This window comes from Microbacterium sp. MF43 (assembly GCF_012847295.1).
Classification (GTDB): Bacteria; Actinomycetota; Actinomycetes; order Actinomycetales; family Microbacteriaceae; genus Microbacterium.
Window position 1 is genome coordinate 629,640 of the sequence record NZ_JABBDY010000002.1, and the last position, 54,865, is coordinate 684,504.

The 54,865-nt window shown below is 70.3% G+C and carries 60 protein-coding genes and 1 tRNA gene (1 of these 61 running past the window's edge); 27 read left to right on the forward strand and 34 right to left on the reverse strand.

The features are described 5' to 3' along the window. Window positions 1-1,353, forward strand: the 3' portion of a protein-coding gene (locus tag HF323_RS07310) for an NAD(+) synthase (RefSeq protein ID WP_169581898.1). It extends 702 nt beyond the left edge of the window; only the last 1,353 of its 2,055 coding nucleotides appear in the window; its start codon lies off the left edge, out of view; it ends in the stop codon at window positions 1,351-1,353. Window positions 1,354-1,395: 42 nt separating this feature from the next. Here the strand turns inward: HF323_RS07310 and HF323_RS07315 are convergent, their stop codons facing one another. After that, window positions 1,396-1,974 carry a hypothetical protein gene (locus tag HF323_RS07315; protein WP_188241662.1) on the reverse strand — a complete coding sequence of 193 codons (579 nt, stop codon included), beginning with the start codon at window positions 1,972-1,974 and terminating at the stop codon, window positions 1,396-1,398. A gap of 140 nt (window positions 1,975-2,114) precedes the next feature. On the opposite strand from HF323_RS07315, the gene HF323_RS07320 reads away from it, so the two are divergent. After that, window positions 2,115-3,596, forward strand: a complete 1,482-nt coding sequence (locus tag HF323_RS07320) for a lipase maturation factor family protein (RefSeq protein ID WP_169581900.1) — start codon at window positions 2,115-2,117, stop codon at window positions 3,594-3,596. Window positions 3,597-3,632: 36 nt separating this feature from the next. Further along, complete coding sequence (locus HF323_RS07325) at window positions 3,633-4,190, forward strand: nucleoside phosphorylase (RefSeq protein ID WP_169581901.1); 558 nt, start codon at window positions 3,633-3,635, stop codon at window positions 4,188-4,190. A 4-nt stretch (window positions 4,191-4,194) separates the two neighbouring features. Here HF323_RS07325 and HF323_RS07330 read toward each other — a convergent pair whose 3' ends face one another. Then, window positions 4,195-4,380: a hypothetical protein gene (locus HF323_RS07330; protein WP_169581902.1), complete on the reverse strand. Its 186-nt coding sequence runs from the start codon at window positions 4,378-4,380 to the stop codon at window positions 4,195-4,197. Window positions 4,381-4,460: 80 nt separating this feature from the next. On the opposite strand from HF323_RS07330, the gene HF323_RS07335 reads away from it, so the two are divergent. After that, window positions 4,461-5,477, forward strand: a complete 1,017-nt coding sequence (locus HF323_RS07335) for a hypothetical protein (RefSeq protein ID WP_169581903.1) — start codon at window positions 4,461-4,463, stop codon at window positions 5,475-5,477. Window positions 5,478-5,563: 86 nt separating this feature from the next. Here HF323_RS07335 and HF323_RS07340 read toward each other — a convergent pair whose 3' ends face one another. From HF323_RS07340 to HF323_RS07350, 3 genes are all read right to left on the reverse strand, one after another. After that, the gene (locus tag HF323_RS07340) at window positions 5,564-6,418 is read right to left on the reverse strand and encodes an SGNH/GDSL hydrolase family protein (protein WP_169581904.1); all 855 of its coding nucleotides are present in this window, start codon (window positions 6,416-6,418) and stop codon (window positions 5,564-5,566) included. Window positions 6,419-6,532: 114 nt separating this feature from the next. Next, window positions 6,533-9,571, reverse strand: a complete 3,039-nt coding sequence (locus HF323_RS15715; protein ID WP_169581905.1) for an SMC family ATPase — start codon at window positions 9,569-9,571, stop codon at window positions 6,533-6,535. After that, complete coding sequence (locus HF323_RS07350) at window positions 9,568-10,722, reverse strand: exonuclease SbcCD subunit D (RefSeq protein ID WP_169581906.1); 1,155 nt, start codon at window positions 10,720-10,722, stop codon at window positions 9,568-9,570. Before HF323_RS07350 ends, HF323_RS15715 begins: the two co-directional genes overlap by 4 nt. A 105-nt stretch (window positions 10,723-10,827) precedes the next feature. Between HF323_RS07350 and HF323_RS07355 the strand changes: the two genes are divergently transcribed. From HF323_RS07355 to HF323_RS07370, 4 genes are all read left to right on the forward strand, one after another. Continuing rightward, entirely contained in the window at window positions 10,828-11,301 is a 474-nt protein-coding gene (locus HF323_RS07355) for an NUDIX domain-containing protein (RefSeq protein WP_169581907.1), read from the forward strand. 61 nt (window positions 11,302-11,362) lie between these two features. Then, the gene (locus HF323_RS07360) at window positions 11,363-11,920 is read left to right on the forward strand and encodes a hypothetical protein (RefSeq protein ID WP_169581908.1); all 558 of its coding nucleotides are present in this window, start codon (window positions 11,363-11,365) and stop codon (window positions 11,918-11,920) included. Between the two features lie 26 nt (window positions 11,921-11,946). Next, window positions 11,947-12,681 (forward strand): alpha/beta hydrolase, encoded by a 735-nt coding sequence (locus HF323_RS07365; RefSeq protein WP_317451024.1) that lies wholly within the window; start codon window positions 11,947-11,949, stop codon window positions 12,679-12,681. A gap of 98 nt (window positions 12,682-12,779) precedes the next feature. Beyond that, window positions 12,780-13,013 carry a hypothetical protein gene (locus HF323_RS07370; RefSeq protein WP_169581909.1) on the forward strand — a complete coding sequence of 78 codons (234 nt, stop codon included), beginning with the start codon at window positions 12,780-12,782 and terminating at the stop codon, window positions 13,011-13,013. A 61-nt stretch (window positions 13,014-13,074) separates the two neighbouring features. On the opposite strand, the gene HF323_RS07375 is transcribed toward HF323_RS07370, so the two are convergent. The 9 genes from HF323_RS07375 to HF323_RS07415 all read right to left on the reverse strand — a co-directional run bounded on the left by HF323_RS07375 (window position 13,075) and on the right by HF323_RS07415 (window position 22,301). Continuing rightward, a complete protein-coding gene (locus tag HF323_RS07375; protein WP_169581910.1) occupies window positions 13,075-13,509 on the reverse strand; it encodes a hypothetical protein in 435 nt (144 codons plus the stop codon). Continuing rightward, the gene (locus tag HF323_RS07380) at window positions 13,509-13,736 is read right to left on the reverse strand and encodes a hypothetical protein (protein ID WP_169581911.1); all 228 of its coding nucleotides are present in this window, start codon (window positions 13,734-13,736) and stop codon (window positions 13,509-13,511) included. Before HF323_RS07380 ends, HF323_RS07375 begins: the two co-directional genes overlap by 1 nt. 129 nt (window positions 13,737-13,865) lie before the next feature. Then, window positions 13,866-14,165, reverse strand: a complete 300-nt coding sequence (locus HF323_RS07385; protein WP_169581912.1) for a GNAT family N-acetyltransferase — start codon at window positions 14,163-14,165, stop codon at window positions 13,866-13,868. Between the two features lie 86 nt (window positions 14,166-14,251). Next, window positions 14,252-15,706 (reverse strand): GH1 family beta-glucosidase, encoded by a 1,455-nt coding sequence (locus tag HF323_RS07390; RefSeq protein WP_169581913.1) that lies wholly within the window; start codon window positions 15,704-15,706, stop codon window positions 14,252-14,254. Further along, complete coding sequence (yicI, locus tag HF323_RS07395) at window positions 15,703-17,940, reverse strand: alpha-xylosidase (RefSeq protein WP_169581914.1); 2,238 nt, start codon at window positions 17,938-17,940, stop codon at window positions 15,703-15,705. The genes HF323_RS07390 and yicI overlap by 4 nt, the downstream gene beginning before the upstream one ends. Further along, window positions 17,940-18,827: a carbohydrate ABC transporter permease gene (locus HF323_RS07400; RefSeq protein WP_169581915.1), complete on the reverse strand. Its 888-nt coding sequence runs from the start codon at window positions 18,825-18,827 to the stop codon at window positions 17,940-17,942. Before HF323_RS07400 ends, yicI begins: the two co-directional genes overlap by 1 nt. Continuing rightward, complete coding sequence (locus HF323_RS07405) at window positions 18,827-19,798, reverse strand: sugar ABC transporter permease (RefSeq protein WP_169581916.1); 972 nt, start codon at window positions 19,796-19,798, stop codon at window positions 18,827-18,829. The genes HF323_RS07400 and HF323_RS07405 overlap by 1 nt, the downstream gene beginning before the upstream one ends. A 55-nt stretch (window positions 19,799-19,853) precedes the next feature. After that, a complete protein-coding gene (locus tag HF323_RS07410; protein WP_169581917.1) occupies window positions 19,854-21,164 on the reverse strand; it encodes an extracellular solute-binding protein in 1,311 nt (436 codons plus the stop codon). Between the two features lie 105 nt (window positions 21,165-21,269). Continuing rightward, window positions 21,270-22,301: a LacI family DNA-binding transcriptional regulator gene (locus HF323_RS07415; RefSeq protein ID WP_169581918.1), complete on the reverse strand. Its 1,032-nt coding sequence runs from the start codon at window positions 22,299-22,301 to the stop codon at window positions 21,270-21,272. A 552-nt stretch (window positions 22,302-22,853) separates the two neighbouring features. On the opposite strand from HF323_RS07415, the gene HF323_RS07420 reads away from it, so the two are divergent. Continuing rightward, window positions 22,854-23,603: a winged helix-turn-helix domain-containing protein gene (locus HF323_RS07420; RefSeq protein WP_169581919.1), complete on the forward strand. Its 750-nt coding sequence runs from the start codon at window positions 22,854-22,856 to the stop codon at window positions 23,601-23,603. 107 nt (window positions 23,604-23,710) lie between these two features. On the opposite strand, the gene HF323_RS07425 is transcribed toward HF323_RS07420, so the two are convergent. Next, the gene (locus tag HF323_RS07425; RefSeq protein ID WP_169581920.1) at window positions 23,711-24,556 is read right to left on the reverse strand and encodes an oxidoreductase; all 846 of its coding nucleotides are present in this window, start codon (window positions 24,554-24,556) and stop codon (window positions 23,711-23,713) included. A 116-nt stretch (window positions 24,557-24,672) separates the two neighbouring features. Between HF323_RS07425 and HF323_RS07430 the strand changes: the two genes are divergently transcribed. From HF323_RS07430 to HF323_RS07450, 5 genes are all read left to right on the forward strand, one after another. Then, window positions 24,673-25,656, forward strand: coding sequence for a DNA-3-methyladenine glycosylase 2 family protein (locus HF323_RS07430; RefSeq protein ID WP_188241663.1), 984 nt, complete (start codon window positions 24,673-24,675; stop codon window positions 25,654-25,656). A gap of 326 nt (window positions 25,657-25,982) precedes the next feature. Next, complete coding sequence (locus HF323_RS07435; RefSeq protein ID WP_169581921.1) at window positions 25,983-26,375, forward strand: STAS/SEC14 domain-containing protein; 393 nt, start codon at window positions 25,983-25,985, stop codon at window positions 26,373-26,375. 82 nt (window positions 26,376-26,457) lie between these two features. Then, complete coding sequence (locus HF323_RS07440) at window positions 26,458-26,874, forward strand: VOC family protein (RefSeq protein WP_169581922.1); 417 nt, start codon at window positions 26,458-26,460, stop codon at window positions 26,872-26,874. Window positions 26,875-26,915: 41 nt separating this feature from the next. After that, complete coding sequence (locus HF323_RS07445; protein ID WP_169581923.1) at window positions 26,916-27,140, forward strand: hypothetical protein; 225 nt, start codon at window positions 26,916-26,918, stop codon at window positions 27,138-27,140. Window positions 27,141-27,201: 61 nt separating this feature from the next. Continuing rightward, window positions 27,202-27,387: a DUF1918 domain-containing protein gene (locus HF323_RS07450; RefSeq protein WP_169581924.1), complete on the forward strand. Its 186-nt coding sequence runs from the start codon at window positions 27,202-27,204 to the stop codon at window positions 27,385-27,387. Window positions 27,388-27,563: 176 nt separating this feature from the next. Here the strand turns inward: HF323_RS07450 and HF323_RS07455 are convergent, their stop codons facing one another. Continuing rightward, window positions 27,564-29,699, reverse strand: a complete 2,136-nt coding sequence (locus HF323_RS07455; RefSeq protein ID WP_169581925.1) for an alpha/beta fold hydrolase — start codon at window positions 29,697-29,699, stop codon at window positions 27,564-27,566. A gap of 9 nt (window positions 29,700-29,708) precedes the next feature. Continuing rightward, a complete protein-coding gene (gene sigJ / locus HF323_RS07460; protein ID WP_169581926.1) occupies window positions 29,709-30,593 on the reverse strand; it encodes an RNA polymerase sigma factor SigJ in 885 nt (294 codons plus the stop codon). Between the two features lie 121 nt (window positions 30,594-30,714). On the opposite strand from sigJ, the gene HF323_RS07465 reads away from it, so the two are divergent. Continuing rightward, a complete protein-coding gene (locus HF323_RS07465) occupies window positions 30,715-31,455 on the forward strand; it encodes an NAD(P)H-binding protein (RefSeq protein WP_169581927.1) in 741 nt (246 codons plus the stop codon). An 18-nt stretch (window positions 31,456-31,473) separates the two neighbouring features. On the opposite strand, the gene HF323_RS07470 is transcribed toward HF323_RS07465, so the two are convergent. Then, a complete protein-coding gene (locus HF323_RS07470; protein ID WP_169581928.1) occupies window positions 31,474-32,307 on the reverse strand; it encodes an aldo/keto reductase in 834 nt (277 codons plus the stop codon). A gap of 94 nt (window positions 32,308-32,401) precedes the next feature. Further along, window positions 32,402-33,832: an MFS transporter gene (locus HF323_RS07475; RefSeq protein WP_169581929.1), complete on the reverse strand. Its 1,431-nt coding sequence runs from the start codon at window positions 33,830-33,832 to the stop codon at window positions 32,402-32,404. Window positions 33,833-33,952: 120 nt separating this feature from the next. On the opposite strand from HF323_RS07475, the gene HF323_RS07480 reads away from it, so the two are divergent. From HF323_RS07480 to HF323_RS07490, 3 genes are all read left to right on the forward strand, one after another. Beyond that, window positions 33,953-34,615 (forward strand): TetR/AcrR family transcriptional regulator, encoded by a 663-nt coding sequence (locus tag HF323_RS07480; protein WP_169581930.1) that lies wholly within the window; start codon window positions 33,953-33,955, stop codon window positions 34,613-34,615. 57 nt (window positions 34,616-34,672) lie between these two features. Then, a complete protein-coding gene (locus HF323_RS07485) occupies window positions 34,673-35,515 on the forward strand; it encodes a hypothetical protein (RefSeq protein ID WP_169581931.1) in 843 nt (280 codons plus the stop codon). A 209-nt stretch (window positions 35,516-35,724) separates the two neighbouring features. After that, a complete protein-coding gene (locus tag HF323_RS07490) occupies window positions 35,725-36,675 on the forward strand; it encodes a phospholipase (RefSeq protein WP_223169217.1) in 951 nt (316 codons plus the stop codon). Between the two features lie 13 nt (window positions 36,676-36,688). Here the strand turns inward: HF323_RS07490 and HF323_RS07495 are convergent, their stop codons facing one another. From HF323_RS07495 to HF323_RS07510, 4 genes are all read right to left on the reverse strand, one after another. Continuing rightward, complete coding sequence (locus tag HF323_RS07495) at window positions 36,689-37,234, reverse strand: GNAT family N-acetyltransferase (protein WP_169581932.1); 546 nt, start codon at window positions 37,232-37,234, stop codon at window positions 36,689-36,691. A 121-nt stretch (window positions 37,235-37,355) separates the two neighbouring features. Next, window positions 37,356-37,703 (reverse strand): HNH endonuclease signature motif containing protein, encoded by a 348-nt coding sequence (locus HF323_RS07500; protein WP_169581933.1) that lies wholly within the window; start codon window positions 37,701-37,703, stop codon window positions 37,356-37,358. Window positions 37,704-37,776: 73 nt separating this feature from the next. Next, complete coding sequence (locus tag HF323_RS07505; protein ID WP_169581934.1) at window positions 37,777-38,202, reverse strand: hypothetical protein; 426 nt, start codon at window positions 38,200-38,202, stop codon at window positions 37,777-37,779. Window positions 38,203-38,355: 153 nt separating this feature from the next. Next, the gene (locus tag HF323_RS07510) at window positions 38,356-39,156 is read right to left on the reverse strand and encodes an HAD family hydrolase (protein ID WP_169581935.1); all 801 of its coding nucleotides are present in this window, start codon (window positions 39,154-39,156) and stop codon (window positions 38,356-38,358) included. Window positions 39,157-39,511: 355 nt separating this feature from the next. Between HF323_RS07510 and HF323_RS07515 the strand changes: the two genes are divergently transcribed. Continuing rightward, on the forward strand, window positions 39,512-40,318 hold the full coding sequence (locus tag HF323_RS07515) for a hypothetical protein (protein WP_169581936.1): 807 nt from the start codon (window positions 39,512-39,514) through the stop codon (window positions 40,316-40,318). Here the strand turns inward: HF323_RS07515 and HF323_RS07520 are convergent. Then, a complete protein-coding gene (locus tag HF323_RS07520) occupies window positions 40,315-40,755 on the reverse strand; it encodes a DUF488 domain-containing protein (protein ID WP_211160324.1) in 441 nt (146 codons plus the stop codon). The two genes, HF323_RS07515 and HF323_RS07520, sit on opposite strands and share 4 nt — an antisense overlap. Window positions 40,756-41,006: 251 nt before the next feature. Between HF323_RS07520 and HF323_RS07525 the strand changes: the two genes are divergently transcribed. Next, window positions 41,007-41,330, forward strand: a complete 324-nt coding sequence (locus HF323_RS07525) for a DUF6176 family protein (protein WP_169581938.1) — start codon at window positions 41,007-41,009, stop codon at window positions 41,328-41,330. A 326-nt stretch (window positions 41,331-41,656) separates the two neighbouring features. On the opposite strand, the gene HF323_RS07530 is transcribed toward HF323_RS07525, so the two are convergent. Beyond that, complete coding sequence (locus HF323_RS07530) at window positions 41,657-43,465, reverse strand: DUF2207 domain-containing protein (RefSeq protein WP_169581939.1); 1,809 nt, start codon at window positions 43,463-43,465, stop codon at window positions 41,657-41,659. A gap of 42 nt (window positions 43,466-43,507) precedes the next feature. Between HF323_RS07530 and HF323_RS07535 the strand changes: the two genes are divergently transcribed. Then, a complete protein-coding gene (locus HF323_RS07535; RefSeq protein ID WP_169581940.1) occupies window positions 43,508-43,948 on the forward strand; it encodes a MarR family transcriptional regulator in 441 nt (146 codons plus the stop codon). Window positions 43,949-43,963: 15 nt separating this feature from the next. Here the strand turns inward: HF323_RS07535 and HF323_RS07540 are convergent, their stop codons facing one another. The 3 genes from HF323_RS07540 to HF323_RS07550 all read right to left on the reverse strand — a co-directional run bounded on the left by HF323_RS07540 (window position 43,964) and on the right by HF323_RS07550 (window position 46,141). Then, the gene (locus tag HF323_RS07540) at window positions 43,964-44,698 is read right to left on the reverse strand and encodes an ABC transporter permease (protein ID WP_169581941.1); all 735 of its coding nucleotides are present in this window, start codon (window positions 44,696-44,698) and stop codon (window positions 43,964-43,966) included. Beyond that, window positions 44,695-45,471, reverse strand: a complete 777-nt coding sequence (locus HF323_RS07545) for an ABC transporter ATP-binding protein (RefSeq protein WP_169582155.1) — start codon at window positions 45,469-45,471, stop codon at window positions 44,695-44,697. The genes HF323_RS07540 and HF323_RS07545 overlap by 4 nt, the downstream gene beginning before the upstream one ends. Window positions 45,472-45,532: 61 nt before the next feature. Next, on the reverse strand, window positions 45,533-46,141 hold the full coding sequence (locus tag HF323_RS07550) for a TetR family transcriptional regulator (protein ID WP_169581942.1): 609 nt from the start codon (window positions 46,139-46,141) through the stop codon (window positions 45,533-45,535). 65 nt (window positions 46,142-46,206) lie between these two features. Here HF323_RS07550 and HF323_RS07555 point away from each other — a divergent pair, with 65 nt between their 5' ends. Further along, entirely contained in the window at window positions 46,207-47,397 is a 1,191-nt protein-coding gene (locus tag HF323_RS07555; protein ID WP_169581943.1) for a low temperature requirement protein A, read from the forward strand. 86 nt (window positions 47,398-47,483) lie between these two features. Here the strand turns inward: HF323_RS07555 and HF323_RS07560 are convergent, their stop codons facing one another. From HF323_RS07560 to HF323_RS07575, 4 genes are all read right to left on the reverse strand, one after another. Continuing rightward, a complete protein-coding gene (locus HF323_RS07560) occupies window positions 47,484-47,939 on the reverse strand; it encodes an Hsp20/alpha crystallin family protein (protein ID WP_169581944.1) in 456 nt (151 codons plus the stop codon). Window positions 47,940-48,026: 87 nt separating this feature from the next. Beyond that, window positions 48,027-49,628: an L-serine ammonia-lyase, iron-sulfur-dependent, subunit alpha gene (locus HF323_RS07565; RefSeq protein WP_169581945.1), complete on the reverse strand. Its 1,602-nt coding sequence runs from the start codon at window positions 49,626-49,628 to the stop codon at window positions 48,027-48,029. A 198-nt stretch (window positions 49,629-49,826) separates the two neighbouring features. Then, a complete protein-coding gene (locus HF323_RS07570) occupies window positions 49,827-50,627 on the reverse strand; it encodes an alpha/beta hydrolase family protein (RefSeq protein WP_169581946.1) in 801 nt (266 codons plus the stop codon). A gap of 35 nt (window positions 50,628-50,662) precedes the next feature. Beyond that, window positions 50,663-51,025 (reverse strand): methylmalonyl-CoA epimerase, encoded by a 363-nt coding sequence (locus HF323_RS07575; protein ID WP_169581947.1) that lies wholly within the window; start codon window positions 51,023-51,025, stop codon window positions 50,663-50,665. Window positions 51,026-51,171: 146 nt separating this feature from the next. On the opposite strand from HF323_RS07575, the gene HF323_RS07580 reads away from it, so the two are divergent. Next, entirely contained in the window at window positions 51,172-51,531 is a 360-nt protein-coding gene (locus HF323_RS07580; RefSeq protein WP_169581948.1) for a hypothetical protein, read from the forward strand. Between the two features lie 62 nt (window positions 51,532-51,593). Here the strand turns inward: HF323_RS07580 and HF323_RS07585 are convergent. Continuing rightward, a tRNA-Arg gene (locus HF323_RS07585) sits at window positions 51,594-51,666 on the reverse strand. Window positions 51,667-51,762: 96 nt separating this feature from the next. After that, window positions 51,763-52,404, reverse strand: coding sequence for an asparagine synthase (locus HF323_RS07590; RefSeq protein WP_169581949.1), 642 nt, complete (start codon window positions 52,402-52,404; stop codon window positions 51,763-51,765). Window positions 52,405-52,495: 91 nt separating this feature from the next. Here HF323_RS07590 and HF323_RS07595 point away from each other — a divergent pair, with 91 nt between their 5' ends. The 4 genes from HF323_RS07595 (at window position 52,496) to HF323_RS07610 (ending at window position 54,812) form a co-directional block, all read left to right on the forward strand. Then, the gene (locus HF323_RS07595) at window positions 52,496-53,347 is read left to right on the forward strand and encodes an SDR family NAD(P)-dependent oxidoreductase (RefSeq protein WP_223169218.1); all 852 of its coding nucleotides are present in this window, start codon (window positions 52,496-52,498) and stop codon (window positions 53,345-53,347) included. A 109-nt stretch (window positions 53,348-53,456) separates the two neighbouring features. Then, window positions 53,457-53,654 (forward strand): hypothetical protein, encoded by a 198-nt coding sequence (locus HF323_RS07600; RefSeq protein WP_169581950.1) that lies wholly within the window; start codon window positions 53,457-53,459, stop codon window positions 53,652-53,654. 155 nt (window positions 53,655-53,809) lie between these two features. Further along, window positions 53,810-54,229, forward strand: coding sequence for a DUF4383 domain-containing protein (locus tag HF323_RS07605; RefSeq protein WP_169581951.1), 420 nt, complete (start codon window positions 53,810-53,812; stop codon window positions 54,227-54,229). A gap of 10 nt (window positions 54,230-54,239) precedes the next feature. Further along, on the forward strand, window positions 54,240-54,812 hold the full coding sequence (locus HF323_RS07610) for a hypothetical protein (RefSeq protein WP_169581952.1): 573 nt from the start codon (window positions 54,240-54,242) through the stop codon (window positions 54,810-54,812). Window positions 54,813-54,865 lie beyond the last annotated feature (53 nt).

A 54,865-nucleotide genomic window follows, 5' to 3' on the forward strand; every position in this document is an offset into this window, starting at 1 on the left:
GCCGCCGGCATGGGCGAGTCCACGAACGATCTGTCGTGGGACGGCCAGACCATGATCTACGAGAGCGGCACCCTGCTCGCCGAGACCGAGCGCTTCCCCGACGGTCCGCGGCGGTCCGTCGCCGACGTCGACCTCGACCGGCTGCGTCAGGACCGGCTGCGTCAGGGCACTTTCGACGACAACCGCCGCACCTACGATCCGCAGTTCCGCACGGTGCACTTCGAGCTCGAGCCGCCTGCCGCCGATGTCGGCCTGCGCCGCACGCTCGATCGCTTCCCGTTCGTGCCCGACGACCCCGCCCGTCTCGCCCAGGACTGCTACGAGGCGTTCAACATCCAGGTCTCGGGCCTCGTGCAGCGCATGGAGGCGATCGGCCGCCCCAAGCCCGTGATCGGGGTGAGCGGCGGACTCGACTCGACGCATGCGCTGCTCGTCGTCGCGCGCGCGATGGACCGGATGGGCCGGCCACGCAGCGACATCCTCGCCTACACGATGCCCGGTTTCGCGACGAGCGAGCACACGAAGTCCAACGCCATCGCCCTCGCCGAGTCGGTCGGAGCCTCGATCGAGACGATCGACATCCGTCCTGCGGCGACCGAGATCCTCGAGGGCATCGGGCACGCCTTCGCCGAGGGCGAGCCGGTGCACGACGTGACGTTCGAGAACGTGCAGGCGGGGATCCGCACCGACTTCCTCTTCCGCCTGGCCAATCAGCACGGCGGCATGGTCATCGGCACGTCCGACCTGTCGGAGCTCGCCCTCGGCTGGGCCACGTACGGCGTCGGCGACCACATGAGTCACTACGCCGTGAACGCCGGCGTGCCCAAGACCCTCATCCAGCACGTCATCCGGTGGGTGATCTCGCATCGCGAGGGCGTCGACGACGCCGAAGCCGCGGTGCTGCAGTCCGTCTTCGACACCGAGATCAGCCCCGAGCTCGTGCCGGCCGGACAGGACGGCAAGATGCAGTCCACCGAGGACCGCATCGGCCCCTATGCGCTGCACGACTTCGCGCTGTACCACGTGCTGCGCTTCGGGTTCCGCCCGTCCAAGATCGCCTTCCTGGCGTCGCAGGCCTGGGCCGACAAGGACGCCGGGGCGTGGCCGCCCGGCTTCCCCGACGAGGACCGCTACTCCTACGACCTGCCCACGGTGGCGAAGTGGCTGCAGGTGTTCCTGCGGCGGTACTTCGCCTTCGCGCAGTTCAAGCGATCGGCCATCCCGAACGGTCCCAAGGTCTCACCGGCGGGTTCCCTCTCGCCGCGCGGCGACTGGCGCGCTCCGTCGGACGGCAACGCCAACGCGTGGATCGCCGAGCTGAAGGCTGCCCTCCCCGAGCTCGTCGAGGAGTGACGACGGATGCCTCGGCCGAGGCATCCGCTCGAATCCGGCCGCTCAGGCCGGCGCCGCGCCGTAGGCGAGCGTGATCACCCAGCTGTCGCGTGAAAGGTCGGCGAGCTGGTAGTACACGCGGCGGTCGGGGATCCATCCCTTGGTGAGCGGGCTGTCGAGGCGCACGTGATCGGCGGCGACGCGGGCGCCTCGGCCGTCGGCGTCGCGCACCGCCTGCACGCGCGTCCAGTGGGCGAGGAGCTTCGGGAGGTCGTTCTCGTCGGGCAGGTGCGAGTGCCGTTGCATCTGGCGCAGGGTCGCGTCGTCGGGGTGCGAGTCCCGCAGGTCGAGGCCGAGCGGCACCGCCGGGTCGGCGACGGCGACGACCGTCGCGGCGCGGAAGTTCGCGTTGCGGATCCGCAGTGGCACCTCCTGGCCGTCGACCTCGGCGATGAGCTGCGTGTGGAAGCCGAACTGGCCCGGCGCCTCCCGTTCGACGCGCACCGACTTCTCATCGACGCCGAGCTGGGCGGCGACGAGCTCGCGCGCGAGGACCCGCTTGCGGTCGTGCTCGGCGAGCTGCGGATCCCATCCGAGCCGCGCCGTGATCCCCGAGGGGGTGTCGAGCAGTACCGATTGCATGGTCCACCTCTTCCCGCGGCGTCTCCGCTTCTTCATCCTGCCGCGGCAGCTGCGGATGAGGAAGCCGCCGCGCGCTACCCGTTTCCCGAGGGTCGGGCAACGGCATCCTCAGGACGCCCGGTCGGTGCCAGGATGGGGCCGTGGACGGCTTCGCGGCAGTCGACTTCGAGTTCGCGCGGCAGGTGCTGCAGCGGGGCATCGCCGCGCTGTTCCTCGTCGCATTCGTCTCCACGCTGAATCAGTTCCGTCCCCTCCTCGGCGAGCACGGCCTCCTCCCGGCGCCCGAGCTGCTGTCGTGGGCGAGGCGCTCGCAGCGCGGACAGCGGATGCTGCGACCGACCCTCTTCCACTTCGTCACCTACACGGACCGCCGCCTCGTGGCGCTGTGCTGGGCGGGCATCGCGGTCTCGGCCGCGCTCGTGTGCGGCATCCCTCAGCTGCTCACCCCGTGGACGCCGATGGTGTGCTTTCTCCTCCTGTGGCTGGGGTACATGTCGATCGTCAGCATCGGTCAGACGTTCTACGGCTTCGGGTGGGAGATGCTGCTGCTCGAGGCGGGGTTCCTGGCCGCGTTCCTCGGGTCGGATGCAGAGCCTCCGGCGACCGTGGTCATCGTGCTGTTGTGGTGGCTGGTGTTCCGGCTGGAGTTCGGCGCGGGCATGATCAAGATCCGCGGCGGCCGCGAGTGGCGCGACCTCACCGCCCTCACGTACCACCACGAGACCCAGCCCATGCCGGGGCCGCTGAGCCGGCAGGCGCACCTGCTGCCGCGGTGGTTCCACAAGCTCGAGGTGGTCGGGAACCACGTCGCGCAGCTCGTCGTGCCGTGGTTCCTGTTCGCGCCGCTCCTCGGGCTCGTGGTGCCCGGGCCGGGACCTGCGATCGCGGGCGCCGTCGCCGCCGCGATCATCATCGCGACCCAGCTCTGGCTCATCGTGACGGGCAACTTCGCGTGGCTGAACTGGGCGACGGTGGTGCTGGCGTTCTCGGCGATCGGACTGCCCGGGATCGGAGCACCGTCGCAGGACGCGACGAGCGAGCCGCCGTGGATCGTCGACGCGATCCCGCTGCCGTGGCTGCTGGTGACCTGCGCGGTCGGCGTGCTCTACCTGGTGCTCAGCGGGCCGGCGCTGAAGAATCTCTTCGCGCACCGCCAGCTCATGAACGCGAGCTTCAACCGCTGGCAGCTCGCGAACGCCTACGGCGCGTTCGGCACGGTGACGAAGCAGCGCATCGAGATCGTGGTGGAGGGGACGGCGGAGGAGGATCCGGATGCCGCGACCTGGCGCGCGTACGAGTTCAAGGGCAAGCCGACCGACGTGCGCCGCATCCCCCGCCTGTTCGCGCCCTACCACCTCCGGCTCGACTGGCTCATGTGGTTCCTTCCGCTCGGTCGATCGCTGGACGACTGGTTCACGGTGTTCCTGGTGCGGCTGCTGCAGGCGGATGCCCCGACCCTGCGCCTCCTCGCACGCGACCCGTTCGGCGGCGAGCGTCCGCGCTGGGTGCGCGCCGTGGCCTACCGGTACCGGTTCTCGACACGCGCGGAGTTCCGCCGGTCCCGCGAGCGGTGGGTGCGGGAGTGGCGCGGCGAGGTGCTCGGACCCCTTGCGCTGCGGTGACGCATTCTCTCAGCCGGAGACGGGGAGAATGGACCGGTGAAGCTCCTCGTCGCTGCCCTCGATGCCGAACTCGTCGCCTTCCCTGCCGAACTCCCCGGATTCGACCGGCTCGTCACCGGCCCCGGCAAGCTGCAGGCGACCTACGCCCTCACGCGGGCGCTCGACGCCGCCGAGTACGACGAGATCGTCGTCGTCGGCACGGCCGGCGCGATCGATCCCCTCCTCGACGCCGACCTCTACGAGATCGAGGCGGCGATCCAGCACGATGTCACCGACATCGACGGCATCGTCGGTCAGCACGTCTCGCTGCCTCCGCGCGTCGAGGTCGGCCGCGAGGGCGTCACGATCGCGACGGGCGACCACTTCGTCGACGACGCCGAAGCCGTATCGGTGATCCGCCCGCTCGGCGCCGGACTCGTCGACATGGAGACGTACGCCTACATCTGGGTCGCCCACCGCTTCGGTGTGCCGATCCGGGTCCTGAAAGCCGTCTCCGACCGTGCGCAGGACGACGCGATCACGGACTGGCGCGCCACGGTCACCGCCTGCAGCCACCGGCTGCGGGACCGGATCCTGGCCGACTACGGGGTGTAGACCGTCACGGCGAGCGGCGGGAGCGCGAGAAGACGCTGCGGAGCACCGCGAACACGATGAGCGCCACCACCGCGACGACGACGAGCTTCACGATGAACCACAGCACCGAGAAGAGCACGTCCACGAGGATCCACGCGATGACGATCGCGGCGATCACGCCGATGACGGTCCAGACAGTGCCCTTGTTCACGACCCCAGCATAGATAGGGTGGGGATGCCGCGGGGGCGCGTCCTGGTTCCCGCGCGTCCATTTCCACAGCAAGGAACCCCATGACTTCACCCACGGAGCCCACCGAACCCAAGCCGGAAGGCGCTCCCGCGGCGGACTCTGCCGCCGAGGCATCCGCTCCGAACGTGCCCGCTGACGCGCAGCCGACCGAGGCCTACGCGCCCGTCGATGCGCAGGCGACCGAGGCCTACGCGCCCGTCGAGCAGCCCACGGCCGTCTACCCCCCTGCGGACGCGCAGCCGACCGAGGCCTACGGGATGGCCGGGCAGCCCGTGCAGGGTCAGCCCGCCGGCCAGCCGGTCGGCGCGCCGGCGCCCTACGGCGCGCCCGCCTATGGCGCACCTGCCTACGCGGCGCCCGTCGCCGACGCTCCGGCTGGCTCGGGCGCCGACCGACCCCGCGGTCTCGCGTGGGCCTCGCTCGGCCTCGCGATCGGCGGCGTCGTGCTCGTCAGCGCGGCGTTCCTCCCGCTCGCGTGGGGCTCGCTCGCTCTCGCGCTCGTCGGCGGCCTGCTGCTGCTCGTCGCGCTCGTGCTCGGCATCGTCACGCTCGTGAGCAAGAAGCAGGGCGGCAAGGGACTGGGCATCGGCGCGATCGCCGTGTCGGTGCTCGGCGGCTTCCTGTGGGTGGCGGCGCTGACCGTCGCCTTCGTGTGGATCGGCCTGTCGATGGCCGGCTCCTCCAGCACCGGCACCGACCCCGAGGTGAGCGTGTCCGAGGAGGCGGCTCCCGACGAGGAGGAGACGACCGACGAGGGCTCCGAGGAGACGCCGACCGGAACGTACGACGAGGCGGCGTACCTCGCGGTCGTCAAGCCCGGCGTGCTCGCGCTCATGCAGGAGATCGAGCCCAGCGTCACCGAGGAGCTCGTCAGCGAGTTCTACACCGACGACATGCTCATCGCCTCGGGTGAGGGACTGCTGCTGGCCGGCGAGGCGGCCGAGGAGGCATTCGTCTCGTCGACCGTCGAGAGCAGCCAGGGCACGTTCACCGAAGATCAGGCGCAGCGCTTCTACGACCTGCTCGTGGGCGCTGCCGAGCAGTACCTCGTCGAGTAGTCCTCGACACCGTCGACGAAGGCGGGCGGCTCACCCGAGCCGCCCCCCCCTTCGTCATGTCGTCGGCGCGCGTTCCGCCGTGCGGCCTATGAGGCCCACGGGGTCCGCGGCCACGTGACGTTCGCCAGCGTGGCCTGACCCGACAGCGACGGGTGGAAGTAGTCCCGCGTCGAGATGTCGGACTTCACGAAGAGGTAGTTCGCGACCGCTCCACCGTCCCATCGGCACGTCGCGTAGGCCGCGCAGACCTCGGCGAGCACCGCGTTGTACTCGTTGACGCGCTGCTGCACGGCCGCACGCCGCTGCACGTCCGCAGCCTTCGTGCTCGTCGGGTTCGCCAGCATCGACTGACAGATCCCGAGCAGGCTCCAGGTGAACCGGGCACTGAAGCTCGACTTGTTGAGGTCGTACATGCGCTGCAGGTTCGGGATGCTCGCGACGAAGATCTGCGGCGGAGCAGCCGTCGCCGTCAGCGTCGAGAACGCCGCTTGCACATTCGTTCGGAAGGTTGTCGTCGGCGTCATCGCCGACACGGTCCGCGTGCAGGCGTCGTTGGCGCCGATCTCGATCGTGACGTACTGCGGCGCCCGGGCCATGGCGTTGCTCGCCTGCGTGCTGAGCGCGGCCGAGGCGGCACCCGCGACGGCGAAGTTGTATCCCGCCAGCGAGTCGGGAGCCGCGGTCGCCCGCAGTCGCAAGAGATGGGAGTTGACCGACGTCGTCGTACCCGTCGCCCAGCTGTTCGTCGGGCAGCTCGTGAGCGCACTGCAGGTCATGGAAGCCTGCGTGATCGAGTCGCCCAGCGCCGCCATCACCGTGACGTTGTCGGGTGGGAGCGGGGCGGCGTGAGCGGCCGGTGCCGCCAGCACCGCACCTGAGGCGATGAGGGCCGAGGCCGCGAGGGTGGCGAGCGCGCGACGCGCCCGGACAGAGATGCGCATGTGAAGACTCCGTAACGACGTCGTGGATGGAGTGGGCGCGGCGCGCAGCCGCGGCCGGACGCACCGGCGGTCGGGCACGATCGGTTCCCCCCAGAACGGATCTTGGCCGAGACCCTACTCCTGCCCCTCGGCAGCGGCAATGGGCGGCGACGCGATCGCGAAGGCCGCCTGCCGGATCGTGCTCGGCCCCTGCGCGTTCGCCTCGACGAGAAGCTGCGCGGGCAGCTGCTCCTTCATCGCGGCGACGTGGCTGATGACGCCCACCGCGCGTCCGCCCTGCCGCAGCTCGTCGAGAGTGCGCATCGCCAGCTCGAGCGTCTCGTCATCGAGCGAGCCGAAGCCTTCGTCGATGAAGAGCGTGTCCAGGCGCACGCCGCCCGCTCGGGCGGTGACGACTTCGGCGAGCCCGAGAGCAAGGGCGAGCGAGGCGAGGAACGTCTCGCCGCCCGACAGCGACTGCGCCGGTCGGGGCATCCCGGTGTGCGCGTCCATGATCTCGAGGCCGAGGCCAGAGGCCGCGCCACGAGCGGCGAGAGCATCGCTGTGCTGCAGGCGGTAGCGACCCGACGACATGTCCGACAGCCGCAGGTTGGCCGCCTCGACGATCTCCTCGAGTTCCGCGGCGAGCACGAACGACTCGAGAGTCATCCGATGCGTGTTGGGCGCCCGCCCGGCCACGGTGTTCGCCAGCCGGAAGATGACGGCATGATCAGCGGCGAGCTCGGCGATGCCGTCGTGCGCCCTCTGCGCGCGCTCGACGAGGTCCGCCAGTCGCTGCGACGTCTGGCTCGCCTGCGCGGCACGGTCGACCGCGGCGCTCCACCGCTCGCGTGCATCGGCGAGCGCCGCCGCCGTCGCGTCGAGGTCGACCAGCTCCTCGGGTTCGCCCGCGAGATCCAGCTCGAGGTCCCGCAGCCGGTCTCGCTCTGCGCGCAGTGACACCTCGTGCTCCCGGATGCGCGCCTCGAGCTGCGTGCGCTCCTCGTTCGTTCGAAGCGCCGCGAGCGCCTCCGCCACGCCAGCCAGATCGGATGCCTCGACCCGCGCGTCGCGGTCTCGCTCAGCGCGCGCGGCGGCCGCCTCGGCGGCCTCCGCGGCCGAGAGGGCGTCGCTGAGCGCGACGGCGAGGCGGCGCACGTCGCTTCCCCGCGCAATCCGCACGGCGACCGACGCGAAGTCCCCGCGCGCCGCGTCGACGACCTTCCTCGCCGCGGCCGTCTGCGCGGCGAGACCGGCCAGCGTCTCGCGCTGGGCCGCGAGGTCGGTCGCGAGCGCGTCGCGTTCGCGGCGGGCGTCCTCCTCGGCGGCTGCGAGGTTCTCGCGCTCGCCCGCCAGCGCATCACGCCGGTGGCCGGCCTCGGTCGCGGAAGCGACGGCGGACTCCAGGTCGGCGAGCACCGCCGCGAGGTGCCCGGCCGTGTCTCCTCCTGCTTTTGCCGCCGCTGCCGTGAGAGCCTCGCGCGCGGCGCGCGCGACCCGGGCTGCGTCGGCCTCCCGCGCCGCCAGCTCGTCCCGCGCCGATTCGGCTGCCGCGATCTGCTCGTCGCCGACGTGATCGTCGGTCGCCGGCGCCGGCGCCGGGTGCTCGGTCGCCCCGCACACCGCGCAGGCCTCGCCGTCGACGAGCGCAGCCGCCAGCTCACCGGCATGTCCGGCGAGCCGTCGGCGAAGGAGAGTGGTCACGGCCGCGCGCGCCTCGTCGAGACGTGCGCTCGCCTGCAGATAGTCCGCCTCGGCCGCGCGGGTCGCGGGCTCGAGACGTTCGGCCTCCGTCGCCGCCTCGAGGCGGGTCCGGAGGGCGTCGCGCCGCTGCGTCGCCGATGCCAGCTCACCGGCGATGTGCTGCGCGGCGGCGATCGCCTCGTCGAGCTCGGCCGCACGAGCCGGGAATGTCGAGAGCACCGTGTCGAGGGCGACCAGCAGCTCTTCGAACTCGGCGACCTTGGCCCGCGTCGCGGCGAGCTCGTGTTCGTCGCGCTCGAGCTCTCGCTCGGCCGACTCGGCGGTCTCCCACACCGCCAGCTCGCCGGTGAGCTGATCGACGATCGCGACGAGGTCGGAGGCCGAGGCATCCGCCCACTCGTCGCCGGGGCCGAGGGCCGCGCGCCACTGCGCGCGGCGGGCCTCGACGTCTGAGCGGGCGCGCTCTGCGGCGCGGCGCGCGTCGGCGGCCGTCTCGATGGGACCGCGCAGGGCCTCCGCCGCAACGGCCTGTTCGAGTTCCCCGCGCTCGACCGAGATCCGGGGCCCCGCAGCCTCGAGTGCCGCGAGCGCGGTCCGCGAGCGCGCGCGCTGCTCCTGCTTCTCGCGCAGCGCCTTCGTCTGCGCGTGGACCTTCTCGGCGGACCGGTGGGCGGCATCGGCATCGACGCGATCCCGCACGAGGGTCTCTGCGCGGTACGCCGCACGCTGCATCCCGAGGCGGGCCTCGTCGAGGCGCGCGGGCAGATCCCTCGCCCGAGGTTCCGTCCCGCCCAGCTCGTCGGACGCCAGGAGCCGGTCGACCTCGCCGAGCAGCAGCTCCACCCCGTCGCCGGCGGTTGCGAGGGCGTGCTCGGCATCCTTCCGGCGCTGCTCGAGTGCCGCCTGGTATCCCTCGTAGGTGCGGGTGCCGAACAGGCGCCGGAGCAGCCGCTGACGTTCGTCGTTCTTCGCCAGCAGGAACTCGGCGAAGCGGTTCTGCGCGAGGAGGATCACCTGCAGGAACTGCTGCTGGCTGAGGCCCAGCACCTCGTCGAGCTCGCGTGCCACATCCACCGGACGGGCAGCCCGCCCTATCCACTCACCGTCGACGAGCTCGTCGAGCTGCGCGCGGTGCGGCTCCGTCGTCATGCCGGTGCCGCGCTGCTTCGGCCGCTCGTACTCGGGCGACCTCGTCACTCGCCACCGCCTGCCCGCGGCGCTGAATTCCACCGAGACCCGCGTGGGATCGTCGGGTGCGCAATGGTCGCTGCGCAGACGGCGGTCGGATCCGTCGTAGCGCGGCACACCGCCGTAGAGGGCGAACGTCACTCCGTCGAGCACGCTCGACTTGCCGGCGCCGGTGCGCCCGGCGATGAGGAAGATGCCGTCTCCGGCGAACGCGTCGAAGTCGACGACCTGCGGCTCTCGGAACGGCCCGAACCCGGCGAGCTCGAGGCGGTGGAGCCTCACGCCGAGACCTCCGCGAGCGTGTGTTCGCCGATGACGTCGCGGATCACCTCGGCTTCGCGCGCCGAGGCCCCCTCCCCCTCGCGCACGTGCGCGAGGAAGGCATCGACGAGCTCGGCATCCGACCGCGCGCGGCGCACGCGCGTCGAATAGGTGAGCCCGTCGTCGCCGCGCGCGCCCTCCGGCGTGTGAACGACCGTCGCGCAGAACGGGTAGCGCGCGTGGAGCCGCCGCATCGGGTCGGACTGCGGGGTCGCGTCGGTGTACTGCGCGCACACCCAGGCGCCCTCGGCGCCGGCGAACTCCGCCGAGGAGAGCAGGTCGTCCAGCGATCCGCGGATCGTCACGAGGCGCCGCGGGATCGGCAGGTCGAGCCACTCGACCGATGCCAGCCCGTCGGCGTCGAGATCGACCAGCCAGGATCCGCGGGGCTTGTCGGCCTCGCCGAAGCTGTAGTGCAGCGGAGCCCCCGCGTACCGCACGCGCTCGGACAGCTGCTGCCGCCCGTGGATGTGACCGAGGGCGACGTAGTCGGGCCCGTCGAAGGCCGCGATCGGCACCACGTCGAGGCTGCCCTGGCGGATCTCGCGCTCGACGCCCGGCGTGGCGTCCACACCCGCGGCGAAGCAGTGCGCGATCGCCACCGAGCGCCCCCCTCGCTCCGCGGCATCGGCGCGCACGAGCGCCATCGCGTGCTCGATCGTCGCGCGCTGGGAGCGGAGATCGGCCTCGGGCCACAGGTGGCGGACCAGGGCAGGCTCGAGGAACGGGATGCCGTAGAGGTGGACCGGTCCGTGCTCATCGGTCACCGTGACCGGCGCGCCGACCGACAGCGGGTCGGTCACTACGTGGATGCCGTCGCGCAGAAGCGCCGCCTGGAAGCCGAGGCGCGCCGCCGAGTCGTGGTTGCCGCTCGTGACGATCACGGTCGCCCCGGTGTCGGAGAGCCCGCGCAGCGCATCGGTGAGCACGCCGTAGCAGGCGGCGGCAGGAGCGGCCGAGTCGAAGACGTCGCCGGCGACGATCACGACGTCGACGGCGTTCTCGCGCACCTGGCCGATCAGCGCGTCGAGCACGCCGCGCAGCGCATCGAGCGTGGCGTGGCCGTGGAACGACCGCCCGATGTGCCAGTCCGAGGTATGCAGGATGCGCATGCAGCCACCGTACGTTCGCGCGCCGACATCGCGGCCGAGGCAGGCCGCGATCGGTCGACGGGGAGCCTCGCCGGCATGACGGTCGGCGCGGCGTATCCTGCGGGCATGCCCCTACCCGAGGTGTGCGTGGTGTACCTGCTGCGCTCCGGCGCCGACGGCCTGGAGGTGCTCCTCGGCGACAAGCGCACGGGTCTCGGCCAGGGCAAGGTGGTCGGGATCGGGGGAAAGCTCGACACCGGCGAGACGCCGGCGCAGGCGGCGGTGCGCGAGGTGTTCGAGGAGATCGGCGTCGCGGTCGAGGCATCCGACCTCGTCCGCGCCGGCGTCGTGGACTACCACTTCCCGACCCGCCCCGCGTGGTCGCAGCGCTCCACGGTGTTCGTCGTGCGCCGATGGCGCGGCGAGCCGGTGCAGACCGACGAGATCACGCCGCGCTGGTACGCGCTCGCCGACGTGCCGTACGCGCGCATGTGGGACGACGCCGTGCGGTGGCTCCCCGGTGTGCTCCGCGGCGGCAGCGTGGACGCGCGGTACACGTTCGGGCCCGACCTCGCGACGGTCGTTCTCGAGACCAGCTGAGCGGATGCCTCGTTCCGCCGCGCCTCGTTCCGCGGGGGCCGCAGCGGACGTATCGTGGAATATGGCGCCCTCACCGGATCCCGCACCTCACTCGACCGTCGTGGCCCTCGTCGGAGCCGACAGCGAAGAGCTCCTGAGCGGCCTCTCCCGGTTTCCCGCGATCGCCGCCCTGACGCTGCGCGCGACGGATCCCGCCGACGCCGCTCGCGCGGTCGCCGCGTCATCCCGCCCCTACGTCGTCCACGATGCCGATCCCCTCGAGCACGTGGCAGCCGCATGGGTCGAGCTGTACGAGGAGCGAGCCACTCTCGGCACGCTCGAGCTCGAGGTCGACCTCCTGCTCGGCCTGTTCGACGCGGGCGATGCCGTCATGCCCGACTACTATCTCGTCGCCGGCCCGGAGTCGATCGAGGGCACGTGGCGGCACTGGTGGCTCGGCGCCCTCGCGCACCGGGCGCCGTCGCGCGTGCTGCCGGTCGAGGCATCCGACTCCGCCCTCCGCGCCCGCCTGCGCTCCCTGCCGGCGTCGCGCCCGTGGCCCGAGCCGGAGTGGCTGCGCCGCGTGCAGTTCGACATCCCCGATCGCGTCGGCCTGCGCGACGAGCCCGGCGCGGCCTGAGCGGGTTCGTCGCCTACGCTTCGGGTGTGGCCCCTGCTCGACGCTTCACGTTCGCCGGCGCGACCCTGGTCGCCGACCGACGCGGGTCTGGGACCCCGACGTACGTGCTGATCCACGGGATCGGGATGGGCCGGAGCGTCTTCGCCGACCTGGTCGCCCACCTGGACGGGTCGGGCGAGGTGGTGGCGATCGATCTGCCCGGGTACGGAGAGGCGCCCGAGCCGGAGCGGGTGCTCACGATGGAGCGGACCGCCGACCTGGTCGCGAGGTTCCTGACGGAGAGCGTGCGCGAGCCCGCGGTGGTGATCGGTCATTCGATGGGCGCGCAGGTCGCCCTCGAGCTGGGGGCGAGGCATCCGGGCACCGTGGCGAAGCTCGTGCTGGTCGGACCGACCGTGGATCCTGCCGCCCGCACGGCGCCCCGCCAGTTCGCGCGCCTGCTGCGCGACATCGCCGTGGAGAGCCCTCGGGTGATCGCGCGCGGCGCCCGCGAGTACGTGCGGGCGGGTCCTCGCCTCGGCGCGAAGTTCCAGGCGATGCTGGCCCACCGGCCGGAGGACGTGCTCCCGCGCGTGGCGGCTCCGACGCTGGTGCTGCGCGGCGAGGACGACCTCGTGGCGACGAGGCAGTGGTGCCTGCGCATCGTCGCGGCCATGCCCGACGCGCGGTACAGCGAGGTGCCCGACCACGGGCACGAGACGATGATCCGGGATGCCGCGCCCGCCGCCGCTCTGATCCGAGAGTTCGCGGGCGACCGCTAACACTGCCTGCTCGCGCAGGATTCCTGCCACCTGCCGCGGAAGCGGCAATGTCGGAGGCCCGGCGTACGTTCTGACTATCGGAACCAACGGAGGAAGCAATGCTCTCGCTCGTCACCGCCGCCGAACACCAGTACCGCCACGACACCTGGTCGCGCGATCGCGACCAGGCGATCCTCGTCGCGATCCGCGCTCGCCATGCCGCACTCGAAGACGCGCGTGCCGCGCAGGTCGCCGCCCGCCCGCAGCCGCAGCCGGCCACGTGGGCACGACCGATCGGAGCGCGCCTCAGCACGCCCGAGGTCTGCACCACCACCGCCTGCGCGGTCGCCTGACGCGACGATGCCGCCGACCCGTGAGTCGGCGGCATCGCCTCGGCGGCATCGCGTCGGTGCGTCAGGGCTGCTGCGGCGACGACGAATCGCCGGTCGCGATCTGCTGAGCGAGCTCGCGCACTTCGTGTTCGGGCAGATCGATGCCCGACTGCTCGAAGCGCTGCGACAGCACCTCGGCGATCCGGTCGACGGATTCGGTGCCGACATCCTGTCGAGTCTGCGCGACGATGCCCGAAACCTTGTCGATCGCCGACGCGTCATTCTGCGACATCGCAGGAAGCCGCTGCTCCTGCTCTGATCCGAGGCCGCCGGGAGTGCGCTGGGCCTGTCCTGCCGTCACGGTGTCGCGACCCCCGTCCTGCCCATGGTGGTCGCCCGCATCGAAGACGTTCGTGACGCCGATGCCGACGGCCTGGTGGCTGGGCTCGGGCGCGCCGGGCGCCGGGACGTCCTCGCGCTGCGGATCGTCGGGTCGCTGGTTCTCGTTCGTGGCCATCACGGCTCCTCTTCGCCTCGGTCGGTGTCGGCTGCGAGATCCGGATCGGCGCTCTGGCGCGCGATCTCACCCTCGATGGGGTCGTCGGGCCGCAGCGGGGCGCCGGTGAGCAACTGGTCGGCGTCGACCGCCTCCTGGTTGCGAGCGGCGGTCTCGTCGTCTCCGACGCCATCCCAGCCGCCGGGCGGATCGGCGTCGATGACGCCGTCTGGCAAGTCGCGGTCCATGGATCGCTCCTCTCGTCGGCTTCCAGCCTGGCCGCGATCCTGGTGGTCCGAGAGGGGCTTGACAGAAGCGGAGCGGCACCGCTCGCCGCGGCATCCGACCCTGCCGGACCAGTCCCCCTTCGGGGCCGGTCAGGCCGAGCGGCGGTCGGCGAGGATCTCGCCGCGGCCCGGGTGGGCCGTGAACCAGTCCGCGACGTACCAGCACACGGGCACCACGCGGCGCCCGCCGGATCGCTCGAGCTCGGTGACGGCACGGTCGACCAGTTCGCCCGCGTAACCGTGGCCGCGGAAGGAGGGCACCGTATACGCCCGCGTCATCGCCACCGTGCGGCCGTCGTCGCGGTAGTCGAGCACGCTGACGAGGTCGTCGCCACGATGGAGCGTGTAGCGCGAGGCATCCGCCTCGTGGGTGAAGCGCAACTCAGTCACCTCGACAGAGTACGACCGCGCGCGGATGCCGGGACGCGCGCCGTCGGGATGTCGCGGCTTCTGCACAGCGACATCCCGGCGCGCGTTCAGGCCGGGAGGACTCCCGTGCGGGCCAGCCGCGAGTACCAGAGACCGCTGTCCTTCACGGTGCGCTCGAGCGTGTCGAAGTCGACGCGCACGATGCCGAACCGCTTGGCATACCCGTAGCCCCACTCGAAGTTGTCCAGGAGCGACCACACGAAGTAGCCGCGCAGGTCGACGCCCTGCTCGATCGCCCGGTGAGCGGCCGTGAAGTGGCGACGCAGGTAGTCGAGCCGCTCGAGGTCGGGCACCGACCCGTCTGGGGCGACCTCGTCGGCGAACGCGGCGCCGTTCTCGGTCACCATGAGCGGCTGATCGGGGAACTCGGCGTGGAGCCCGAGGAGTAGCTCCTCCAGCCCTTCGGGGGCGATGTTCCAGCCCATCTCGGTGTAGGGCCCCGGCTGCTCGACGAACTCCACGACCTGGTCGCTGCCGGGCCACGCGGTTCCGCCGGGCGCACCCTTGTGACCGTCGTTCATCTGCTTCGGCGAGACGCCGTCCCACAGGCGGACCGTGGCCGTCGAGTAGTAGTTGACGCCCAGGACGTCGATCGGCTGGTTGATCACCGCGAGATCACCGTCGTGCACGAACGACCAGTCGGTGACGGCCGCCGTGTCGGCGATGACGTCCGCCGGGTACTCACCGGCGAGCAGGGGATGCGTGAACACACGGTTCGCGAGGCCGTCGATGCGTCGCATCGCTTCGGCCGCGCCGTCGCCGACGCCGCGCAGCACGTGGAAGTTGAGCGTGATCGAGTAGTCGGGGTCGCCGCTCGACGTCGCGCGCAGCGCCTGGACCGCACGGCCGTGAGCCAGATTCAGGTGATGCACGGCGGCGAGCGCGGCGGCGGGCTCGTGGCGACCGGGCGCATGTCCGCCCTGGCCGTAGCCCAGGTACGCCGAGCACCACGGCTCGTTGAGCGTCGTCCAGGTGTGCACGCGGTCGCCCATCGCCGCGCCCATGACCTCGGCGTATCGCTCGAACGCGTCGGCGGTCGCGCGGGCGGGCCAGCCGCCGGCATCCTCCAGCGCCTGCGGCAGGTCCCAGTGGTACAGGGTGGCGACGGGACGGATGCCTCGCTCGAGCAGTCCGTCGACCAGACGCGAGTAGAAGTCGATACCCGCCTGGTTGACGGCACCCGTACCGGTGGGCATGATCCGCGGCCACGCGATCGAGAAGCGATACGCCCCGAGTCCGAGCTCCTTCATGAGGTCGAGATCGGCGTCGACACGGTGGTAGTGGTCGCACGCCACATCGCCGGTGTCGCCGTTCCACACCTTCCCGGGCGTCTTGCTGAATGTGTCCCAGATCGACGGGCCGCGGCCGTCCTCGTCGAACGCGCCTTCCACCTGGTACGACGCCGTGGCCGAGCCGAATGTGAAGCCGGGCGGGAACACCAGCCCCGCGTCGCGATAGTCGGGGCTGTCGGTGATGGTCGCGGAATCGGTCACCTGACTCATCGTGTCACCTCGGACAGGTCGGCGGACAGGTCTTCGGATCGGCCGTCGGGCGTCGTCACGGTCACGGTGCGGTGTCCGGACCCGCCGGGGAAGACCCGCAGCCGCACACCGTCCAGGTAGTCGTAGTCAGGCCGATCCGACCGGGCGCCCCACGGGATGACGGCGCCGGGACGGGCGTAGAGAGGGAGGCTGTCGAAGCCATGGGTCTCGCGACGCCAGCGTCCGCCGGTCACTGTCTCACCGGTGATCAGGCTCGTCCACTCCCCTTCCGGAAGGTAGAGGTCCACCTCGCCGTCGACGGAGAACACCGGCGCGACGAGGATGTCGGCGCCGAGCATGTATTGGCGGTCGAGGTGCAGCACCGCCGGGTCGTCCGGGAACTCCAGCAGCATGGGCCGGAGGATCGGCACACCGGTGGCGGCGGCATCCACTCCCGCCTGGAACAGGTAGGGCATGAGCTGCATCTTCAACTGGGTGAAGCGCCGGGTGACCTCGACAGCCTCCTCGTCGAAGACCCACGGCACGCGGTACGAGCCCGAGCCGTGGAACCGGGAGTGCGATCCCAGCAGGCCGAACGCCGTCCAGCGCTTGAAGACCGCGGCGTCGGGCGTCCCCTCGAAGCCGCCGATGTCGTGGCTCCAGTACGCGAATCCGCTGAAGGCGAGGGAGAGTCCGCCACGCAGGGTCTCGGCCATCGACGCGAACGTCGACGTGGAGTCGCCGCCCCAGTGGACGGGCATCGTCTGACCACCGGCGGTGGCCGAACGGGCGAAGAGCACCGCCTCGCCCTCGCCGCGCGCTTCGACCAGGACGGCGTGGACGGCCTCGTTGTAGAGCCGGGTGTACAGGTTGTGCATGCGCTGCGGGTCGGAGCCGTCCGCCCACTCCACGTCGATCGGGATGCGCTCGCCGAAGTCGGTCTTGAAGCAGTCCACGCCCTGATCGATCAGGCGACGCAGATGCGCCTGGTACCAGGCGGTCGCGTCGGGGTTGGTGAAGTCGACCAGTCCCATGCCTGCCTGCCACAGGTCCCACTGCCACACCGAGCCGTCGGCCCGCCTCACGAGGAAGCCCTGCTCGGCGGCCTCGCGGAAGAGCGGCGAGCGCTGACCGATGTAGGGATTGATCCAGACCGACACGCGGAGATCCTTCTCGTGCAGCCGGGCCAGCATGCCGTCGGGGTCGGGGAACGTCCGCGGGTCCCATTCGAAGTCGCACCAGTTGAACTCGCGCATCCAGAAGCAGTCGAAGTGGAACACCGAGACCGGGAGCTCGCGCGCGGCCATCTCGTCGATGAACGACGTGACGGTCGCCTCGTCGTAGTCGGTGGTGAACGACGTCGACAGCCACAGGCCGTACGACCACGCCGGCACGATGGGCGGCCGGCCGGTGAGGGCGGTGTAGCGGGTCAGCACGTCCTTCGGCGTCGGGCCGTCGATCACGAAGTATTCGAGCACCTCGCCCGGGACCGAGAACTGCACGCGTTCGACGGCCTCTGAGCCGACCTCGAACGACACGTGGCCGGGATCGTTCACGAGCACGCCGTACCCGCGGCTCGACAGATAGAACGGCACGCTCTTGTAGGCCTGCTCGCTCGACGTGCCGCCGTCGGCGTTCCAGATCTCGACGGTCTGCCCGTTCTTCGCCACCGGTCCGAAGCGCTCGCCGAGACCGTAGACGACCTCGCCGACGCCGAGGTCGAGCTGCTCGTGCACGAACACGCGCTCCTGCGGGGCCGGCGATTCGCCGCGTGCGTTGCCGACCACTCCCGTGTCGACCTGCGCATGGGGCGCGAGGCGCACGTACCCCTGTGCCTTGTGCCCGCTGCGGGTGAGGACACGGTCCTCGTGCTCGAACGACAGTGACCACGGTGCGCCGTGCGCGACGCGCGCCGTGAGCCTCCCGGTCGTCAGGCTTCCTCCTTCACGGTCGACGGATGCCGCGCCCGCACCGCCTTCGATGGCCCCGGGCAGGCCGAACCCGCCATGCCACGCTCCGCCCTCGTGGTGGGCGATCCGCACCCGCACGACGCCCTCGAGGGGTGAGGAGATCGTGACGGTGAGCACCGGGCGGTTGAGCGTGTCGCCGCGCTTGGCGATGACCGACGTCGGGGCGGTCACGACCAGGCCGGGGCCGTCGGCCGTGGCATCCGTCTCCCAGACGTCGTATGCCTCCTGGGCGTAGAGCGCGGTGACTCCGGGACGGAGCTGCCAGAACCCGTCGGTGAACTTCATTACTTGACTGCTCCTGCCGTGATGCCTCGCGTGAGGGTGCGCTGGAAGATGAGGAAGAAGACGAGCGTGGGGATGACGCCGAGCAGCGCGGATCCCGCGGTCGTCGTGACGTCCATGAGGCGGTCGCCCTGCAGGACGCTGATCGCGACCGGCACCGTCTGATTGGCGTTGGAAGCCAGGAACGTCAGCGGGATGAGGAACTCGTTCCACGTCCAGATGAAGAAGAAGATGAGCAGCACCGACAGTGTCGGACGACTGATCGGGAAGACCACGCGCCACAGGATCTGCCAGCGGGTGGCCCCGTCGAGGGCGGCCGCCTCGAGGACCTCCTTGGGGAAGGTGCCGTACACCGACGCCAGGAGGTACGTGCCGAACGCCGCCTGCACCACCGTGAACACGATGATGACCGACCACACGTTGTCGTACAGGCCGACGGACTTGAACATGTAGTACAGCGGGTAGAGGAGCGCCTCCTGAGGCAGGAGGTTCGCCAGCAGGAACAGCAGCACGATCCAGGTGCGCCCCCGGACGCGGCCGATGCCGATCGCGAACGCGTTGAGCACCGAGATGAGCACCGCGAGCACCGCGACGATGCCCGAGATGAAGATCGAGTTCCACACCTTCTGCGGGAAGTTCACCCGGTCCCAGAAGTTCTGGATGCCGCTGAGGTCGATGACCTGCGGGAGCGCGAACGGACCCGAGGTCGCGTAGTCGATGGGCGACTTGAAGGCGTTCACCAGGATCAGATAGAAGGGCACCATCACGACGAGCGCTCCGAGGACGACACCGACGAGCAGCAGCCAGTCCAGGGGACGCTTCTTGGTCATGCCGCCCCGCGGGCGCGTGCGCACCTTTCCCGACGTGACGATGGCAGTGGTCGCGGCCATCACAGACCCGCCCTTTCCTTGCGCTCGAGCGAGTTCTGCACCCGGATGAAGATGATCGAGACGATCACGACGAGGATCGTCAGCACGGTGGCGATGGTCGCGCCGTACCCGACGTTCCGCTTGGTGAAGAACTCCGTGTAGGCGTAGTACGCGGGCACCAGGGTCGCCCCGGCGGGGCCGCCCTGCGTGATCACGTACACGGGGCCGAACACCTTGAGCGCCGCGATCGTGCACGTGAGGGTGACGACGAAGACCTCGGGCCGGATGATGCTGAGGGTGATGGCGCCGAACCGCTGGAACCAGTTCGCGCCGTCGAGTTCGGCGGCCTCGTACAGTTCCGGATCCACCCGCTGCAGCGCGGCCATGAACACGACGATCGGGTAGCCGATCTGCACCCACACCAGCACCGCCATGAGCACGAGCAGCGCCGAGGGCATCTGGCCGAGCCAGTCGTACGGCGGGATGCCGAAGACGCCGAGCATCTGGTTGATCGCGCCGGTCGCCCCGGGGCGGAAGAGCCAGCCGATCACGATGCCCGCGACCGCGATCGGGAGGATCTGCGGGAGGTAGTAGGTGGCGCGCAGGAAGCTGCCGACCTTGCCGCCGAACTTGCGGCCGACGACGTCGAACAGCAGGGCGGCGATGATCAGGCCGAGGATGGTCGGGATGACGACCATCGCCACGATCATCCAGACCGAGTTGGCGAACGAGGTCCAGAAGTCCTCGTCGCTGAAGATCTTCACCCAGTTGTCGAGGCCGATGAACTCGGGCTCGCGCACCCCTCGCCACTTCGTGAACGTGAGGTACACGTTGAACACGAGCGGGATCACGATGATCACCAGCAGCAGGACGAATCCGGGCAGGAGGTACAGCCAGTACCCGGCTGTCCCGGATCGTCCCTGCGGGATCGCCGGCTCTTCGCGTGGCGGTTTCGTGGCGGCGCCGCGTTCGGCGCGGGTCATGACAGACATGTTCGACTCCCGTGGGGTGCGGGGGCGGCACGGCTGCGCCGCCCCCGCGAATCGGTCAGCGGAAGTCCGCTGTTCCTTCTTCGTACTCTGCGCCGAGGTTCGCGTTGGTCGCCTGCGCATCCTGCGTTCCGGTCACGAGGCCCTGGAGCTCGCGCACGATCACGTCGTAGAAGCCGGGGGCGGGCCAGTCGGGGTAGAACGAGAGGCCGTCGGCGTCGAGGATGCCGTTGAACGTCTCGATCAGGAGCTGGCTCTTCTCATCGGTGATGTCGGCGGGGTCGGCCGCGACGGGGACGCCGCCGTTGTTGCCGATGATGGCCTGGATCTCGGGGCGCATCGTGATGTCGATGAACTCGTACGCGAGCTCCTTGTTGGCCGCGTTCTCGGGGACGACCCACAGGTTGCCCGACGAGCCCAGCGAGAGGTCGCTCTCGGGGAACGCAGTCATCGTCCACTCGAAGCCGGTCGCCTCGGCGACGAAGCGACCGAACCACCAGGAGCCCGAGACGAAGATCGGCGCGGTGCCGTTGATCCACGAGACACCGGCGTCCTCGGCCTTCACCGACGACACATCGGAGGCGATGTAGCCCTTGTCGACGTACTCCTGGAGCGTCTCGGTCGCGTAGGTGACCTCGTCGCCCTGCCAGTCCACGGGGTTCTCGTAGAGCTGGTAGTCGTTCACGAACTGACGGTCCGCCTGCGAGAGCGCGAGCTGGTACCAGAGCTGGCCGAGCGGGTACTCGGCTCCGGCTTCGGCGAGCGGGGTGATGCCCTGCGCGACGAACGCATCCAGCACATCGATGAACTCGTCGTAGGTCGTGGGGACCTCGAGCCCCGCCGCCTCGAAGGCATCGAGGTTGTAGTAGACGCCGACGAACTCGCCGTAGTTCGGGATGCCGTACCAGGTGTCGCCGCCCATGACCCCGTCCTCGGAGTACTTGGCGGTGGTCTGCAGCGACGGCGCCAGCTTGTCCGCCCAGCCGTACTCGTCGACGGCCTCGCCGATGTCGGAGATGAGGCCGGTCGACGCGAGGAAGCCCGCGGTCGCGTTGCCCTTGTTGAACTCCATGAGGTCGGGCGCGGCATCCGTGTCGAGCACCTGGCTCGCGGTCTTCTGGATCTGCTCGAATGACTTCTCCTCGAACTCGACGGTCGCGCCGGTCTCCTCTTCGAAGACCTCGATCGCCTCGGCCCAGGCCTTGCCCATCGCGCTGTCGGCACCCTCGTAGTGCCACAGCTTCAGGGTGTCGCCGTCGCCCTGGTCGGAGGAGCCGCCCGCGCAGCCGGCCAGCGCGATGGCCCCGACGGTGAGGGCGCCGACCGCGGCGAGGCCGCGACGGGCGTTCTTGCGTGTGATTCGTGCCATCGGTGGCACTCCTTTCGTGGTGACCTGCGTTGGTCGGGGTGTTCGGATTCGGTTATCGAAGCGCTTCGATTCGGGGCATGAAGCGCAGATCGGATGCCTCGGCGCTCAGTGCGCCGCGGCCTCCGACGATCGGGGGCTCGCGATCGAGCCCTGAGCGGAGTAGGTGGGCGCGATCAGGCGCACACCGGGTTCTGGGGCGTCGGTGCCGAGCGTCTGGAGCGCGAGCTCCACGGCGAGGTCGCACGATGCTTCGGGGATCAGCGGGATCGAGTCGATCCGCACGGGAAGCGCCGAGGTGTCGAAGGATGCGCCGACGGAGATCAGCGAGATGTCCTCGGGGACGCGCAGCCCTCGCGAGGAGAGCTCGGCGAGCACCGCGGCGTGCGCCTCGTCCGCGCAGTGCAGCACGAGCGCCGTCGCTCCGGCGTCGAGCAGGTCGGCCGTGGTTCGGCGCGCCGCCTGACGGTTCGCGTGCTTCGAGCCGGTCGTGCCGTACGCAGCGGCGACCCCCCGATCGGCACTGCGCGCCAGCACGCTCGCGCGCACGCGGGGCGGGAAGTTCGACTTGACGTACGCCGTCTCCGTCTGGCCGACCAGTCCGATCGACGTGTGCCCCGCGTCCGCCAGGAGGTCGACCGCCCAGGCGGCGGCCGCCTCGAAGTCGAGGTCGACGCAGATGAGCCCGTCGTTGTCGTCGGGGATCCCGATGAAGACGGTCGGCGTCGCGATCTGCCGGGCGAGCCCGACGCGCGCGTCATCGGGCGCCACGTCGAGCACGAGGATCGCGTCGACGAGACCGTTCGCCGCGACCCGGCTCATGCCGGCCTGCGCCTGCTCGTCCGTCAGCAGCAGGATGTCGTAGTCGTGCCGGCGGGCGGCCACGGCGGTCGCGAGCACGAACGCCATGTGCGTCGGAGCGTGCGTGTCCTTCCGCAGCGGCTCGGTCAGCGCGAAGATCTGGGTGCGCGAACCGGCCAGCATGCGGGCACCCGCGTTGGGGCTGTACCCGAGTTCGCGGACCGCCGCCTCGATGCGCCGCCGTGTATCGGCGGCGACGGGGCGCTTTCCGCTCAGCGCGTACGACACCGTGCTGATGGACACCCCGGCGGCTTCGGCCACCTCGTTGATGTTCGCCACATCGACCTCGTCGTCTGTCGGAAGTTCCCTGTCGAAACGCTTCGCGGAAACGCTTCGACAGGCATGTTATGCACATCCGGATGCCCCGCGCAAGAGATTTGTCGGAATCTCCGACATATCCTCCGATCGAGCAGCCTGAGCCTCTGCCGGACGAGACTGAGCAAAGTGTCACATTTCGTCATGATCCGGATGCCGCGCCAGGGCGATTTGACGCATTGGGACGCACTCCGTCATAATCGGCCACATGACTGACAACGCACGCTACCTGTCCGCCTGGGAGGCGAACGGAGCTGCCGGCATGATGATGGCCGGCCGCGTTGTCATGTGTTGTCGAATGTGCCACTAGCACGGTGACCCCGCCGGACCCGCACGCCGCTTCTGAGACAACGGCCTGGCGAGTCCCCCGAAGCACCGGTTTCGTGCGTCGATCACGCGCACCCGGATGCCTCGCACATCGCCCGACGAAGGGCACCGCCCCATCGGGCATCAGCACATCCGAGCTCCCCTCTGGCCGTCATCCGGCAGGAGCTCCCTCCCGCAAGGACCATCATCATGTCGACCACCGCTCTCCTCGACCGTCCCGCCGCCACCGCGCCGGTCCGCCACCTCCGCGCCGTCACCCGTCCCGTGCCGACGGTTGAGACGCCCGCTCCCGCTGAGGCTCCGGCTGCCCCGGCCCAGCGCAACCTGCCCCCCGGCACCGCACCGCGCGGTTTCGCACTGTACGTCGGCATCGACGAGGCCAAGGCCGCGGCATCCGGTGTCAGCCTCGGCGTGCTCGTCGAAGCGCTGCGCCGCACCCTCGGCGAGCTGGCACCCGACGCCGAGACGTACGCGACCGTCGCCCTCGCCCCCGTCGGCTCCGGCGGGCGTGACGTCGACGTCGTCCGCCTCGCGCTGCACGAGCCGTCGGCGATCGCGCGCACGAAGCAGGAGGAGCCCGAGGACGAGGACCGCGCCGGCGGCGGGGTCGTCGTCGACATCTCCCGCAAGCGCGTCCTGATCGACGGCGAGTCGGCCGCGTTCACCTTCAAGGAGTTCGAGCTGCTGCAGTACCTCGTGCTGCGCGAGGGACGCACGATCGAGCGGACCGAGCTCGTGACGTCGCTCTGGCAGGGCGCCACCGAAGAGGAGGCCCCGGGCGAGCGCACCATCGACGTCCACGTCAGGCGCCTGCGCGCGAAGCTCGGGCGCTACGAGGACATCGTCCGCACGGTGCGCGGTGTCGGCTACCGTTTCGACCGCCACGCCGACGTCGTCATCCGCTACGGCCACGGCACCCCGTCGCCCGACCGCTTCTGACCTGGGCCGGCGCGCGCCCGCACGTCGTCGCGCGGAATCGACCCTCCGCCTCCGGCCGGGCGTCGCTTCGTGCAGACGAACACGGGGGACGCTGCACGCGTGCGGTGTCAGCCGCCCCGCGCCCGGCGAGGGATGCCGGCTGCGCGCGCGATGAGGCCGTCGAACGCCCGATCCGGCAGCAGCGCGCGCAGAGTGATGAGCGGGCGAGCCGCGAAGCCGACGACGTAGCGCGTCTTGGGCCTGCGGGCGCTCACGGCCTTCGCGATGGCATCGGCGACGACCGAGGGCGGGGAGGTGCGACTGCTGCCCGACTCGGCCCGCAGCAGATTCGACACCGCTGCCGCCTGCGGGGCGTACGGCCCGCTCCCGGACGTCGCGAGGACGTTGTCGGCTGCGATGCTCCCCCACTCCGTCGCGATGCTCCCGGGCTCGACGATCACGACATCGATGCCGAACGGCTTCACCTCCATGCGCAGGCAGTCGCTCAGGGCCTCGAGTGCGAACTTCGTGCCGTGATACCAGCCGCCGAGGGGCGTGTAGATGCGGCCGCCCATCGACGAGATGTTGACGATGGTTCCCGATCGCCGCTGCCGCATGTGGGGGAGCACGAGCTGCGCCAGGCGCACTGCTCCGAAGACGTTGACGTCGAACTGGCGGCGGCCCTCCTCGATGGCGATGTCCTCGAGCGCGCCGTACGAGCCGTAGCCGGCGTTGTTCACGAGGACGTCGATGCGCCCGGTCTCATCCAGGATCCGATCGACGGCCGCGCGCATCGACTCGTCGTCGGTCACGTCCATCGCGACCGTCCGTATCCCCTCCGCCTCGAGCTGGCTCATCCGATCGACGCGGCGGGCCGCGCCGTACACCACGTACCCCAGGGATCGCAGCCTCCGGGCGGTGGCCTCACCGATACCCGAGGATGCACCGGTGATGAGGGCTGTCTTGACGGTCATGCTCTTCTCCTCCTCGCGGGAGCTCGGCGCTCTGCCGTATCCAGTCAATCGCGGTTTGCGGCCCGTGCGGCGATGACGGGGGTCGGATGTCGGCGGTCGAGGCGTATCGTCGAGGCATGTCCTCCGTCGCCCCGCCCCGCCGCCTGACGGCGGCGGCGGCCCGCGACCCGCGGCCCGACCCCGGTCGCCCGCTCGAGACGGAGTATCGTCCGCGGCATCCGCTCGACCTCCCGCGCACGCTGCTGTTCCTGCGCCGCGGCGCCGCCGACCCCACCATGACCGTGTCCGGGTCGGTCATCTGGCGGGTGAGCCGCACGCCCGAAGGCGTCGCCACGCTCGCGATCCGCGAGACGCACCCGGGGGTCATCCGAGGGGCGGCGTGGGGGCCGGGGCGCGAGTGGGCGCTCGCGCAGCTCCCCGGCCTGTGCGGGGCAGGCGATGATCCCTCGTCGTTCGACGGGTCGAGGCATCCGCTCATCGCCGAAGCCCACCGGCGCAATCCCGGCCTGAGGCTGGCGCGCACGGGACTGGTCTTCGACGCGCTCGCGTGCGCGATCTTCGAGCAGAAGGTCACGGGCATGCAGGCTTTCGCGGCGTGGCGCCGCATCGTCACGTGGTTCGGCGAACGCGCACCCGGGCCGACGCCGCGCCCGATGTTCGCCCCGCCGGCGATCGACGCGTGGCAGCAGGTGCCGTCGTGGGCCTGGCATCGCGCGGGACTCGAGCCGCCGCAGTCGAAGACCGTGGTCCGCGCAGCGCGACGCGGCGAGTCGATCGTGCGGGCCGTGCTCGCCGCAGAGGACGGCGAGGCGGTCGACCGCATCCTGGTCAGCCAGCCCGGGATCGGCCCGTGGACGTCGGCCGAGACCCGCATCCGCGCCCTCGGCGACCCCGACGCGGTGAGCGTGGGAGACTTCCACCTCGCCCACGAAGTCGGATACGCCCTCACCGGCGAGCGCGTGGACGACGACGGGATGCTTCGGCTGCTCGCGCCGTGGGCGGGTCAGCGGCAGCGCGTCATCCGGCTCCTCTCCGCGAGCGGCGTGCGCGAGCCGCGCCGCGCGCCGCGTCTGCATCCCGAGGATCACCGCGACCGCTGACCGGCGAGCGAGCCGCGCGCACTCCGCGCGCCGCCTCGGCGGCCGACCCTCTGTGCACCGCCCGCTGCGTCACGCGCCGCGCGGTGTGACCCTCAGCTGTCGTCGCCGCTGCGGGCTCGCGGGATGGGCTCGCGGGATGGGCTCGCGAGACGCGCAGAATCACCGCGAATCCGCATTCATCCGCCACATTTCTGCGAGTTTCGCGCGATTCTGCGAACTTCGTGACGCCGGGGACGGATGCCTCGGCCGGCGTCTGGCTCGGGCTCAGGTCGTGCCGCACCGCGTGTTAGTGGCGCGGGCGCCCCGCGGCACGCCAGGATGAGCGCATGATCGAGACGATGCACGGACTGCCCGACGACGTCCTCGGATTCCGCGCCGTCGGCGCGGTCGAGGCCTCCGATTACGAGAGCGTCCTCGATCCTGCGATCGAAGCCGCCGTCGAGGCCGGCCGCAAGGTGAACCTCGTCTTCGTCCTCGGCGACGAGTTCGAGCGCTATTCGCTCGGCGCGATGTGGCAGGACGTCAAGCTGGAGGGGAAGCCTGCGAGCGTCTGGGGACGCATCGCACTGGTCACCGACCACGGGATCATCGGCGAGATCGTGCACGGCCTGTCCTTCCTCCTTCCCGGTGACGTGCGCATCTTCGCCGTCTCGGCGATCGACGATGCGGTCGCGTGGGCGGCGGCTGGACCCCACGCAGACGACGCCCCGGCGTCGTGAGAGTGTCGGAGGTCGGGGACACACTGGGAAATGCCACGCGGCCGGGCGCGGCATCCGATTCCATCCCCTCCTGGAGTGCACCATGCCCAGCCTCAACCCCTACCTCTCGTTCAGGACCAACGCCCGCGATGCGATGACCTTCTACCAGGGCGTCTTCGGCGGCGACCTCGACATCTCGACGTTCGGGCAGTTCGAGGGCATGGTCGACGATCCGTCCGAGAGCGACCTGGTGATGCACGCGCAGCTCACGACGCCCGAGGGCTTCGTGCTGATGGGCGCCGACACCCCCGGTCGAATGGAGTACCGCGCGCCGGCGGGCATCTCGGTGTCGGTCAGCGGAGACGATGAGGCAGCGCTCGATCGCTACTGGAACGGGCTCGCCGACGGCGGCACGATCGTCATGCCGTTCGACACCCCGCCGTGGGGCGGCCGCTTCGGCATGCTGACCGATCGGTTCGGGATCGACTGGATGATCGCGCTCAACGCCGCGCAAGGATGAGCGTGCACAGTCCGCGGTCAGGCTCGCCCTAGGCTGTGCGCATGACCACACCTCGCAAACGCTGGACGCGCGGCCACTCGGGCTGGGCCTTCGGCACGGCCCTCATCTTCACGCTCGGTATCGTGTTCGGCCTGATCTGGGGCCAGCTGCTCGTAGGCCTCTTCCTCGCGTTCGCCGTCTCGATCGGCTGGCTCATCGCGTACGAGTCGTGGCGCGGTCGCAACGTCGGCCTGGAGAATCGCGACGACAACGGAGCGCAGCTGTAGCGGCATCCGTCTACCGCGGCCGGCTCGCGCGTCGTATCGTGTGCGCCAGGAGGTGATCCGCATGCGAGCGAACGTCGGGGATCGCGTCATCATCCACGGACGGATCGTGGGCGCCGCCGAGCGTGCCGGCGAGGTCGTCGAGGTCCGCGGCGAGGGCGACAACCCGCTTCTCGTCGTGCGATACGACGACGGCCACGAGACGATCCTCTCGCCGGGGAGCGACTGCGAGATCCGCCACGAGGGCTGACCGTCCCCGGGCACGGTGACCAGGGCCCGGACACGGCCGCCCGGGCACGGTGCAACAGTGCAGTGCCACGGTGGGGCGACACGGTGGGGCGGCACGGTGCGGTGCCGCATTGTTGTGCCGCCGGTGCGGTGCCGCCGGTGCGGTGCCGCCGGTGGGGTGCCGCCGGCGCGGCAGCCCTATCCGAGCAGCTCCGGTCGGGTCGGCGTCTCGCCGAGCACGTGCTCGGCGAGGAACGCGAAGACCGTCTCGTACCAGATGACCGCGTGCTGGGGCTTGAGGATCCAGTGGTTCTCGTCGGGGAAGTACAGGAAGCGATGGGGCATCCGGCCGTCTCCGTCGGCGTGGTGTTCGGCGAGCTCCGACCACAGTCGCAGGCCTTCGCCGATCGGAACCCGGTAGTCCTTGTCGCCGTGGATGACGAGCAGGGGCGAGCGGATGTCGCGCACGAACTGATGCGGAGAGTGCTCCGTCATCGCATCGAGCGTGAAGATCCGCTGCCAGTACTCGGAGCTGTCCGTCGTGCCGGCGAACTGGTCGAGCGCCCACAGGCTCGCGTGGGTGACGATCGCGCGGAACCGGTCGGTGTGCCCGGCGATCCAGTTGGCCATGTAGCCGCCGAAGGATCCGCCCATCGCGGCCGTCCGGGACTCGTCGATGTCGGCGCGCTGCTCCACCGCGTCCGTGATCGACAGCAGATCGGTGTAGGGCTTGCCGCCCCAGCTGTTCCAGCCGCGCGCGATGAAGTCCAGGCCGTAACCGGTCGACAGGGCGGGATCGGGGAGCAGCACCGCGTAGCCGCGGGCGACCGCGAGCAGCGGAGCCCACCGCCAGCTCCACGCGTTCCAGCTGCTGAGCGGCCCGCCGTGGATCCACAGCAGCAGCGGGGCCGGTGCCTCGGCCGACGCGCCCTCCGGCAGGAGAAGCCAGCCGCGCACGCGAGCGCCGTCCTCCGCCGTGGTCTCCACCTCGGTGATCGAGCCCGGGGCTGCCGGTGACGGCGCCGGCGTCGCGATCGGGGTGATCGAGCCATCCCGCGCGATGTGCACCGGATGCGGGGGGACGACCCACGACGAGCGGAGGGCGACGAGGTCTCCGGTGCCGCGTGCGACGACGACGTTGGCATAGGTGAAGTCGTCGTCGGTCAGCCGCTGCGGCGTTCCCCCATCGAGCGGAAGCCGGAAGACGGGCCCCCGCCCGTTGTCGTCTGCCGTCGCGATGAGCGCAGTGTCGTCGGCGTCGAACTGCAGCGACGAGGCCCAGCGATCCCACGCGGCGGCGATGCGACGCGCGTCGGTGCCGTCCGTGTTGGCGATCCAGACCTCGTGATCGGTGGGCGCGGCCGGGGTGCTCTTGAGGGTGCGCAGGAACGCGATGCGGGCGCCGTCGTGGCTGACGGCGGGCATCTCGAAATCGACGTCCACCTCGTCGAACAGGGTCGTCCGACCGCCGGTCGCCGTGTCGATCGCGACGATCGTGCGCCGGCCGCCACGCTGCTCGCGGTGCTCGATCGAGGCGAAGAGGGTCGCGCCGTCGGGCGTCAGCGCCGCAGCGACATGGTCGACGGACCGTCCGGGCTTCGGCGTGAGGTCGCGTGGTCGCGGGAGCGTGGCGGGGTACGGCTTCTCGTCGGAGTCGTCCTCAGCGGCGGCCGTCGCACCGGCGGCGTCGGCCGCGGCATCCGCTCGACTCTCATCCTCTGCTTCCGACTCCGCAGCGACGGCCGCGAGCGTGTCATCCAGCGCGTCCGTGTCGAGGGCCAGGAGGTGCAGCTCGGCCGGACCGAGGTCATGGTCCCAGAACCGCACCGGGTACGTCTCGTGGAGGATCGCCGAGACCTTCTTCTCCTTGCGCCGCGCACGAAGCGCGGCGTCGGCTTCGATCGTGTCGGCCGCGGGCAGGAACGAAGCGGTGAGCACCACGCGATCGGATGCCTCGGCCGTCGCCGCGATGCCGTCGACGCCTCCCGACAGCCGTGTCACGGGGCGGGCCTCGCCGCCTGCTGCGGGCAGGAGCCACAGCTGACCGGACTCGTCGTCGGCGTCGCCGTCGATGTCGGGGCGCGCCGAGACGAACAGGAGGTCGCCGTTCGGGGTGAACGCCGCGCCGGTCTCCCCCTTCGCCGAGCGCGTGAGACGCCGGGGAGCGCCGCCTCCTGTCGCCGGGACGCTCCACAGCGACCGCTCGTAACCGGTCCCGTCCTTCTTGAGGGCCGCGACGGTCAGAACGGCCGTCGCGGCGTCGGGGGACAGCGCGAGCGCCTCTACCCGGGGAAGCGCGATGAAGTCGTCGAGGGAATCGAAGGGGGTCGCCATGCTTCCACGCTAACCCCGCCAGAGGGTGAGCTTGTCAGGGTTCCGCACGATGTAGACGTTCGTGACGCGCTCCCCCGAGACCGCGAGGGAGATCACGGCGTCCGCCTGTCCGTCGACCGTGACGAGGAACGCCAGTCCGTCGCCCGTCATCGTCGGCTGGACCTGAGCCGACGGCAGCAGGTGCGGCAGGCCCAGGAGGAACCGGGCGACCCGGTCGGCGCCGAACACCGGCCGGCGCGCTGCCGACACGCGGCCGCCGCCGTCGGCCGTGAGGACCACGTCCGGATCGAGCACGGCGACGAGGGCCGCGAGGTCGCCGGTGGCCGTGGCGGCGGCGAATGCCCGCGCGACGGCGTCGTGCTGCTCGCGCGTCGCCGCTCCGGCACGGCGTTCGCGCACGCGGCGGCGGGCCTGCGAGGCGAGCTGGCGCGCGGCATCCGGTGTCCGTCCCACCGCCGCGGCGATCTCGGCGAACGGCACGCCGAACACGTCGTGCAGCACGAATGCCACCCGCTCGGCCGGGGTGAGGGATTCGAGCACGACGAGCAGCGCGGTGGACACCGAGTCGTCGAGCGTCACACGGTCCAGCGGGTCGCGGGTGACGGATGCCGCGATCTCCGACTGCCCCGGGACCGGCTCGGGGAGCCATTCCCCCACGTACCGCTCACGGCGGGCGCGGGCCGAACCGAGCATGTCGAGGCAGACCCGGCTCGCCACCCGCGTGAGCCACGCTCCCGGGTTGGCGATGGCGTCTCGCTCGGGCTCGGTCAGCCGGTACCAGCGCACATAGGTCTCCTGCACGGCGTCCTCGGCGTCGGCCACCGTGCCGAGCATGCGATACGCCAGCGCGAGCAGGCTCCGTCGCTCGCTCTCGAGCACGTCCACCTCGGGCATCCGCTCCTCCTTCACCCACGTCGACACCGCAGCCCGCGAGAATGTGAGCGCTTCCCTCACATTCTGGCGGGCTGCGTCGTCGGATGTTCGGAGCGGATCGACCGCCCAGGAAGGACCCACCATGAAGATCGCTGTCGCCGGAGGAACCGGAACCGTCGGGCGCCCGACCGTCGAGGCCGTCCGAGCCGCGGGCCACGAGGCCGTCGTCCTGAGCCGCGCCGAGGGGGTCGACCTGGTCGCCGGCTCCGGGATCGATGCCGCGCTGGCCGGAGTCGACGCCGTGATCGACACGGCGAACGTGTCCACGCTGTCGGCGGCCGACGCCACCGCGTTCTTCACGACCGCGACCGGGAATCTGATCTCCGCCGCACATCGCGCCGGAGTCGGGCACGTGGTGCTGCTGTCGATCGTCGGCATCGATCGCATCCCGTACGACTACTACGCGGGCAAGGTCGCGCAGGAGCGGGTCGTCGAGGCATCCGCCGTCCCGTGGACGATCGTGCGGGCGACCCAGTTCCACGAGTTCGCCGCGCAGCTGTACCAGCGCGCCAAGGTGGGGCCGCTGCACATCGCCCCGCGAGCGCGCGTGCAGCCGATCGCTGCCGCGGAGGTCGGCGCGCACCTCGCCGGCGTCGCCGCGGGCCCCGCGCAGGGACGAGCCCGCGACATCGGAGGCCCACGCGAGGAACGGCTGGATGAGATGGTGCGCGCCTATGCGCGCCACCAGGGGCGACGCGGATGGATCCCGTCGGTGAGCCTGCCCGGCGCGCAGATGAAGGGGATGCGCGCGGGTGACGCACTCCCGGGCCCCGACGCCGTCCTGGGCACCGAGACGTTCGCGGAGTGGCTCGCACGCAGCTGAGCTCGTGGAGCGCGCCGGTTACATCTCCTCGTGCGTCTCGGGGTCGCCGCCCCACAGGCGTCCGCGCTCCAGGCTCGAGATGGCTTCGACCTGATCCTCGGTGAGCTCGAAGTCGAAGATGTCGGCATTCTCGCGCTGACGGTCGGAATCGGCCGACTTCGGGATCGGGGTGCTGCCCAGCTGGACGTGCCAGCGCAGCACGAGCTGCGTGGGTGTGACGTCGTGCACGACGGCGAGCTCCTGGAGCAGCTGCTCGGTCAGCAGTTCGCTGCGGCGTGCGAGCGGGCTCCAGCTCTCGGTGCGGATGCCGTGCTCGGCGTGGAAGGCCCGCAAGGCGGCCTGGGGGAAGTACGGGTGGAGTTCGACCTGGTTCACGGCGGGTACGACTCCGGTCGCGTCGACGAGCTCGGTCAGCATGGCCTCGGTGAAGTTCGAGACTCCGATCGATCGAACCAGACCGCGATCGCGCGCCTCGATCATGCCGCGCCACGTGTCGACGTACTTGCCGACGCTGGGGTTCGGCCAGTGGATGAGCTGCAGGTCGATGCGATCCAGCCCGAGCATGCCGAGCGATCCCTGGATGCTGTCGATCGCCTGTTCGTATCCGTGATGACGGCCGGGGATCTTCGAGGTGACGAGCAGCTCGTCACGGTCGAGCCCGCTGCGCCGAACCGCTTCGCCGACCTCGCGCTCGTTCTCGTAGTTGACCGCCGTATCGAGGAGCCGGTAGCCGGTCTCGATCGCCGAGACGATCGCCGCCGTGCCCTCCTCTCCGCGCAGGTTGTAGGTGCCCAGGCCCACTTCGGGGAAGGCGGTGCCGTCGTTGAGCGTCACGCTGGGGATCGAGATCATGTCTCCATCCTGGCGTGAGCGGGGCGGCCGCGGGCGCTCAGCGCGGAGGTCACGCCCTGTGGGCGAACGTCGGCGGACGTCGGTGCCGGCGCGCTCAGGTGGTGGGCGAGGAGCGGGCGGGAGCCGAGGCATCCGTCCCCTCATCCTCGGTGTGCAGGGACGGCGGCGCCGACGCATAGGCGTCGGAGAGCTGACGGTACGGCTTCGATGCGAACGCCAGGAGCACGACGATCAGCAGCAGGAGGCTCGCGCCGAGGAACGCCAGCGCGATCCCGCGAGCCTCACCCGGACCGAGCAGCCACCCGAGCGACTCCTGCCCGGCAGGAGAGTCCATGAACGGGATGATCCAGAACTGCGCGAGCGGGCCGATGATGAACGCCGAGACGGGCGCGGCGGCCGACTCGACGCTCGCGGCGAACCCGAACACGCGACCCTGCTTCTCGAAGGGCACGACCCGCTGCACGATGGTCTGCTCGGATGCCTCGGCGATCGGCATGAGCGCCATGAAGATCAGGATGCCGAGAGCGTAAAGCCACCACCACTCGCGGATCGCGAAGGTCATCCCGAGCAGCGCGACGCCGACGTTGACGAGCAGCAGGGTGCGGACGGGGTTCTTGCCGAGGCCGAACTTGGCGACCAGACCGCCGCCGATGATGAAGCCGATGCTCGTCACTCCGAGCACGATGCCCCAGACCTCGACCGAGAAGAGCGTCAGGCCGTACGGGTCCATGAGCGCCATGAACACTCCGCCGACCAGATTGTTGAAGGTGGCGAACAGGATGAGCGCGAGCAGCCCGGGAACGGCCATGACCGCCGGGATCACGCCCTTGAATCCGAAGCCCGCGGGTGCGGCGCCCTCGACGTGCGCGACACCGCGCTCGGGGATCGGCACGAACAGGAGGTGCAGCAGAGCCAGCGCCGTGGCGACGATGGCGATGACGACCGTCCACCCCATGCCGAGGAGTCCCACCGAGAGCCCGGAGAACACGCTCGTCACCATGAAGGCGATGCCCTGAACCGCCCCGACAAGACCGTTCGCCTTGTCGCGCCGGTCGGAGGGCACAAGCAGGGTCACCGTCGTCGACAGCGCGATGTTCCGGAGATTCTCGACCACCCCGCCGATCAGGATCACCCCGGCGAACACCCAGAACCAGGGGCCGCCCCAGTCGATGAGCACGCTCTCCGGGAAAGAGAGATACACCGCTCCCGCGAGGAGGTACGTCGACAGCGTCACGACGCTCGAGAGCACCATGACGGCCTTCTTCTTCATGCGATCGACGATCACGCCGAAGACGACGCCGAACACCGCGACGAGGAGCATGTACGACCCGCCGATGATCGCCGTGGCCAGGACCGACTCCGTCTTGAGGTATGCCCAGAAGGTCAGGGCGAACCACAGGAAGCTCGACGTGACGTTCGCGAGCGCCGTGTTGGCCAGCACGTGGTGGAAGGCGCGCACCGTGCGCGGTCCGGGCGTGTACTGCAGCGACTCGTCGATCGGCGGAGCGGGCGTCGGCTGACTCATCGGACTTCTCTCTGGTGGGGGCGTGTGTGCGGACGGCGAGGGATCAGGACGGCGTTACGCTCGATGTGGACACCGTGTACATTGATGTTGACACCGTACACATTCGAGCGAGGCGGTGCAATGGGCGCGCAGACCCGGACCTATCATCACGGAGACCTCCGACGCGCCCTCATCGAGGAGGGCCTCCACCTCGCGCGCACGGGCGGACCCGCCGCCGTGTCCCTGCGCGAGGTCACGCGCGCCGCGGGCGTCTCCCCCAACGCCGCCTACCGCCACTTCGCCGACCGCGAGCACCTCGTGCGGGCGGTCGCCGGCGAGGCGCAGCTCGCGCTCGCGCGCGCGATCCGCGCGCGAGTGGACGCCGCGCCGCGGGGGTTGTCAGCGGCGGATGCCTCGATCGAACGCCTCCGCCGGGTGGGTCTGGCCTACATCGACTTCGCCCGGTCGGAACGCGGCTGGTTCGAGCTGGCGTTCGCGACACAGGACCCGCGCGGTGCGGAAGGCATCGTCACGCTGGACGACGAGATCGTGGCCCCCTTCCAGCTCCTCCTCGACACCCTGGATCAGATGGTGGCCAGCGGTGCGCTCCCGCCCGAGCGGCGCCCCTTCGCGGAGTGGGCGTGCTGGTCGGCGGTGCACGGCTTCGCCGAGATCGCCGTGCACGGTCCGGTGCAGTGGCAGCCCGCCGAGGTCATCGACGCGCTCGCGGCGGCGGTCGTCGAGGCGGCCATTGTCGGCGTGCGCGGCACGACGGAGCCGGCCCAGCCGCGTGTCACGTCGTGATCGATCGGGCGGGGCCGCCGCGGCATCCGGATCCCGTCTGCTCGTAGACTGCCGCCCATGGTGCGCAGCGGGACGGATGCCGCAGCCGACGGCCAGGCCGGACGGCCGTGGGGCCTGCGGCGAGCCCTGTGGTGGACGTCCGACTACATCTACGCGGCGCGCCGGCAGCTCGCGATCCTGCGTCCGCCGTGGACGATCCGCGGCCACCGGCGCACCCCGGGTGCGTGGCACGTCGAGTCCGGGTCGCTTCCCGAGGTCGTCCTGCTCCCCGGCGTGTACGAGCACTGGACGTTCCTCCGCCCTCTCGGCGACGCCCTCGCCGCGGCCGGCCATCGGGTGCAGGTCGTCCACGGTCTGGGCGTGAATCGCCGCGCGATCAGCGAGACCGCGGACCGGCTGGAGCGCCTGCTCGCCGAGCTGCCCGTGCCGCCGGCCGGCCGCGTGCTCGTCGCGCACAGCAAGGGCGGCCTCATCGGCAAGCATCTCCTCATCACGACCGGCGCAGCGATGGATGCCGCGGTCGAGGCATCCTCCGGCGGCGATCCGGCTCAGGCCGCCGCGGACGCGCCGCAGGAGCGCGGCAGGACCCCGCTCGGGATTCTCGGGCTGGTCGCCGTCGCCACCCCGTTCGGCGGGGCCCGGCGTGCGCGCCTGTTCATCGATCCGAGCATCCGCGCCTTCCTGCCCGCGGACGAGACGATCGTGATGCTGGGGCGGGAGACCTCGGTGAACGGCCGCATCGTCTCGGTATTCGGGCCATACGACCCCCACATCCCCGAGGGCAGCGCTCTCGAGGGAGCAACGAACATCGCCGTCCCGACCCCCGGCCATTTCCGCGTGCTCTCCTCGCCGAAGACCCACACCGCCGTGCTCGACGGGATCCGTCTGCTCAGCCGCTGACGGAAGGCCGCGTGGGCCGCACTTCGCGATGCCTGAAGTCCTCTGATCAGCACTTTTCGCAACGGTCGTACACACGCGCTGTCCAGGAGACCCTGGGGAACCGTCCAGAAAAGGCACGCAGGCTGGATGTTTCGTGCCCGACCCGAGGGCACCGCGTCGGCGCGCCTCGCCGGCGTACGCGATACCCGAAAGCACACGTAACTCACTTCATGCTCACGACACGCACGCCCGAAAACGCCCCCACTGACTCCGATCGCACTTTCGACTTCGCCCCCTCGCGCCGCTCCCTGCGCACCGCCCGCCGGCGCGTCCCGGGACTGCCCGCACTGATCGCGGGCGGCGCGCTCGGCCTCGCCGCGATCGTCGGCATCGGCAGCACCACCGCCGCGGTCGCCCTCGACCCCGACTTCGTCGCCGCCGCCAGCCCGTCGGCTCCGAACGCGCAGCTGCAGGCGCTCACCGGCATCACCGCGGAAGCGCGGACGACGCTGGAAGCTGCGCGCGCCGCGGCGGCGGGCGCCCGCTCGGTCAGCGCCCAGGTCGAGGCATCCGGTCTCGACCTCGCCGGCCCGACGGCCGTCGACACCTCCGCGCTCGACGAGCACGTCGACCGTCTTGCAGCCGTCGACGTCGTGCCCCTGCTGCTTCTGCCCGATCTCACCGCCGATGCGCTCACCGAGACGAAGAAGGTGACGCAGCTCACGCGCGACCTGCGCGAGCGCATGGACGCCGCGGCGGCCGAGCGCGCCGCCGCTGAGGCCGCCGCCGAGGCTGCCGCGAAGAAGGCACGCGAAGCCGAGGCTGCCGCGAAGAAGGCCCGCGAAGCGGCTGCCGCCCTCGCCGCCGCCAACACCGTCGAGGGAGCGAAGGCGACCGCGCGGTCGCTGGCATCGTCGCAGTACGGCTGGGGCGGCGATCAGTTCTCGTGCCTCGACTCGCTGTGGACGAAGGAGTCGGGCTGGAACTACCAGGCCTACAACGACTCGAGTGGCGCGACCGGCATCCCCCAGTCGCTCCCCGGCAGCAAGATGGCGAGCGCCGGCGCCGACTGGCAGACCAACGCCGCGACCCAGATCCGCTGGGGCCTCGAGTACATCGCCGCCGCCTACGGCACCCCGTGCAGCGCGTGGGGGCACTCGCAGGCGACGAACTGGTACTGAGCCGCTCCTGCGGTCATGCGCCGGGTGCCGGGTCGGTCTTCGTGACCGGTCCGGCATCCGCCGTTTCGGGGGCGGGGCGGAGTTCGCTCCCGGATTCCGTCACGTTCACAGGCTTCCAGACGAGGGTGTGCCCGGTCGCCTCGAAGGATTCGTTTCCCGCGAGCTTGCCGGTCGTGGTCGACTGCCACACGAATCCGACGGCCTCGTAGAACGTCCGGGCGCTGTTGCCCTCGAGCACCTCGAGTTCGACAGGACCGGTCGCGCGCGCCAGCACGTGCTCGACGAGCGCGCGTCCGACTCCACGGCGGTAGAGCGCCGGGTGGACGTACGCCCACGTGATCTCTCCGGCCGAACCGGCGAGGAAGCCGGCGACGTGTCCGTCGAGCTCGGCGACCCAGACGTCGTCATCGAAGAGCCCCTCGTTCTCGTACGTGGCGGCGAGGTCGAGGTAGGCCTCGAGCAGTCCCGCGCCGCGAAGCTCGTCGACGCGAGCGGCGTCGTGGATGCGGCTGATGTCGGCCCAGTCGCGGGACTCGTAGGGCCGGATGATGATGGTCATGCGAAAGCTCCTGTCGATCGGATCGGTCACGCGCACAGATGCGCGGATCGGCCGTGCGGCACGGGCGCGCCACGGCTCGAGGCATCCGATCGATCACAGAGTCATCATCACGCGTGCCACTTTATCCGCTCATGCGCCAGGCGCTGAGGATCTCGACGTGCCGCAGCAGGAAGGCGCGTTCGTCGAGACGCTTGCGCCGCAGCCAGCCGGTCACCTCGTCGTTGCTCTTGCTCGCGTTGCACGAGCGGCAGGCCGGCACGACGTTGTCGAAGGTGTACCTGCCGCCGCGCGAGATGGGCAGCACGCAGTCCTTCTGGAAGGGACCGGCTACCGACCCGCAGTACGCACACGCTCCCCACGCCTCGAGGAGCGACTCCCACTCTTCGAACGTGAGGTCGTTGTCTGCGGCCGCGACACGGCGCGCACGGCGGCGGGCAGCGCGGGCACGGCGGGTATTGCTGACCGGCATGCTGCGAGGGTAGCGGGCGGGTGGAGGGACGAGCGGATGCCCCGCCCAGGCGCCCCTGTGCACGGGCGAGGAATCAGACCGGCGCCTCAGCCCGCCGGCCCGTCAGGCGCCGCCACGCCACCGCGATGAGCACCACCCGGGCGATCGCGAACAACGGCGGAATCGGCAGGTCGAACCCCCACCAGAAGAAGGCCTCGACGGGGACCAGCGCGAGGTTCAGGACCGCGCCCGAGCGCCTGCCCCGCCACAGCAGCCAGCCGGAGAACGCGAGCGCGAGGGTCACGGCGAAGTAGCCGAGCAGCAGCCAGACGAAGAGCGCCCAGTCCCCCGACCACCAGGGGCCGCCGTACATCGGGAAGAGATCGAGCAGCCACGGCAGTTCGCGCTCTCGAATGAGGTAGACCACGATCGGCACCGCCGGCAGTCCATACGCGGCGGTGTACACCCACGTCACGATCGCTGCGGCGCGGGCGCTTCGAGGCACGCTCGGCGCCGGCATGCGGCCGAGCGTACTCCGCGCGGGGCGCCCGCGCGGAGGGATTCCTCAACGTCGGTGTCCGATGACAGGGCATCTGTAGTTCTTGTCATCGATGTTGTGGAGGCGCTCCGCGGATTCTCGCTTTCGAGCTCCGGCCCAGGAGCGCCGGTGACGCTATTCGCCTGCGAACCGAACTGTAGTTTTGAGGAGCCGCTCGAGAACCTGAGCAACGCCCTCATCGGCACACGAGGGCGCGCTGTGCTGCGCGACCACCTGGACCGATTCGTGCGCGTTCGCCACTACATAGCTTGTCCCGGCCCACATGAGCATCGGGATGTCGTTGGGCATGTCGCCCAAGGCCATGACATCGTCCGATCGGACGTCGAGCCTGTCGCACACGCTCTGGAGAGCACTCGCCTTGGTGATACCAGCAGCGCTGATCTCAACCAGTCCTGAAACTGACCATGTGACCGTCGCAGCGTCTCCGACGATCGCAGCGACCTGATGGTGGAGCAGGTCGGGTTCTATGTCCGGATGCCTAACGAGAGGCTCCACCGCGGGGTCTGTCCAGATCTCATGGAGCGGGCCGCGCGGTGCGCCGGGTGCAGGGTACGGCTCGACGTAATGAGGGTCGAGGCGGATGCCATCGGCGCACTCGATCGCGAACCGAGCGCCAGGGAGCGCTCCAGTGATCGCATCACACACTTCGAGCCCGACCTCCGAGCCAATGCCGACCAGCGACACGATCCTGCCCTCGTGTGCGTCGTAGGTGATTGCGCCGTTGGAGACGATAGCCATGCCGTGATTCCCGACGTGAGGCCAGAAGACATCCATCCAGCGGAGCGGCCGTGCGGTCACGAAGACGACCGGGACACCCGCGGTGTCCAGTCGGTGCAGCACATTCGCGGTGAATGGCGGCAATGCGACGGTGTCGTTCGGAACAATCGTGCCGTCGAGATCGGTTGCGATCAGCATCCGACTTCTGCCGCTTAATGCGCCAGCCTGATGACGGCGTCCAGGCGTCCATCGTCTGGCGATCGCAGGGGCGGCAGCAGCAGCGTGACGATGCCGAGCTCCGAGGACGTAATCGATCTGCGCGTGAGGAGCGATCATCTGGGGGTTGGCTCCCAGTGCTTCGACGTCATCCGCTCTCCGCTCCCGACGAGATGTTCAGTTGGAGAGTCCCTGACGCCGCCAGAGTACGACCGCCGTTGTCAGGCATGGACATGACACGCCCGCATCGGAGCGCTCAGCGGAGTGGAAAGCAAGCGGCGGTGTCCGTGCCCCGCCATAGGATCACGGCATGCGAGTCGAGGGAGAACGGGCACAGGTGCTCGTCACGGTGAAGGCGACGCCACAGCCGTCCGCGAGCTATGGCGACACGTCATGCGTCGCGGGCATCCGGATCGACGGCGATGAGCCGACCTGGATCCGCCTCTACCCGATCGCCTTCCGATGGCTCGACGGCGAGTCTCAGTTCGCGAAGTACGACGTCATCGAACTCGAAGTGCGCCGCCGAGACTCCGACACCCGGAAGGAGAGCTACTCCCCCGCCCAGGACTCGTGGCACAAGATCAACCACCTGCGGCCAGGCAAGTCGCGCCACCAGGTGATCGGCCGCCTCCCGGTGACCACGACCTGCGAGCTAGTGACCGCCGCATCCGCAGACCCGGCGGCGACGTCCCTGGGACTCGTCTACCCAGCCGACGTGGACCGACTCGAGTTCGAGCCTCACCCGAAGTGGACGCCGGAACAGCTCGCAAAGATGCAGGACCGCATCCTCAAAGAGTCAACCGCCCTCATTCCGATGAGCGGATCCATACCTTCCGTATTGAAGGAACCAGCGTTCAAGGTCCGCTACCGCTACCGCTGCGAGAGCACAAGCTGTCGTGGACACCAGGGTCGAATCCTCGACTGGGAACTGACGGCCCTGCAGAACCGGCTCCGCCACGACGGGAAGGACGTCATGGCCGGCGTGACAGAGAAGTTCCTGGATCAGATGTTCGCCGCGGATCGGCGAACGGGGTTCTACATGGGCAACTTCGAACTCGCGGCCCGCCGCGGCAAGTTCAGCGTGTTGGGCGTGTACTGGCCGAAAGCAGAAGACGCCGTCGCGCCACAGCCGGCGCTCTTCTAGCGCGAGACCAGCTCGCGATCGAGGATCCCCCGCACCCGTTCGAGCACCTGTTCGCGGTGGCAGTGTTGCTCGTCTGCTTCGTAGCAGAAGACGGCGACGGGACCGGTGCGAGCGAGATCAGCCAGCTCCTCCAGGGCCTCCCTTGCGCCCTCGGCTTCGAGTTCCGCTGTGAACCTTTCGCGAACCTCACGGGCGAGCGGGGAATCGAGCTCGCCATATCCGGCGCGGTTGTCGCGCTGGTTGCCCAGCACCGGCATGTGGACGTACGCGATACCCGCCTCCGCGAGAGCGGCCGCGAGAGCGCGCTTGCTGAATCCACGTTTGCGGGAGATCGCGTTGAGTCGCACGTCGACGAGCGTCTCCACGCCGCGAATACGCAGCTTCGATACGAGAGCGTCGACGGTCTGCCCCTCGTATCCGATTCCTTCGATGCTCACGTCTAGTTCCTTCCGATGACGCAGTCGGTGCTGGGCGACGCGACACCGACTACTGCAGTAGAGCGCGTCACTGCGCGCCGCGAAGCCGCGGCCACAAGCCGCGCATGTCCGATTCGGCGACCGCCGCGCGCGAATCTCGCGAGCCACGGCCGTCGACAGCGTCGTCAGCTCACTCAACGATAGAGTCGCGACATCTGTCATGTAACAGATACTAACCGTTACATCACTCGAACGGCTCGTACGCTGGTGTCGTGATTCACCTTGTCGCCCGCCGCATCCGACTCGACCAGCGCGACCGCGTCGCAGCTTGGCTACGCGAGGTCGACGGCCCACGCCGCGCAGAAGCACTCGAGTCGCTCGCGGCCGAGGGCGTCGCCCATGAGACGGCGATGCTTGTCGACACCGGCGACGGACCGGTGATCGTCTACGCGATGGAGACGGAAGACCTGGCCCGGTCCAGGTCGGTGACAGACCAATCCCCTCGACCCATCGATGCCGAGCACCGGGCCGTCATGCGCGCTGCCGACGACGGGCCCGCCCGTGCAGAGATCGTACTGGATCTGCGACCTGCTTGACCTCCCGAACTACAGATCGGTTGGCAAGAACTACAGGTCATCTCCCACAACCACAGAATCGATGGCAGAAACTGCAGATGTGTTGTCATCGGACACCATCAGCCGCGCGATGAATCACGAAAAGATAACGCCAAACCCTTGCCGTCGTTATATTCCCGTTATAGAGTGCTTGCACGGTAACTGTTTTGCTGTGGCAGCTGCCGGCATGTGATTGCAGGACACTCTTGGTGCAAGGGACAAGGGCCGGTCGGGAGCCTCTCCGACCGGCCCTTACTCTTGCCGGCTCGCACCCGGCTCGCGCCCGCCGTCGGGTCGGCCCCGCGGGGTCAGACGCCGCCGCCGCCTCCGCCGCCTCCGCCGCCTCCGGCGGATCCGCCGCCGCTCGAGCCGCCCGAGGTGGAGGACGACGACGCGGTGCTGGCCGACAGCGACGAGATACCCGACGAGAACGACGACGCGTCGAACCCGCTCGTGCCGTAGTACCAGCTCGGCGAATTGCCCGCGCCGTAGAGCACGGCGAGCTCACGGGCCCATTCCTTCTCCTGGCCGAACACCACGGCATACGGCAGCAGATCCTCGTACAGGCGCAGCTTCACGCGAGGGTCGGTCGCGTCGATCTGCACGCGCTCGGCGCCCTGTGGGGACTGCAGCATGCGGATCCGATCGGCCTCCGCCCACTCGATGAACTCCTTGAGGCCCCGCAGATGGTCGCGGGTCTCGGCTCCGGCCGCCGTCAGCGGCTTGCGCGCGACCAGACCACCGATCCAGATCGTGCACAGCACTGCCAGGACGATCAGGACGATCGGCACGAGCGCGTGCACCATCGCGTCGAGGGCGGCGAACCCGGTCAGGAAGATCAGCACGGCGCACGCGATCGCGGCCACCAGCGGCCAGGCTCGCACGCGGGCCGGCACCTTGCGCCGGAGTCCGCGATTGACGAGCTCCTCGTTCGCCGCCTTGAGGATGCCCTGCGCGGCCGCCGAGAAGCGGGTGTCGGTGCTCCCGAACTCGAACTCCTCGCCCGGCACTCCCGCCGGGAACAAGCCGTCCAGCAGCATCCGCCCGTCGCCGTCTGCCTTCGAAGGGTCGACGAGCACGGCCTTCAGCTTCACTCCCCCGAAGAGCTTGCGCCCGCCCTCGACGATGCGGAGGCTTCCCCGCACAGCCTGCTCGAGGACTTCCGCCGGGATCGCCTTCGTCGTGAGCCCCAGCATGACGGCGCTCTCGAGCGCGTCGACGGCCCGAGGCGGCGTGTACTCGGCGATGACGACCGGCCGCCCGGGCGCGTCCCGCAGGTGCCGCGCGCGCGTCACGCCCGCCCACACGAAGGCGCCCGCCATTCCGAGCGACGCGAGAAGCTGCAGCCACCCCCAGGGCGACGCGAGGTACGACGAGTCGAAGGGCGTGAACGTGCCCCGCTCGAATCCGATGGCAATGGTCATGGTCTGGTAAGGCTGAACGGGCGCCGCGGATGCCTCGACCGCGCTCCCGTCGGATGCGATCGCGCAGGTCTGCGTCGAGCCCTCATAGCCGACGTAGCAGGCTTGTGCGCCGGTGAGGGCGCCCGCGATGTCATCGCTCATCGTCACCCGGGCGGTCACCCGGCCGAACGGCTGCTGCCATTCGGTGCCGTTGACGTTCCAGTAGAACTCGTCGACCCCGGTGTCATCGAAGAACCGGGCGACGTTCTCGAGCGTGTAGGTGAAGACGTACGTCTGCCGGCCGTGAACGTAGTCATCGGCGCGCGACGTCATGATGTAGTAGCCGTCCTCCGACTCGGTCTCCGCGTTGCGAGGGCGCCCGTCCTCGTCGGTGATCGACACCAGCTGTGGGCGCAGGGGCGCGTCCAGGTAGCCCTCCGGGATCCGCCGCTGCATGCCGCGGTTCTGGTCGGTTTCGGGGAAGACGGCCACGAAGGTCTCCACCACCGTCAGCGTGCTCGTACCGCTGTCTGTGCGGCCCAGCTGATACTCGACGTCGAGGCTCTCGAACGTGAAGTCGTTCACGTCGGCGTGGGCGCGAGGCATCCCTCCCCCGACGGCGAAGCCGACTCCGATCGCCACGGCGAGGAGGAGCACGACGAGGCTGCGCCACGTCCAGGTGACGCGGCGAGACACGGCCGAGACTGTCCGCATGGGCCCAGCCTAGGGGGCGCCTTTGGTCGTAATCTTGTCGCTATGACGGATCGCCGCCTCGCCATCGACGCATGGGAGAGCCTGTTCCGCGCGCAGCACGAGGTCTTCGACGACATCAACGACGACTTCCACGAAGACACGCTGAGTCAGGCCGAGTATGACGTCCTGCTGACCGTGACGCGCGCTGATGGCATGACGGCACGCCTGCGCGACGTCACCGCCAACATGCTCATCAGCCAGCCCAGCGTGTCCCGCCTCGTCGACCGCATGGCCGCGCGCGGGCTCATCGCCAAGTGCCCCGATCCCGAAGACGGCCGCGGCGCACTGGTGCGGGCGACGGATGCCGGGGCATCCGCCTTCCGCCGCATCGCGAGCGCGCACGGCCGGGCGATCGCGGAGCGCATGTCCCTCCTCACGGACGACGAGCTCGCGCAGCTCCGCGACCTGACTGCCAAGCTCCGCAAGCCCCAGCCGAGCTGCTGACCCACAGCTCGCCTGCTACGGGGTACGTCGACGCAGCGTGAGCGGCGCGAGGATGAGCGCCCCCGCCAGGAAGCCCACTACGACGAGCAGCGGGCCGAAGACGTCCCAGCCCTCGTCGCCCGCGGTCACGGCGTTGATGGCATCGATCGCGTAGCTCAGCGGCAGGAAGCTGCTGATGACCTCGAGCGCCTCGGGCATCTGATCGCGCGGCATGAACAGGCCGCCGAGGATGATCTGCGGGAAGACGACCAGCGGCATGAACTGCACCGCCTGGAACTCGGTGCGCGCGAACGCGCTCGCGAGGAGTCCCAGCGCCATGCCGAGGATCGCATCGGTGACGGCGACGAGGCCCAGCTGCCACACCGGCCCCTCGGGCTCGAGCCCGCACACCCACACCGCGAACGACACCGTGACGACCGCCTGCAGCATCGCCATCAGGCCGAACGCGAGGGCGTAGCCGGCGATGAAGTCGGCCTTGCCGAGCGGCGTCGTCACCAGACGCTCGAGCGTCCCGGAACGCCGCTCGCGCAGCGTCGTGATCGACGTGATGAGGAACATGATGGTGAACGGGAACAGCGCGAGGATCGGCGGCCCGTAGATGTCGAACACGCCCTCCTGCTCGCTGAACAGCCAGGCGAAGAGGCCCACGAGCAGGCTCGGCGCCACGAGCATGAGGGCGATCGAGCGCGGATCATGTCTGAGCTGGCGCAGGACACGCGCCGCGGTGGCGAGGGTGCGTGCGACGTTCACTCCCCGGCCTCCTCACGCGCCTGACGCCGCGTCGTCGGCCGGTGATCGACCGCGGCATCTCTCTGGACGAGCGCGAGGAAGGCGGCATCCGGATCCGTCTCGCCGGTATCGGCGAGGAGGCCGCCCGGCGTCGTCTCGGCGATGATCCGCCCGGCGCGCATGAGGACGAGCCGGTCGCACCGAAGCGCCTCGTCCATCACGTGGCTGCTCACGACGAGCGTGGCGCCGGCGGCGGTGAGGCCGCGGAAGAGGTCCCACAGTTCCGCTCGGAGCAGCGGGTCGAGGCCCACCGTGGGCTCGTCCAGCACGAGCAGCTCGGGCCTCCCCAGCATCGCGACGGCGAGCGAGACACGGCTCTCCTGTCCGCCGCTGAGCGAGTCGACGGTCTGACGAGCCTGGTCCTCGAGCCCCACGGCCCCGATGACGCGGTCGACGTCGCCGGCAGGCGCGCCGATCACATGGGCGAAGTAACGCAGGTTCTGCTCGATCGTCAGGTCGCCGTACACCGATGCCGCCTGAGTGTCGTATGCCACGCGTCGACGCTGAACGGACGTGCCCGCAGGGTCGCCGAGCACGGTCACGGTGCCGCCGGCGATCTTCTGCACCCCGACGATCGAGCGCATGAGGGTCGTCTTGCCGCAGCCGGAGGGCCCCAGCAGCCCCGTGATCTGCCCGCGCGGGATGTCGAGGTCGAGATGCGCGAACACCTCGGTCCTGCCGCGCCGCACGTGCAGGCCGCGGACCGCCACGGCGATCTCCGGCCGATTATTCATCACGCGATGAATTATTCGCCCGGGAACGGCCCGGGTCAAGGGTCGATGCGGGTCGGCGAGATCACTCGAAGAGGTACCGCTGGAGAGTCGGCCCGATGCGGGCGACGAGCTCGTCGACGGATACCTCGGCGAGCGCCGGCAGCCGCAGCACGTAACGGGCGATCAGCAGGCCGGCGATCTGCGATGCCGCGAGCGTCGCGCGCAGGTCGGCGTCCTCGACCTCGAGGGCGTGCGCGATCCGCGAGAGGAGCTCGCGCGAGAGGAATCCGGCGAGCAGGGGCGTGGTCAGCTTGTTCCCGATCGCGGTCCGAAGCAGCACGACACCCCGGCGGCGCACCTCGGGCTGCTCCCAGGTCTCGAGGATGTAGCGGACGATCCGCACGCCGACCTGATCGCGAGGACCGGCGAGGATCTCGGGCAGCGCGAGATCCGGACGCATGGGGGCCCGGATCGTCTCGCCGAACAGGTCGGCCTTCGTTCCGAAGTGGTGGTGGACGAGCGCCGAGTCGACGCCCGCTCGAGCGGCGATCCCGCGGATCGTCGCGCCGTCGTAGCCCGCCTCGCCGAACTCCTCGACGGCGGCCGCCAAGATCCGCTCGCGCGCGTCGGACTCGCCGGCGCGCGGCCTGCCACGCCGCCGCTTCGGCGTGGGAACGACGTACTCCGCCACGCGCACAGCCTACGACTGCGATCCGGCGACCGGGCACGCGTCCGGCACGGGTGCCATGATGAGGCATGGCCTTCGGGATGTCCCGCAATGTGATGCGGCCGACGGACAGCCCGCGGGCGGATCGCGTCACCTACGTCGAGCTGTTCTTCGACCTCGTCTTCGTCTTCGCGCTGACGCAGCTCTCGGCGTATCTGTACGAGAACCAGACGCCGATGGGCGTGCTCGAGGGCGTCATCATGGTGTGCGCGCTGTGGTGGGCGTGGGTCTCCACGACGTGGGTGACCAACTGGCTCGATCCGGCGAAGCTCCCGGTTCGCGGCGCGGTCATCGCGCTCGCCTTCATCGCCCTGCTCATGAGCGTGTCGATCACGGAGGCCTTCGGCGAACGGGCCTGGACCTTCGCGATCGCCTACGTCCTGCTTCAGGTCGGCCGCACGATCTTCATCGTGTGGGCGACCGCGCGACACGACCCGTCGGTGTCGAAGGACTTCGCCCGCGTGCTCGTGTGGACGGGTGCGAGCGCGTCGCTGTGGATCATCGGCGCCGTGCTGCCCTTGCCCTGGCAGCTGCCGCTGTGGGTGGCCGCCCTCGGACTCGAGCTGCTCGGGACCCTCCTCGGGTTCCCGGTTCCCGGTCGAGGCCGCGTCCTCATCGGGGCGTGGGATCTGTCCGGCCCGCACATCGCCGAGCGCACGGCCCTGTTCGTGCTGATCACACTCGGCGAGACCCTGCTCGTGACCGGCTTCACCTTCGCGGGAAAGGAGTCGTCGACCGAGACGATCGCCGCGATGGCCGCGGCTTTCCTCACGGCGGCCGCGGCGTGGTGGATCTACTTCGACCACGGCGAGCGCATCGGCTCCGAGGCCATCGAGGCCTCCGACGAGCCGGGCCGGCTGGCGCGCACGGCCTATACCTGGATCCACCTGGCGATCATCGGCGGCATCGTGCTGGTGAGCGTCGGCGACAAGGAGGCCCTCTCGCACCCGCACGAAGCGGGCCTCGCGCCGACCGTGGCCGTGCTCGGCGGCCCCCTGCTCTTCCTCGTCGGGACGGTGCTCTTCCGCCGGGTCCTCGAGGAGCGGTGGCCGCGCACCCAGCTCGCGGGCATCGCCGGGTTCGCGACGCTCGCCGCCGTCGCGGTGGTCGTCTCCCTCGACGCGCTGCTGATGTCGATCCTCGCCACCGCGCTGCTCGTGGCCGTCGCGATCGGCGAGACGGTGGAACGAGTGCGCCGTGGGCGTCGGGCGGGCGGCTGACGCCGCCGGGAAACGAGGGTCGCCCCGGCCTCGAGGGCGCGGGGCGACCCGTGTCGGAACCGGCCGACCGGCTCAGGACGGACGAGTCACTGCTCGATCGGCTGGTGCTCCTCGGTGCTCTCGTGCGTGCGCAGCACGGACGAGCCGCTCTGCGAGGCCACCTCGATCTTGCGCGGCTTCGCCTTCTCGCTCACCGGGATGGTGACGCTCAGCACGCCGTTGTCGTAGCTGGCCGAGATGCGCTCGGTGTCCACTCCCTGGCCCAGGCTCAGCTGACGCAGGAAGCTCGCGCCCTCGCGCTCGCGGGTGATCCACTTGACGCCCTCGCCGGTGGGGACGGAGCGCTCCGCGCGGATCGTCAGCAGCTGACCGTCGACGTCGATGTCGACCGAGCCCGGATCGATGCCGGGCAGATCGGCGGTCAGCACATAGTGATCGCCGTCGCGGTAGAGGTCCATCGGCATGAGTCGAGGACCCCGGCGCGGGTCGAGCAGACTCGACGCGAGGCGGTCGAATTCACGGAACGGGTCGTACGTGGCCATGATGATCTCCTCTCGAATCAATGGGTTGAGTCGACTCGACTCAACAATTCAAGATTAGCACTCTCCATGCACGAGTGCTAATGGATGTCAGCACTCGATCACGTTGACGGCGAGGCCGCCTTCGCTGGTCTCCTTGTACTTGTGGGACATGTCGATGCCGGTCTGCCGCATGGTCTCGACCACCGCGTCCAACGAGACGTAGTGCGAGCCGTCGCCCCGCAGCGCGAGGCGCGCGGCTGTGACGGCGGTCGACGCGGCGATCGCGTTGCGCTCGATGCACGGGATCTGCACGAGTCCGCCGACCGGGTCGCACGTGAGGCCGAGATGATGCTCCATGGCGATCTCCGCGGCGTTCTCGATCTGACGGTTCGTTCCGCCCATGACGGCCGTGAGGCCCCCCGCGGCCATCGCGCACGCCGAGCCCACCTCTGCCTGACAGCCGCCCTCGGCACCCGAGATGGACGCGTTCGCCTTGAACAGCGAACCCAGCGCGGTCGCGGTGAGCAGGAATCGACGGATGCCTCGGCGGCGGTTCGCGTCCGCGACGGCCGCCTCATCCCACGCGGCCGCCTCCTCCGGCGCGGCAGCGTGACCGTCATAGCCCAGCAGCGCGCTGCCGACGAGCTCGCCGTAGGGCGTGACCGCGTTGCCGGCGCCGAGTCCGGAGTCGGCGAGGAATCGCCACCAGTACATCGCGACGGCGGGGACGATGCCGGCGGCGCCGTTGGTGGGCGCCGTCACGACGCGTCCACCCGAGGCGTTCTCCTCGTTCACGGCCAGCGCGAAGGCGCCGAGCCACTCCCCCGGGAGCTCCCGCCTGCCGTCGGACTCCGCCTCCTCCAGCTGCGCGCGGATCGAACCGGCACGGCGCTTCACCTGCAGCATCCCGGGCAGCACCCCGTCGGCGTGCAGGCCGGCGTCGACGCAGCTCGCCATCGCGTTCCAGATCGCATCGAGGCCGGCCGCGATCTCCTCGTCGGTGCGCAGCGCCTCCTCATTGATGCGCGCGAGCTCGGCGATCGTGAGGCCGCGTTCGTCGCACAGCGCGAGCAGCTCCTCGGCGCTTCCGAAGTCCAGCGGGAAGCCGTGGGCCTGCACGCGCGGCGGCTCGCCCTCGCGGCGGATGAACCCGCCCCCGACGGAGTAGTAGGTCTCGCGCGCGAGCAGATCGGCATCGTCGGCGCCGCCGGGAATCGCCGCCAGCGGCAGGTAGGAGTCGCCGGTCGTACGGACGGCGGCCGAGGCATCCGTCACCGCACGGCGCGGCCTCCCGGCAGACGCCGACGCCCAGGCCTCGAGCATCATGGCGTTGGGATGCCCGGGCAGGCGCGTGCGCGGCTCGAACGCGATGTCGTCCTTCCCGAACGCCACCGACCGCGTGCCGTCGAGCAGCAGGTCGCCTCCGTCGGTCCACGAACTCCACGCCGCACGCACATCGTCGGGATCGGCTTTCTCCGGGGTGAGGCCCCTGAGGCCGGCGACGACGGCGTCGGGAGTCCCGTGTCCGATGCCGGTTGCGCCGAGCGAGCCGTAGAGCGTGCAGGTCACCCGCTCGACGCGATCCAGGAGGGCGGCGTCGCGAAGGCGTGCGACGAAGTCGAGGGCGGCCCGCATGGGTCCGACCGTGTGGGAGCTCGAGGGTCCTACGCCGATGGAGAACAGCTCGAACGCCGAGACGTAGGCGCTCACCCCTCCAGGCTACGCGTTCGGTCGCGCAGACTGCGCACCGTGATCACATCGAGACGAGCAGGATGCCTCGACCCGGGCACGGCCTCCAGGCACTGTGCCGGAGTGAGCGGGAATCGCACGTGAGCGCGGGCCCTCGGAGGCGGGTTTCGCCGAAGCCGGACCGCGTGGCGCGACCTGGGGTGGGAGGACAGAGCGGGCTCAGCCGGTCGAACCGAGGAATTCCACGGCGGCCTGGCGGAACACGCGGGAACCGGGCGCATTGAAGTGGTGGCGATCCGGCAGCTCCACGAAGTCGCCGTGCGGCGTGGCCGCGGCCAGCGCACGGGACCGCTCGAGGATGGCGTCCTCCGTGCCGGTGGCGAAGAGGATCCGCTGCTGAGGCGGATCGGCGGGGTCGGGATCCGCGTCCCCCAGGCGCATGCCCTCGGCGAGCGCGACGAGGGCCCGCAGGTCGTTGCCGGGCACCCGCTCGGCGAGGGTGACGTAGTTGTGGGTGACCTTGTCCTCGACAGGTGTTCCGTGCTCTGCGTAGGCGCGGGCCTGGTCGATCTGCAGTCGCGCGAGGGGACGGCCGTCCGGGATGCCGCCGAGCACCGCGCGCTCGACATGCTCGGGCGCGTTCACCGCCAGCTGCCATCCCACGCGTGCCCCGAGCGAGTAGCCCGCGTACAGCACGGAGTCGAGCAGGTACGTGTCCAGCACGGCGATCAGGTCGGCGGTGAGGGCGTCCATGCCGTAGGCCTCGGCCTCGTGCGGCTTGTCGCTCGCGCCGTGCCCGCGCTGGTCGACCCCGAGCACGCGGAACCCGGCGCGCGTGAGATCTCGCACCCACCCCGTGTTGACCCAGTTGTCCCGGCAGCTCGACGCGAAGCCATGGACGCACAGGACGGTCGGCCCGTCGCCGTCTCCCCACACATACGTGGCGATGCGATGCCCCTCTGCCGACATCACGAACTGCGGGGCGGGCATCTCGGTCAGGGCGGGGAACGCGGAATCCACCGGCTCATTCTCCTCGCTCCCGGGTGACCGTGGTGCTAAGGCTGCTGGAAGGAGATGAGACCCACCGTGTTGCCCTCGGAGTCGCGGATGAACGCCTGCCACTCCTGCTGCCCCGCCGGCCCGAGCGTGTCGTCGTCGTGCGTGAAGATCACGTGCGGCTGCGAGACGACCTCCGCGCCCTCCAGCCGCTCGAGCGCCTCATGGACGTTGTCGACATGAAGGTACACGAGCGAGGAGGGCGCGCGGCGATCCAGCAGCAGCCGCACGCCGTCGAGATCGAAGAAGAGCAGGCCCGGCGGATCGAACAGCGCCGTCGGCTCACTCTCGAGGAGGGCCGAGTAGAAGTCCGACGCACGGCGGAGGTCGTCGGCGTGCTGAGCGATCTGCACGAGTCTCATGCCGCACATTCTCACGCGCTCCCCTGCGCTCGCGCCAGCGGCGATGCTCGCCTGGCCAGTTCGCGACGCCCGCTTGTCGCCGGGGTTTCGCGACCCGATAATGACAGGAAGCGAGCTTGGACAGCGTCTGCCGGGAGGGGTCGGGGATGTCCTTTCACGACAAGAGCCTCCTCGAGGAGTGGGTGGAGGAGTTCCGCGGGCTGGGCTATCGCAGTGCCAGCACGATTCGCGTGATGGCACAGGACGGCGGCGACGGCGACGACACCGGGCTGGTCGGCTTCCGCCTGCCCGGTGCGCCCACCGAGATCTATCTTCAGCCCGCCGACCACGACTCCGCCGCCTGGGTGGTGACGTTCGAGCCCCGGGAAGACACCGTCACGCTCCCCGCCGGCACGGTGCAGATGCTGTCCGACGAGATGACCGTCCTGGCTGCGCTCTGCTCGTTCCTGCAGGGCAAGTCGCACGAGCTGACCATCGCCCACAGCGCACCGGAAACGCGCGAGTAGGGGGCCGGAGACAGAAGAAGAGCCGGCGAACCGGCTCTTCTCAGTACTGTCTCAACACAGTGCGCGCCCGAAGGGACTCGAACCCCTAACCTTCTGATCCGTAGTCAGATGCTCTATCCATTGAGCTACGGGCGCATGTCATCCGCTCTCGCGCACAACGTCGTCAAGAATACCTCACGCCCCGGCGCCACGCGAATCGAGCCCGGCCGGATGCCGTGCCGCGCGCGTCTCTCAGGATTCGAGCTCGCTGAGATCGACCCCCGCCGCGCGGGGTGCCTCGGCCGGCACATCGGCCGGGGCATCCGTCGCCGCCTCTCCTTCGGCTTCGACCTCGGCCAGGTGACGTCGGTGCGCCGCCAGGCGAGGCAGGTCGACGAGCCGCAGCGACTGCATGCGCGCGGCACGCAGCTTGTCGTAGTCGGGGTCGAGGTCGGGTCGCATGCCCTCGACGCGCAGCCGCCGCTGGAGGTTTGCCTCGACGTCGCCCCACGCGGCATCCCTCGACTGCTCCACGAGCGCGCGGACGGCGTGCGGATCCTCGGCGATGCGCCGAAGCTCCTTCGCCACGCCGACGTACTGACGGTGGCGCTTGCGGAGGTTGCGCATATCGCGGTCTCGGTAGTCGTGCGTGCCGTCGGGATCGGTGAACTTCCCCCACGCCTTCTTGCGCAGCTTCTTGGCGAGCGCCGCCGCGGCCTCCTGCTCCTCGGCGAGCGCGATGAGCGTGTCGTGAGCGAAGGGTGCGAACGCGCTCACCTCGAACGGTGCGTCGTGCGCGATCGTCTCCACCAGGATGTGGTTGCGGACCGCGAGGCGCGCCGCCGCGGACGCGATGGACACGCCCTCGGCGATCGCCTCCGCGGTCTTGCCCATCGCACCTCCCGTATCGAGGCTAGCGTCCGCAGGTGCCCGCGATGTCCGCGAGAATCGTAGACGCGGGTCGACGACGACGAGGGGGACGGTCATGGCGCGGATGCGACGACTGGAGGTGCGCGGCAGGACCACGGTGATCACCGGAGCGGCGAGCGGAATGGGCGCCGAGGTCGCACGGGAGCTGGACCGGCGCGGCGCGCGTCTCGCGCTCCTGGATCGCAACGCCGAGGGCCTGTCGACACTGGCCGGCGAGCTCTCCGGCACCGGACACACCAGCCACGTGATCGACCTCACCGACGATGCCGCCGTCTTCTCACTGGCGGGCGAGATCGAGGCATCCCACCCGCGCGTCCAGGCCCTGATCACATGCGCCGGGTCGTCGATGCTGGGCAGCATCGATCAGCTCACCATGGCCGAGATGCGCTGGCTCATGGACGTGAACCTGTGGGGCACCGTCAACATCACGAAGGCCCTTCTCCCCGCGCTGCGCACAGCGCCCGCGGCGCACATCACACACCTCGTGAGCATCTACGGCCTCGCCGCGCCCGCGGGACGCATCCCCTATGCGATGAGCAAGTTCGCCGTACGCGGCTTCACGGAGTCGCTGCGCCACGAGCTCGAACGCACCTCGGTGTCTGTCGGCGCGATCTACCCCGCGGGCGTCAAGACCGGGATCATCCTGCACGGCCGCTACGCCGCCGCGATCGAACCGGCGGTCGCGCAGCGGGCCGCCACCGCACAGGCCGCGATGTACCACACCGACCCCGCGGACGCCGCGGCGCGCATCGTCGAGGCCACCGTCCGACGACGCGCGCGCACGATGGTGGGCCGCGAGGCGCGCCTGGTCGACATCCTGTCGCGGGTCGCGCCCACCCGGTACTGGGCGCCGATGCGCCGCCCGCTGCGGGCAGCCATCGACACGACGACGCCCGTGGAGCCCTGAGCCGCGAATTCCCGCCCTTAGCAATGTCGGCCGCCCGGCGCAAGACGCTTATTCCGCGCACGGCATGGGCCTAGCGTCAAGGACACGATCCTTCACGAAGGGAGCTGTCATGGGATTCATGGACGACGCGAAGCAGACCGCGGAAGCCGTCGGCGAGAAGATCAAGGACACGTGGGAGGACACCTCCGACCGTGTCGGCGACAAGCTCGACGAGATGAAAGCCGACGCCGAAGTGAGGAAGGCGGAGGCCGAGCGCGACTCGGTGCACGCTCGCAACGACATCAAGGAGGATCTGCGGGACAACTGATCCGCAGACTCCGCCGCGGTTCCCGCGGCACCCGGCCGGAAGGGCCCCGCAGTGCCGGGGCCCTTCGTCGTATCGGCCGCGGTCCAAACCGATCCGTCGAAGGATCCGAACAACACCCAGATGCGGCATCCGCCGCCAGAACAGGAGGAACGCTCATGCGCTCGTCACCGAATCGCCTCGTCGCCACGATCTTCGGCGCCGTCTACCTCGTCGTCGGAGCGCTGGGCTTCGCCGTCACCGGCGGCGTCGGCTTCATCGCGACCGAGGGCGGACTGCTCCTCGGCATCTTCGAGGTCAACCCGCTGCACAACATCGCGCACCTGCTGATCGGCGCCGCGCTGCTCATCGCGGGCCTCAGCAACGTGCGCGCCGCCAAGACCGTGAACATCATCATCGGTGCGGCCTACCTGCTGCTGGGCGTCGTCGGGTTCTTCCTCGACGGAACCGCGCTGAACATCCTCGCGCTCAACACGTTCGACCACTTCCTGCACCTCGCCAGCGCGCTGGTGCTGCTGGGTGTGGGCCTGGGTGCGGAGCGCACCGTCCGCTCCGACGTCCCCGGACGCACGGTCTGACGTCGAGCGCATGAGCACCGCGATCACCACGACGCAGCTCCCGTCCGGAGCGTCCCCACGGGCGCCCCGGACGGGGCTTCGCGGGGCTGCCGCATCCTGGGCCGCCGTCGCCGCGTGGGGCGCGGGGCTCATCCAGCTCGCGGTCGGCGCCGGAGCGCTGCCGCAGGGCGGTGCCGCCCGGGGGGCCGGCATCGCCCTGCTCGCGCTCGGGGCCGCCGCACTCGTATGGGGGGCGACGACGCTCGCCCGCGGACGCATCGTCGTCCCGCGGGCGGGCGTCGCCGGCGCGCTTCTCGGCATCACCGCCGCGACTGTCGCGCTCGCAGCCGATCCGGTCCGAACGAGCGTGATCGCCGTCGCTGCCGCGGTCGCGCTCCTCCTGTCGATCGCGCTGGCCTGCGCCGGTCGCATGCGCGCGCTGGCGCGGGGCGGATCGGATGCCTCACCCCCGCGGCTCTGGGCGATCCTGGTCGCCGCAGTGCTCGTCGCCGGCCTCGTCACCCCCGCGCTGGGCGCGACCGAGGCGGGCCGGAACGCGACCGGTCACGGAACACACGGGGTCGTCGACCCCGGCCATCACTGAGGCGGTGCCGCCGTATCGGCGGGTCGAGGGTGCCGCCTGATCCGCCGGTGCGG

Coding starts and splice junctions, on each gene's coding strand:
- HF323_RS07590 (WP_169581949.1), bottom strand. CDS start 52,404: ATGGGCAAGACCGCGGAGGCGATCGCCGAGGGCGTGTCCATCGCGTCC.
- HF323_RS07545 (WP_169582155.1), bottom strand. CDS start 45,471: ATGAATAATCGGCCGGAGATCGCCGTGGCGGTCCGCGGCCTGCACGTG.
- HF323_RS07595 (WP_223169218.1), top strand. CDS start 52,496: ATGGCGCGGATGCGACGACTGGAGGTGCGCGGCAGGACCACGGTGATC.
- HF323_RS07420 (WP_169581919.1), top strand. CDS start 22,854: ATGTCGACCACCGCTCTCCTCGACCGTCCCGCCGCCACCGCGCCGGTC.
- HF323_RS07360 (WP_169581908.1), top strand. CDS start 11,363: ATGGCGCCCTCACCGGATCCCGCACCTCACTCGACCGTCGTGGCCCTC.
- HF323_RS07490 (WP_223169217.1), top strand. CDS start 35,725: ATGCTCACGACACGCACGCCCGAAAACGCCCCCACTGACTCCGATCGC.
- HF323_RS07400 (WP_169581915.1), bottom strand. CDS start 18,827: ATGGCCGCGACCACTGCCATCGTCACGTCGGGAAAGGTGCGCACGCGC.
- HF323_RS07495 (WP_169581932.1), bottom strand. CDS start 37,234: ATGACCATCATCATCCGGCCCTACGAGTCCCGCGACTGGGCCGACATC.
- HF323_RS07430 (WP_188241663.1), top strand. CDS start 24,673: ATGTCCTCCGTCGCCCCGCCCCGCCGCCTGACGGCGGCGGCGGCCCGC.
- HF323_RS07335 (WP_169581903.1), top strand. CDS start 4,461: ATGACTTCACCCACGGAGCCCACCGAACCCAAGCCGGAAGGCGCTCCC.
- HF323_RS07535 (WP_169581940.1), top strand. CDS start 43,508: ATGACGGATCGCCGCCTCGCCATCGACGCATGGGAGAGCCTGTTCCGC.
- HF323_RS07410 (WP_169581917.1), bottom strand. CDS start 21,164: ATGGCACGAATCACACGCAAGAACGCCCGTCGCGGCCTCGCCGCGGTC.
- HF323_RS07510 (WP_169581935.1), bottom strand. CDS start 39,156: ATGCTGATCGCAACCGATCTCGACGGCACGATTGTTCCGAACGACACC.
- HF323_RS07355 (WP_169581907.1), top strand. CDS start 10,828: ATGCCCCTACCCGAGGTGTGCGTGGTGTACCTGCTGCGCTCCGGCGCC.
- HF323_RS07440 (WP_169581922.1), top strand. CDS start 26,458: ATGCCCAGCCTCAACCCCTACCTCTCGTTCAGGACCAACGCCCGCGAT.
- HF323_RS07575 (WP_169581947.1), bottom strand. CDS start 51,025: ATGAGACTCGTGCAGATCGCTCAGCACGCCGACGACCTCCGCCGTGCG.
- HF323_RS07435 (WP_169581921.1), top strand. CDS start 25,983: ATGATCGAGACGATGCACGGACTGCCCGACGACGTCCTCGGATTCCGC.
- HF323_RS07530 (WP_169581939.1), bottom strand. CDS start 43,465: ATGCGGACAGTCTCGGCCGTGTCTCGCCGCGTCACCTGGACGTGGCGC.
- HF323_RS07425 (WP_169581920.1), bottom strand. CDS start 24,556: ATGACCGTCAAGACAGCCCTCATCACCGGTGCATCCTCGGGTATCGGT.
- yicI (WP_169581914.1), bottom strand. CDS start 17,940: ATGAAGTTCACCGACGGGTTCTGGCAGCTCCGTCCCGGAGTCACCGCG.
- HF323_RS07450 (WP_169581924.1), top strand. CDS start 27,202: ATGCGAGCGAACGTCGGGGATCGCGTCATCATCCACGGACGGATCGTG.
- HF323_RS07455 (WP_169581925.1), bottom strand. CDS start 29,699: ATGGCGACCCCCTTCGATTCCCTCGACGACTTCATCGCGCTTCCCCGG.
- HF323_RS07445 (WP_169581923.1), top strand. CDS start 26,916: ATGACCACACCTCGCAAACGCTGGACGCGCGGCCACTCGGGCTGGGCC.
- HF323_RS07605 (WP_169581951.1), top strand. CDS start 53,810: ATGCGCTCGTCACCGAATCGCCTCGTCGCCACGATCTTCGGCGCCGTC.
- HF323_RS07315 (WP_188241662.1), bottom strand. CDS start 1,974: ATGCAATCGGTACTGCTCGACACCCCCTCGGGGATCACGGCGCGGCTC.
- HF323_RS07485 (WP_169581931.1), top strand. CDS start 34,673: ATGGTGCGCAGCGGGACGGATGCCGCAGCCGACGGCCAGGCCGGACGG.
- HF323_RS07390 (WP_169581913.1), bottom strand. CDS start 15,706: ATGAGTCAGGTGACCGATTCCGCGACCATCACCGACAGCCCCGACTAT.
- HF323_RS07505 (WP_169581934.1), bottom strand. CDS start 38,202: ATGCCGGCGCCGAGCGTGCCTCGAAGCGCCCGCGCCGCAGCGATCGTG.
- sigJ (WP_169581926.1), bottom strand. CDS start 30,593: ATGCCCGAGGTGGACGTGCTCGAGAGCGAGCGACGGAGCCTGCTCGCG.
- HF323_RS07475 (WP_169581929.1), bottom strand. CDS start 33,832: ATGAGTCAGCCGACGCCCGCTCCGCCGATCGACGAGTCGCTGCAGTAC.
- HF323_RS07340 (WP_169581904.1), bottom strand. CDS start 6,418: ATGCGCATCTCTGTCCGGGCGCGTCGCGCGCTCGCCACCCTCGCGGCC.
- HF323_RS07560 (WP_169581944.1), bottom strand. CDS start 47,939: ATGGCCACGTACGACCCGTTCCGTGAATTCGACCGCCTCGCGTCGAGT.
- HF323_RS07350 (WP_169581906.1), bottom strand. CDS start 10,722: ATGCGCATCCTGCATACCTCGGACTGGCACATCGGGCGGTCGTTCCAC.
- HF323_RS07470 (WP_169581928.1), bottom strand. CDS start 32,307: ATGATCTCGATCCCCAGCGTGACGCTCAACGACGGCACCGCCTTCCCC.
- HF323_RS07610 (WP_169581952.1), top strand. CDS start 54,240: ATGAGCACCGCGATCACCACGACGCAGCTCCCGTCCGGAGCGTCCCCA.
- HF323_RS07500 (WP_169581933.1), bottom strand. CDS start 37,703: ATGCCGGTCAGCAATACCCGCCGTGCCCGCGCTGCCCGCCGCCGTGCG.
- HF323_RS07380 (WP_169581911.1), bottom strand. CDS start 13,736: ATGGACCGCGACTTGCCAGACGGCGTCATCGACGCCGATCCGCCCGGC.
- HF323_RS07370 (WP_169581909.1), top strand. CDS start 12,780: ATGCTCTCGCTCGTCACCGCCGCCGAACACCAGTACCGCCACGACACC.
- HF323_RS07555 (WP_169581943.1), top strand. CDS start 46,207: ATGGCCTTCGGGATGTCCCGCAATGTGATGCGGCCGACGGACAGCCCG.
- HF323_RS07480 (WP_169581930.1), top strand. CDS start 33,953: ATGGGCGCGCAGACCCGGACCTATCATCACGGAGACCTCCGACGCGCC.
- HF323_RS07600 (WP_169581950.1), top strand. CDS start 53,457: ATGGGATTCATGGACGACGCGAAGCAGACCGCGGAAGCCGTCGGCGAG.
- HF323_RS07580 (WP_169581948.1), top strand. CDS start 51,172: ATGTCCTTTCACGACAAGAGCCTCCTCGAGGAGTGGGTGGAGGAGTTC.
- HF323_RS07405 (WP_169581916.1), bottom strand. CDS start 19,798: ATGTCTGTCATGACCCGCGCCGAACGCGGCGCCGCCACGAAACCGCCA.
- HF323_RS07375 (WP_169581910.1), bottom strand. CDS start 13,509: ATGGCCACGAACGAGAACCAGCGACCCGACGATCCGCAGCGCGAGGAC.
- HF323_RS07465 (WP_169581927.1), top strand. CDS start 30,715: ATGAAGATCGCTGTCGCCGGAGGAACCGGAACCGTCGGGCGCCCGACC.